Origin of the sequence: Georgfuchsia toluolica (assembly GCF_907163265.1) — a bacterium.
GTDB classification, from domain to species: domain Bacteria; phylum Pseudomonadota; class Gammaproteobacteria; order Burkholderiales; family Rhodocyclaceae; genus Georgfuchsia; species Georgfuchsia toluolica.
The window spans coordinates 1552216-1609886 of the sequence record NZ_CAJQUM010000001.1 but is presented as its reverse complement, the minus strand read 5'-3'; the positions used below and the strand labels follow the sequence as shown (position 1 = coordinate 1609886).

The 57671-nt window shown below is 59.7% G+C and carries 50 protein-coding genes (2 of these 50 only partly in view); 23 read left to right on the top strand and 27 right to left on the bottom strand.

The features are described 5' to 3' along the window. Positions 1 to 170, top strand: partial view of an AraC family transcriptional regulator gene (locus tag K5E80_RS07550; RefSeq protein ID WP_220635574.1) — the end only. Its footprint begins 838 nt before the window's first position; only the last 170 of its 1008 coding nucleotides appear in the window; the start codon falls outside the window, past its left edge; its stop codon occupies positions 168 to 170. A 43-nt stretch (positions 171 to 213) separates the two neighbouring features. On the opposite strand, the gene K5E80_RS07545 is transcribed toward K5E80_RS07550, so the two are convergent. The 12 genes from K5E80_RS07545 to cofE all read right to left on the bottom strand — a co-directional run bounded on the left by K5E80_RS07545 (position 214) and on the right by cofE (position 14177). After that, on the bottom strand, positions 214 to 639 hold the full coding sequence (locus tag K5E80_RS07545; protein ID WP_220635573.1) for an iron-sulfur cluster assembly scaffold protein: 426 nt from the start codon (positions 637 to 639) through the stop codon (positions 214 to 216). Next, on the bottom strand, positions 636 to 1853 hold the full coding sequence (locus K5E80_RS07540; RefSeq protein WP_220635572.1) for an aminotransferase class V-fold PLP-dependent enzyme: 1218 nt from the start codon (positions 1851 to 1853) through the stop codon (positions 636 to 638). Before K5E80_RS07540 ends, K5E80_RS07545 begins: the two co-directional genes overlap by 4 nt. After that, positions 1850 to 3478 (bottom strand): NTP transferase domain-containing protein, encoded by a 1629-nt coding sequence (locus K5E80_RS07535; RefSeq protein WP_220635571.1) that lies wholly within the window; start codon positions 3476 to 3478, stop codon positions 1850 to 1852. Before K5E80_RS07535 ends, K5E80_RS07540 begins: the two co-directional genes overlap by 4 nt. Continuing rightward, a complete protein-coding gene (locus tag K5E80_RS07530) occupies positions 3475 to 4524 on the bottom strand; it encodes an XdhC family protein (protein ID WP_220635570.1) in 1050 nt (349 codons plus the stop codon). The genes K5E80_RS07535 and K5E80_RS07530 overlap by 4 nt, the downstream gene beginning before the upstream one ends. A 135-nt stretch (positions 4525 to 4659) precedes the next feature. Then, positions 4660 to 5817 (bottom strand): vWA domain-containing protein, encoded by a 1158-nt coding sequence (locus tag K5E80_RS07525; RefSeq protein ID WP_220635569.1) that lies wholly within the window; start codon positions 5815 to 5817, stop codon positions 4660 to 4662. A 16-nt stretch (positions 5818 to 5833) separates the two neighbouring features. Next, positions 5834 to 6787, bottom strand: coding sequence for an AAA family ATPase (locus K5E80_RS07520; protein WP_220635568.1), 954 nt, complete (start codon positions 6785 to 6787; stop codon positions 5834 to 5836). Positions 6788 to 6812: 25 nt separating this feature from the next. After that, a complete protein-coding gene (locus K5E80_RS07515; RefSeq protein ID WP_220635567.1) occupies positions 6813 to 9932 on the bottom strand; it encodes a molybdopterin cofactor-binding domain-containing protein in 3120 nt (1039 codons plus the stop codon). After that, the gene (locus tag K5E80_RS07510) at positions 9932 to 10426 is read right to left on the bottom strand and encodes a (2Fe-2S)-binding protein (RefSeq protein WP_220635566.1); all 495 of its coding nucleotides are present in this window, start codon (positions 10424 to 10426) and stop codon (positions 9932 to 9934) included. The genes K5E80_RS07515 and K5E80_RS07510 overlap by 1 nt, the downstream gene beginning before the upstream one ends. Continuing rightward, on the bottom strand, positions 10419 to 11315 hold the full coding sequence (locus K5E80_RS07505) for an FAD binding domain-containing protein (protein ID WP_220635565.1): 897 nt from the start codon (positions 11313 to 11315) through the stop codon (positions 10419 to 10421). The genes K5E80_RS07510 and K5E80_RS07505 overlap by 8 nt, the downstream gene beginning before the upstream one ends. Before the next feature lie 255 nt (positions 11316 to 11570). Then, positions 11571 to 12293: a 2-phospho-L-lactate guanylyltransferase gene (cofC, locus tag K5E80_RS07500; protein ID WP_220635564.1), complete on the bottom strand. Its 723-nt coding sequence runs from the start codon at positions 12291 to 12293 to the stop codon at positions 11571 to 11573. Positions 12294 to 12297: 4 nt separating this feature from the next. Next, a complete protein-coding gene (gene cofD / locus K5E80_RS07495; protein WP_220635563.1) occupies positions 12298 to 13251 on the bottom strand; it encodes a 2-phospho-L-lactate transferase in 954 nt (317 codons plus the stop codon). Between the two features lie 8 nt (positions 13252 to 13259). Then, positions 13260 to 14177, bottom strand: coding sequence for a coenzyme F420-0:L-glutamate ligase (gene cofE, locus K5E80_RS07490; protein WP_220635562.1), 918 nt, complete (start codon positions 14175 to 14177; stop codon positions 13260 to 13262). A gap of 82 nt (positions 14178 to 14259) precedes the next feature. Here cofE and K5E80_RS07485 point away from each other — a divergent pair, with 82 nt between their 5' ends. Genes K5E80_RS07485 through fdhD form a run of 5 tightly spaced genes read left to right on the top strand, consistent with a single transcriptional unit; the run spans position 14260 to position 19767 of the window. Beyond that, on the top strand, positions 14260 to 14607 hold the full coding sequence (locus K5E80_RS07485) for a hypothetical protein (RefSeq protein WP_220635561.1): 348 nt from the start codon (positions 14260 to 14262) through the stop codon (positions 14605 to 14607). Then, complete coding sequence (locus tag K5E80_RS07480; protein WP_220635560.1) at positions 14604 to 17237, top strand: molybdopterin-dependent oxidoreductase; 2634 nt, start codon at positions 14604 to 14606, stop codon at positions 17235 to 17237. Before K5E80_RS07485 ends, K5E80_RS07480 begins: the two co-directional genes overlap by 4 nt. Next, positions 17230 to 17844 (top strand): 4Fe-4S dicluster domain-containing protein, encoded by a 615-nt coding sequence (locus K5E80_RS07475; protein WP_220635559.1) that lies wholly within the window; start codon positions 17230 to 17232, stop codon positions 17842 to 17844. Before K5E80_RS07480 ends, K5E80_RS07475 begins: the two co-directional genes overlap by 8 nt. Positions 17845 to 17884: 40 nt before the next feature. Beyond that, entirely contained in the window at positions 17885 to 18805 is a 921-nt protein-coding gene (gene nrfD / locus K5E80_RS07470) for an NrfD/PsrC family molybdoenzyme membrane anchor subunit (protein ID WP_220635558.1), read from the top strand. Between the two features lie 5 nt (positions 18806 to 18810). Then, positions 18811 to 19767: a formate dehydrogenase accessory sulfurtransferase FdhD gene (fdhD, locus tag K5E80_RS07465; protein ID WP_220635557.1), complete on the top strand. Its 957-nt coding sequence runs from the start codon at positions 18811 to 18813 to the stop codon at positions 19765 to 19767. A 105-nt stretch (positions 19768 to 19872) separates the two neighbouring features. Here fdhD and K5E80_RS07460 read toward each other — a convergent pair whose 3' ends face one another. Together K5E80_RS07460 and K5E80_RS07455 are read right to left on the bottom strand one after the other, a co-directional pair. Next, positions 19873 to 20472: an antibiotic biosynthesis monooxygenase gene (locus K5E80_RS07460; protein WP_220635556.1), complete on the bottom strand. Its 600-nt coding sequence runs from the start codon at positions 20470 to 20472 to the stop codon at positions 19873 to 19875. A gap of 3 nt (positions 20473 to 20475) precedes the next feature. After that, complete coding sequence (locus tag K5E80_RS07455; RefSeq protein WP_220635555.1) at positions 20476 to 21162, bottom strand: nitroreductase family protein; 687 nt, start codon at positions 21160 to 21162, stop codon at positions 20476 to 20478. 25 nt (positions 21163 to 21187) lie between these two features. Between K5E80_RS07455 and K5E80_RS16930 the strand changes: the two genes are divergently transcribed. The 8 genes from K5E80_RS16930 (at position 21188) to K5E80_RS07420 (ending at position 30803) form a co-directional block, all read left to right on the top strand. Continuing rightward, positions 21188 to 21319: a hypothetical protein gene (locus K5E80_RS16930; RefSeq protein WP_281420202.1), complete on the top strand. Its 132-nt coding sequence runs from the start codon at positions 21188 to 21190 to the stop codon at positions 21317 to 21319. 402 nt (positions 21320 to 21721) lie between these two features. Next, positions 21722 to 22819, top strand: a complete 1098-nt coding sequence (locus tag K5E80_RS07450) for an LLM class flavin-dependent oxidoreductase (protein ID WP_220635554.1) — start codon at positions 21722 to 21724, stop codon at positions 22817 to 22819. A gap of 69 nt (positions 22820 to 22888) precedes the next feature. Next, complete coding sequence (locus K5E80_RS07445; RefSeq protein WP_220635553.1) at positions 22889 to 23809, top strand: fumarylacetoacetate hydrolase family protein; 921 nt, start codon at positions 22889 to 22891, stop codon at positions 23807 to 23809. A 16-nt stretch (positions 23810 to 23825) separates the two neighbouring features. Next, positions 23826 to 25097 (top strand): M20/M25/M40 family metallo-hydrolase, encoded by a 1272-nt coding sequence (locus K5E80_RS07440; protein WP_220635552.1) that lies wholly within the window; start codon positions 23826 to 23828, stop codon positions 25095 to 25097. Positions 25098 to 25162: 65 nt separating this feature from the next. Beyond that, positions 25163 to 27553, top strand: coding sequence for a 5-amino-6-(D-ribitylamino)uracil--L-tyrosine 4-hydroxyphenyl transferase CofH (gene cofH, locus K5E80_RS07435; protein WP_220635551.1), 2391 nt, complete (start codon positions 25163 to 25165; stop codon positions 27551 to 27553). A gap of 74 nt (positions 27554 to 27627) precedes the next feature. Further along, the gene (locus K5E80_RS07430; RefSeq protein ID WP_220635550.1) at positions 27628 to 28443 is read left to right on the top strand and encodes a cyclase family protein; all 816 of its coding nucleotides are present in this window, start codon (positions 27628 to 27630) and stop codon (positions 28441 to 28443) included. A 14-nt stretch (positions 28444 to 28457) separates the two neighbouring features. Continuing rightward, a complete protein-coding gene (locus K5E80_RS07425) occupies positions 28458 to 29657 on the top strand; it encodes a LeuA family protein (RefSeq protein WP_220635549.1) in 1200 nt (399 codons plus the stop codon). 195 nt (positions 29658 to 29852) lie between these two features. Then, on the top strand, positions 29853 to 30803 hold the full coding sequence (locus K5E80_RS07420) for a helix-turn-helix domain-containing protein (RefSeq protein ID WP_220635548.1): 951 nt from the start codon (positions 29853 to 29855) through the stop codon (positions 30801 to 30803). A gap of 81 nt (positions 30804 to 30884) precedes the next feature. On the opposite strand, the gene npdG is transcribed toward K5E80_RS07420, so the two are convergent. Beyond that, on the bottom strand, positions 30885 to 31562 hold the full coding sequence (gene npdG / locus K5E80_RS07415; protein WP_220635547.1) for an NADPH-dependent F420 reductase: 678 nt from the start codon (positions 31560 to 31562) through the stop codon (positions 30885 to 30887). Between the two features lie 491 nt (positions 31563 to 32053). Here npdG and K5E80_RS07410 point away from each other — a divergent pair, with 491 nt between their 5' ends. The 8 genes from K5E80_RS07410 (at position 32054) to K5E80_RS07375 (ending at position 43821) form a co-directional block, all read left to right on the top strand. Beyond that, a complete protein-coding gene (locus tag K5E80_RS07410; RefSeq protein WP_220635546.1) occupies positions 32054 to 33130 on the top strand; it encodes a WD40/YVTN/BNR-like repeat-containing protein in 1077 nt (358 codons plus the stop codon). Positions 33131 to 33205: 75 nt separating this feature from the next. Beyond that, positions 33206 to 35548, top strand: coding sequence for an efflux RND transporter permease subunit (locus tag K5E80_RS07405; RefSeq protein WP_246590848.1), 2343 nt, complete (start codon positions 33206 to 33208; stop codon positions 35546 to 35548). 114 nt (positions 35549 to 35662) lie between these two features. Continuing rightward, complete coding sequence (locus K5E80_RS07400) at positions 35663 to 37294, top strand: DUF1302 family protein (RefSeq protein ID WP_220634842.1); 1632 nt, start codon at positions 35663 to 35665, stop codon at positions 37292 to 37294. 17 nt (positions 37295 to 37311) lie between these two features. Next, positions 37312 to 38580: a DUF1329 domain-containing protein gene (locus K5E80_RS07395; RefSeq protein ID WP_220634841.1), complete on the top strand. Its 1269-nt coding sequence runs from the start codon at positions 37312 to 37314 to the stop codon at positions 38578 to 38580. A gap of 416 nt (positions 38581 to 38996) precedes the next feature. Beyond that, positions 38997 to 39986, top strand: coding sequence for a ketopantoate reductase family protein (locus K5E80_RS07390; RefSeq protein ID WP_220635545.1), 990 nt, complete (start codon positions 38997 to 38999; stop codon positions 39984 to 39986). Beyond that, positions 39983 to 40897: a ketopantoate reductase family protein gene (locus tag K5E80_RS07385; RefSeq protein ID WP_220635544.1), complete on the top strand. Its 915-nt coding sequence runs from the start codon at positions 39983 to 39985 to the stop codon at positions 40895 to 40897. The genes K5E80_RS07390 and K5E80_RS07385 overlap by 4 nt, the downstream gene beginning before the upstream one ends. A gap of 5 nt (positions 40898 to 40902) precedes the next feature. Then, on the top strand, positions 40903 to 42057 hold the full coding sequence (locus K5E80_RS07380) for a M24 family metallopeptidase (RefSeq protein WP_220635543.1): 1155 nt from the start codon (positions 40903 to 40905) through the stop codon (positions 42055 to 42057). A gap of 45 nt (positions 42058 to 42102) precedes the next feature. Then, a complete protein-coding gene (locus K5E80_RS07375) occupies positions 42103 to 43821 on the top strand; it encodes a cytochrome c3 family protein (protein WP_220635542.1) in 1719 nt (572 codons plus the stop codon). Between the two features lie 232 nt (positions 43822 to 44053). Here K5E80_RS07375 and K5E80_RS07370 read toward each other — a convergent pair whose 3' ends face one another. From K5E80_RS07370 to K5E80_RS07320, 11 genes are all read right to left on the bottom strand, one after another. Beyond that, the gene (locus K5E80_RS07370; protein WP_220635541.1) at positions 44054 to 44761 is read right to left on the bottom strand and encodes a class I SAM-dependent methyltransferase; all 708 of its coding nucleotides are present in this window, start codon (positions 44759 to 44761) and stop codon (positions 44054 to 44056) included. Between the two features lie 36 nt (positions 44762 to 44797). Next, positions 44798 to 45007 (bottom strand): hypothetical protein, encoded by a 210-nt coding sequence (locus K5E80_RS17160; RefSeq protein WP_425514534.1) that lies wholly within the window; start codon positions 45005 to 45007, stop codon positions 44798 to 44800. A 283-nt stretch (positions 45008 to 45290) separates the two neighbouring features. Then, positions 45291 to 45674 carry a hypothetical protein gene (locus K5E80_RS07360; protein ID WP_246590907.1) on the bottom strand — a complete coding sequence of 128 codons (384 nt, stop codon included), beginning with the start codon at positions 45672 to 45674 and terminating at the stop codon, positions 45291 to 45293. Positions 45675 to 46501: 827 nt separating this feature from the next. After that, positions 46502 to 47134: a hypothetical protein gene (locus K5E80_RS07355; protein ID WP_220635540.1), complete on the bottom strand. Its 633-nt coding sequence runs from the start codon at positions 47132 to 47134 to the stop codon at positions 46502 to 46504. Between the two features lie 9 nt (positions 47135 to 47143). Continuing rightward, positions 47144 to 47962, bottom strand: coding sequence for a ComEC/Rec2 family competence protein (locus K5E80_RS07350; protein WP_220635539.1), 819 nt, complete (start codon positions 47960 to 47962; stop codon positions 47144 to 47146). Positions 47963 to 47983: 21 nt separating this feature from the next. Then, on the bottom strand, positions 47984 to 50884 hold the full coding sequence (locus K5E80_RS07345; RefSeq protein ID WP_220635538.1) for an adenosylcobalamin-dependent ribonucleoside-diphosphate reductase: 2901 nt from the start codon (positions 50882 to 50884) through the stop codon (positions 47984 to 47986). Between the two features lie 219 nt (positions 50885 to 51103). Further along, positions 51104 to 51562 (bottom strand): hydrogenase maturation protease, encoded by a 459-nt coding sequence (locus tag K5E80_RS07340; protein ID WP_220635537.1) that lies wholly within the window; start codon positions 51560 to 51562, stop codon positions 51104 to 51106. A 142-nt stretch (positions 51563 to 51704) separates the two neighbouring features. Next, complete coding sequence (locus tag K5E80_RS07335; protein WP_220635536.1) at positions 51705 to 53165, bottom strand: Ni/Fe hydrogenase subunit alpha; 1461 nt, start codon at positions 53163 to 53165, stop codon at positions 51705 to 51707. A gap of 102 nt (positions 53166 to 53267) precedes the next feature. Further along, the gene (locus tag K5E80_RS07330) at positions 53268 to 53810 is read right to left on the bottom strand and encodes an NADH-quinone oxidoreductase subunit B family protein (protein ID WP_220635535.1); all 543 of its coding nucleotides are present in this window, start codon (positions 53808 to 53810) and stop codon (positions 53268 to 53270) included. After that, positions 53807 to 54526 carry a 2Fe-2S iron-sulfur cluster-binding protein gene (locus tag K5E80_RS07325; RefSeq protein WP_220635534.1) on the bottom strand — a complete coding sequence of 240 codons (720 nt, stop codon included), beginning with the start codon at positions 54524 to 54526 and terminating at the stop codon, positions 53807 to 53809. Before K5E80_RS07325 ends, K5E80_RS07330 begins: the two co-directional genes overlap by 4 nt. Before the next feature lie 111 nt (positions 54527 to 54637). Continuing rightward, a complete protein-coding gene (locus K5E80_RS07320; protein WP_246590906.1) occupies positions 54638 to 56416 on the bottom strand; it encodes an NAD(P)H-dependent oxidoreductase subunit E in 1779 nt (592 codons plus the stop codon). Positions 56417 to 56631: 215 nt separating this feature from the next. Here K5E80_RS07320 and K5E80_RS07315 point away from each other — a divergent pair, with 215 nt between their 5' ends. Beyond that, positions 56632 to 57459 (top strand): hypothetical protein, encoded by an 828-nt coding sequence (locus K5E80_RS07315; protein ID WP_220635533.1) that lies wholly within the window; start codon positions 56632 to 56634, stop codon positions 57457 to 57459. Between the two features lie 146 nt (positions 57460 to 57605). Here the strand turns inward: K5E80_RS07315 and K5E80_RS07310 are convergent, their stop codons facing one another. After that, positions 57606 to 57671, bottom strand: partial view of an anti-sigma factor family protein gene (locus K5E80_RS07310; RefSeq protein WP_220635532.1) — the end only. The gene runs 684 nt beyond the window's last position; 66 of the gene's 750 nt are visible here — the last part of the coding sequence; the start codon falls outside the window, past its right edge; it ends in the stop codon at positions 57606 to 57608.

Sequence of the window (57671 nt, the reverse complement as noted above, 5' to 3'; positions counted from 1 at the left end):
GCGCCGAACGCCTGCAACGCGTGCGCAACGAGTTGTTGCAGGCCACGCCCGCGACGACGACTGTCGCCGATGTCGCTGCACGATGGGGTTTTCTGCATCTCGGTCACTTCGGCACCTACTACAAGAAGAAGTTTGGCGAACTGCCATCGGACACCTTGCGCAAACAGTAGGCGGAAAGTCCGCGCCGAGGAAACCCGGCGCTACTGTGGCGACTCAACGCTGGCCGCTGCCGTTTGTCGCCAGGCTCAGGGCACGGAATGGCAAAAGCACGCAGCCGTGGCGGCTCTTGTGCGCGTGTATGGGGGCGAAGAGGGCCAGATCCGGCCACTGTGGAGATGCAGCGGGATGGCCCGCAAGCAGCGCTTCGAGGTCGGCGCGTACGCGCGCCAGTTGGTCCAATGTCTTGCCAGGGGCATCATGCGCGAGCAGTGAAGCGGCGGCACGGCAGATCAGACAACCCCTGGTTTCGTGCGCCACTTCGACAACCACGTCGTTCTCGACACGCAGATCGAGCGTGATGCGGTCGCCGCAGAGCGGGTTGTCGAGATACGAGCTGGCGCTGGGATGAGCGAGGCGTCCGCTGCCATGGGCCGCCCGGGCCAGTTCCTTCATGGCTTGCTGATAGAGGTCGTCGTTCATGCCAGCACCTCGATGGCATCGTCGAGGCCGGCCAGCAGGGCGTCGATGTCGGAGGTGGTGTTGTAGGGCGCGATGCTGGCGCGATTGGTGCCGTCGACGCCGAAGTGCCGCATCAAGGGCTGGGCACAATGATGGCCACCGCGTAGCGCCACGCCGTGGCGGTCGAGCACCTGGCAGACATCGTGCGGATGCAGGCCGGCGAGATTGAAGGCCACGATGGGCTGTCGTGCCGTCAAGTCAGCCGGACCGAGAACGCGCACTTGGGGCCGCGTAGCGAGTCCCGCCAACAGGCGTTGCAGCAGGGCCTGCTCGTGGACGTGAATTGCCGGCCACGGCAAGGTCACCATCCAGTCCAGGGCGGCACCGAGGCCCACCGCCTGGGCGATGGGTGGCGTACCGGCCTCGAAGCGGTACGGTGGCATGGCAAAGCTGGTGGCTTCGGGCGTGACTTCGCCGACCATGCCGCCGCCGCCCTGGAAGGGCGGCAGACAATCCAGCGCGTCGGCGCGGCCCCAGAGCACACCGATGCCGTTAGGACCATAGCATTTGTGGCCGGAGAAAGCGTAGAAGTCGATACCGAGTGCCTGTACATCCGCGGGGCCGTGTTGCACTTGTTGGGCGCCATCGAGCAGCACGCGTGCGCCTACCGCGCGGGCGGCGGCGACGATGGCGGCGACGTCGCTGACCGCACCCGTGACATTCGAGCAGTGCGTTACCGCGATCAGGCGGCAGCGTGATGTGACGAGCGCGGGCAGCGCGGCGCTGTCGATGCGACCTTCGGCCGTGAGCGGCAGGAACTTGAGACAGATGCCGGCACGGTCGCGCAGCATCTGCCAGGGCACGAAATTGCTGTGGTGTTCGGCCAGCGAGATGACGACTTCGTCTCCGGGCCTCAGCGTGCCACCGAAAGCATATGCAACGAGATTGAGCGCGGCGGTGGCACCGGCTGTGAACACAATCTCGTCGGGCGCTGCGGCGTTTAGAAAACGCGCGGCCTGTGTGCGTGCAGTCTCATAGGCTTCGGTGGCCGCCTCGGCCAGCCGGTAGGTGCCGCGCATGACGTTGGCACGCGCGGTGGTCTCGTGGCGCACCATGGCATCGAGAGCGGCATGGTGGATTTGGCTGGTAGCGGCGCTGTCGAGGTAGTGCAACGGCATGGTGGCGGAAGCAAGCAGCGGAAATTCCGCGCGCAGCGCAGCAGCATCGAAACTCATTTTTGCTTCTGGTCGGTATAGGCTGCGAGGGCTTCCGGCGTATCGATGTCGGCGAAAATCGCCGGGCTGGCGATGGCCACGCTGCGGACATCGTTTGCATACTGTTCGAGCAGGCCGCGCGCGCCGGTGTCGCCTGAAAGGTCGGCCATTTCGCCGAAGTAGCGCCGAGGCCAGACGACGGGGTTGCCGCGCCGGCCTTCGTGCTCCGGCACGAGGATGCAGGGATGCGCCAGGTCGAAGTAGTCGAGCAGGCGGTCGATGTCGCCGGCGCTAATGCCGGGCATGTCGGCCAGCAGCACGATCACGGCGTCGATGTCGGCCGGCAGTGCGCGCAGACCGCGCCGTAGCGAGGTGGACAAGCCCTGGGCGTAGTCGGGGTTGTGGGTGAAGGAAACCGGTCGCCCCGCCAGCGCGGCTTCGACGCGCTCGGACTCATGGCCGGTGACCACCATGACCTGGCAGACGTGCGAGGCGCAGGCGGCGTTGGTGACGCGCAGCGCCAGGGGCACGCCACTTACGTTGCACAACAGCTTGTTGTGTTCGCCCATGCGAGTCGACCGTCCGGCGGCCAGCACCAGTGCGGCAATGCGTGGCGAACGCGGGGTCGGCGCGATGGCTGCGGGCTCTTCCGCTGCGATGGCTTCGTCTTCGCTGACACGATGCATCAGTCCGCCGACGCCCAGGCCCATGATGTCGTGCGGGGCCAGAGGCAGGCCGGCGAGCAGGCGTTGCAGCACCAGGTCGAAGCCATTCTGGCTGCGCGAACGCGCGCAGCCGGGCAGATTCAACACCGGCACGCCGCCGATGCGTGCCGTGAGCAGCATGTTGCCGGGCTCGACCGGCATGCCGAAATGTTCGATGACGCCGCCGCTGATGGAGATAGCTGTTGGCACGACGTCGCCGCGGTCCTTGCTGACGGTGGCACCCAGCACCAGCAGCAGGTCGCATCCCGCTGCCAGCGCCTGCCGCAGCGCCTGCGACACGGCGACGCTGTCGTGATTGCAGCGTAGTTCGAGCGCCAATTTACCGCCGAGGGTTTCGAGACGGTCGCGTGTGATGTCCACGGCTATATCGAGCATGCGGTCGGTAGTGGCCGAGGAGACGCTCATGATCAGTGCGGCGCGACACGCCCGCAGCGGCGCCAGGCGCAGTGGCGGCTCGGTGCCGATGAGCTTGCGCCAGGCATCGATACGTTGCGGTGCAACCGCGAAGGGAATGATCTTCACCGTGGCGATGCGCTGGTTTTTGCGTACACAGGCATGCTGCGGCGCCGTGGCCAGCGTGATGGCCTCGGTGATGCGGTTGAGGCGGTCAATGCGTTCAGCATCGATGCAGAGCACGGCCGGCGTCTGTGCGTAGAGATTGCAGCGCCCGGTGTAGGGCGGGCGGGCGACGATGCCGGTGGTGGCCAGCAGGGCGGCGATGGCGCGTGCGGCGTCGTCCTCGCCGATCTCGCCGGGGGCGAGCCTGGCGCCGGACACGCTGGTGATGCCGGCGGCTTCGAGCGCGGCGACGTCGATGGCCGAGAGCACATGGCCCTTGCGCAGCTTCAGCTGCGGCAGCTTGAGGGTATGGGCGAGGCGCACGCCTTCGGCCTCGGCGCAGGGAAAGGCGCCGAAGATCACTGCGCCGCTCCCTTGTAGCGCACGCGGATGATCTGGGCGAGGATGGAAACGGCGATCTCGCTCGGATAGCGGCCGCCGAGATCGAGTCCGACCGGGGCGTGGATGCGCTTGATCTGATCCGCAAGCCCCAGTTCGGTCAGGCGCTCGATGCGTTTGGCATGGGTGCGCGAACTGCCGAGCGAACCGATGTAGAAGGCCGGGCTGCGCAAGGCGATGCTCAGCGCCGGATCGTCGAGCTTGGGATCATGGGTGAGGGTGACGACGGCGGTCTGGTTGTCGGGCATGAGGCGCTGCATGGCCTCGTCCGGCCATTCGTCGCTGAGTTCGACGCCGGGGAAACGCTCGGCGCTGGCGAAGGCGCGGCGCGGATCGATGACGACGACGCCGTAGCCGGCCATCACCGCCATCGGCGCAAGCGTCTGCGTGATGTGCACGGCGCCGACGATCAGCACGCGCGGCGGCGGCGCATAGACGCGCACGAACAGTGTGCCGGCCTCGCCGAGCATGCCGCTGGTGCCACGGGCAATGCCCTGGCGCACCTGGGCCGCGAGATCGGCACCGACGTCGAGCTTGCCGGCGATGGCGTTTTCCTCGATGCGGGCCTGCGCGCCGTCGGCCAGGCGGGTGACGGTGGCGACCGGCCGCTTCGCGGCGCGTGCTGCCATCAGCGCCGCGAAGCTGGCACCGAGACGTTCGACGAAGACCTGGACGCGGCCGCCGCAAGCGAGACCGACTTCCCAGGCCCGGTCGTCGCTGACGCCGAATTCGAGCAGGCGCGGCTGGCCGCTGGCAATGACGGCTTGCGCCTCCTGGATAACGGCGCCTTCGATGCAGCCGCCGGAGACGGAGCCGGCGAAGTCTCCGGCGGCATTGACGGCGAGGTGGTTGCCGACCGGGCATGGCGATGAGCCCCAGGTGCGCACCACGGTGGCCAGCGCCACGCCGTGACCGGCATTCAGCCAGTCCTGGGCGTGATTGAGAATGTCGTCGAGTTCGGATGCCATGCGTGCCGTTCCGTTGCGGTCAATAAGCGGATTATGCTTCAACCGCCGGTTGACGCCATGATGCGGATGATCTGGCTCGGTCGTTCGCGGAATTCGTGACGAAACGGTTTGCGGTTGAGGCCATCGATCAACATTTATATTTCTCCTTGGGATTTTCCCTGTTATGTCACACGCATGTCACGCGCCGATGGCGCGCAGGGTTTTCGCCAATTGCGACAGGCTTTGCAGGTTGTGCGCCGGCAGGAAGTAATCGAGGTGGGGCAGGGCGTTCAGCATGCCCTGGGTCAGCGGCTGGTAGCCCGGTGTGCCGAGCAATGGGTTGAGCCACACGACTTTCTGCGCGTGCTGGCGCAGCTTCTGCATTTCCTCGCGCATCTCGGCCGCGTTGCCACGATCCCAGCCGTCGCTGAGGAAGATGACGGCGGTATGGCCATTGAGCATGCGCGGCGCGTGCTGTTCGTTGAACTCGCGCAGACTGCCGCCGATGTTGGTGCCGCCGGCCCAGTCGTGCACCTTGTCCGCCACTTGTTTCAATGAAGCCGCCACGCCCTTCGCCTTGAGCAAATCGGTAATCATCGTGAGATGGGTCGAGAATACCCCGACTTCAAGATCCGACAGTTCGCGCCGCAATGCGTACATGAATTCGATGAGAAAGCTGCTGTAGCGCTGCATCGAGCCGCTGACGTCGCACAGCAGCACCAGCCGCGTCTTGTTGATGCGGCGGGTGCGATAGGGCAGGGCGCAAATGCCGTCGGCGGTGTAGAAGGCGCGGCTGCGCAGCAGCCGGCGCAGGTCGGGAACGCGGCCGCTGCGGCGCGCGACATGGCGGCGGCCGCGCTTGTTGGCGAGCGCGGCGACGATTTCGCGGATCAGGCGCTGCGCGCGTTCGACGTCGGCGTCGGTGAGCGTGCCCAGATCGCGCATGGCGATGACTTCTTCGGGGCTGTAGGAAAGCTTGAGCGACTTTTGCGCTTCGCCGCCATCCTCGCCGCCTTCCTCGCCGGGCAGCATGAGCTTGGTGCCGGAAGCCGGATCTTCGTCGTCCTGCTCGTTTTCCCCCGCGCGCTTCTTGCGGATCGAGATGCGCTCGGGCGATTCCCAGTAGCGGGCGAACACGGCGTCGAAGCGCGGGATGTCTTCGCGCCGCGCCACCAGCGTGGCGCGCGCGGCGGCGTGAAAATCGTCGCGCCGCGCGATGTCGATGAAGGCGAAGCACTGGCACAGGTCAAGCAGGTTGCCGGGATTCACCGTCAGGTCGGCTTCGTGCAAGGCGCGCGAGAAGCCGACGACATGTTCGAGTACGCTGCGCACGGGTTTCGGCGAGAAGGCAGCCATGCGGAGTGATGTCGAATCAGACGCCGCTCGGCGGCGCGGCTGAAGGGTCGTGGCCCGGCATCAGGGCCATGGTGACCAGACCGTCGAGGCCGAGTTGACGCAGCTTCTCGATGTCGCCCTTGTACTTGAGGATGCAACCGAGGGTGGCGTCGGTGGACGCGGGATCGAGTTCGGCGATGCCCAATGTGAGCAGGGCACGTGCCCAATCCAGCGTTTCGGCGATGCCGGGGCGCTTGTAAAAATCCTGCTGGCGCAGCAGTTCCATGAAACGACAAACCTGTCCGGCGAGCCGCAGTTCGATCTCCGGCAGGCGTGTGCGCACAATGCGCACTTCCTTGTCGAAGCTGGGGTAGTCGATCCAGTGGTAAAGACAGCGCCGCTTCAGGGCGTCGTGGACTTCGCGCGTACGATTGGAGGTGAGGATGACGAAGGGCACGTGCTCTGCGTGCAGCGTGCCGATTTCCGGAATGGTGATCTGAAAGTCTGACAGCACTTCCAGCAGGAAAGCTTCGAACTCCTCGTCGGAACGGTCGATCTCGTCGATCAAGAGCACCGGCGGGCGTTCTGCGCCACTGCGCAAGGCCTTGAGCAGCGGGCGTTGCAACAGGAATTCCTCGGAAAATATGTTGCTTCCGATTTTTTCCCGCTCGATTCCGCGCGCCTCTTGCAAACGCAGTTCCAGCAGTTGGCGCGTGTAATTCCATTCGTAGAGGGCGGTGCTGCTGTCGAGACCCTCGTAGCACTGCAGGCGGATCAGTTCCGTGCCGAGGACGCGGGCCATGACTTTGGCGATTTCGGTCTTGCCCACCCCGGGTTCGCCTTCGAGAAACATCGGTTTGCCGAGCGACATCGACAGAAACACGGTGGTCACCAGCATGCGGTCGGCGATATAGCCATCCGCCGCAAATTTTGCCTGAATTTCCTCGATGGAACCGAAGCCCGGAGTTGTCTCCCGATCGTCTGTGGTCACCTTGCCTCTTGTCCTTCCTGCTTTATCAGCCCGGATGCCGTTCCACCTTGACACACGTGGAACGGTCGGCGCGCTTCACCAACTCGTAGATACTGTTCGGCGAATTGAACGAGTTGCGAACGATCACGCCCTGGTCGAACAGCGCATCCTGCACCGCCGCCGAAATGGTGTGCAGCGGTGCGCCACCGCCTTCGCCCATGCCCTTGGCGCCATTGTAGCTAAAGGGCGACGGGGTTTCGATGTCGTCGAAGGCCAGATCGGGCATGTTCATCACCGTGATCGGTGTGTACTCGGTGAAGGAGCTGGTCAGCAGGTTGGCTTCCTTGTCGTAGATGTAGGACTCCATCATCGCGGCGCCAATGCCATGAGCTGTCGCGCCATGCACCTGGCCGGCGACGACCTTCGGGTTGATGACATTGCCGCAATCGTCCACTGCCGCGTAGGCGAGAATCTTTGGCACGCAGGTCGTGCGGTCGATCTCGACCACGGCGATGTGCAGTTGCGAGGCGTAGGTCAGCGTCAGGTTGCCATACTTCTTCTCGACATCCGGGATGTTGAACGGCGGACGATAGACATGGCGGATGTTGAGCGTGACGTCGGCAAGACTGTCCGGCTGACCGGCGGTGTTGATGTTCACCATCGCCGACAGCCCCCAGTAATTGATGCTGCGATCGGTGCCCTTGACGCGCAGTTCTGGACCTTGCTGGCCGACGCCAAATTCGAGATCGTCCTCGGCGGCTTCCAGCGCGAATGACGCCAGCTTTTTCATTTCCTTCTTGAGCTTCTGGCAGGCGCCATGCACGGCGGAGAGGCCGGTGACGGCGAACTGGCTGGCGTAGGAGCCGGAATGGCCGCCGTGGCTGTTGAAGATCGTATCGAAGCCGGTGCGCACCTCGACCATATCCGGGCGGATGCCGAGTTCGTCGGCCACCACCTGGGCGGTGGTGGTCTCATGGCTCTGGCCCGAGGGCGTGGAACCGAGCATGACGACGACGGTGCCGTCGAGATCGAGCTTGATCGTCGCCACTTCCGAGTTGCCGGAGAAGGGCAGGTAGGAGTTAACGATCCGCGCCTGGCCGAAGTTGTTGGTGCCGGAGTCGAGCGTGGTGCCGATGCCGATGCCGACCCAGCGACCATCGGCGCGTGCCTCGGCCTGCTTCTTCTTCCATTCGTCCCAGCCGATCAGGGCCTTGGCCTTTTCGAGCATCAGCGGGTAGTTGCCGGAGTCGTACACGCAGCCGTTCGGTGTCGTGTAGGGGAAATCGCGAATGTAGTTCTTCAAGCGCATCTCGTCAGCCGGAATCTTGAGCTCGTGAGCGCAGATGTCGATGACGCGCTCCATGAACCAGAGCTGTTGCAGGCGCGAGTAGCCGCGGTTTGGCGCGGACGGCCCCTTGTTGGTGACGACCTGGTTGAAGTCGATCCTGATGTTGCGCAGCTTGTAGCAGGCCGGCAGCACCTGCGACCAGATGACGCAGCCGAGCGGCTCGTAGCGCGGGTAGGCGCCGCAGTCGTCGATGTGCCGGGAGCGGAGGGCAGTGATGACCCCATCCTTGTCGAGCGCGACCTCGGTGTCGAGATAGACGCGCTCGCTGCCATGGCCGCCGGCCTGCATGTGCTCGGTTCGGGTCTCGACCCACTTCACCGGACGGCCGCCGGCCTTGCGCGAGGCCAGAGCGGATAGCGCCATGTAGGGATAGTTGCCGATCTTGTTGCCGAAACTGCCGCCGATATCCTGGGTCTTGCAACGGACCTGGTCGATGGACAGGCCCAGCGCCGGCGCGATCATCTGGATGACGATGGCGGGGAAGGAATTGTTGCAGAAGAAGTCCACGCCACCGAAGGGTGACCAGGTGCCGATCACAGCATTGGTCTCCAGCGGCGTGCTGGCGAAGCGGTGGAAATCCATCTGGCCGATCTTGACGACATGGGCGGCTTCGGCGAAGGCCTTGTCCACCTCGCCGTATTCATAGACGCCGTGCCAGTGATGGTTACTACCCAGGCCCGGATGAAGGATGGACTTGTCCTCGAGTGCGGTTTTCCAGTCTACGACGGTGGGTAGGGCTTCATATTCGACTTCGACGAGTTGTGCCGCGTCGGCGGCTATGCGCGGATTCTCGGCGATGACCGCGACCACGGGTTCGCCCTGGTAGATGGCCTTTTCGACGGCCATCGGGTAGTCCTTGATGTTCTGCGCGTTACCGGGGCCGATCTGCATGAAGGGCGTGCAGACATCTGCTACTTCCTTGCCGGTCAGGGTGCACACGACGCCGTGCAGCGCCTCGGCTTTCGACGTATCGATCCTGACGATGCGGGCGTGGCCGTAGGGGGAGCGCACCAGGGCCATGTGCAACATGCCGCCGACCTTGTAGTCGTCAACAAACAGGCCCTTGCCGCGCACCAGACGGCTGTCTTCCTTGCGCGACAGGGAGGAGTGCACCCACTTGTCGCCGCCCTGGCGGGCGACGGCATCGGGGAATTCGCTGTTGCGGCCGAACGGTTGCAGCTTGCCGGTGACGGCGTCGGTGCTGTCGGGCGTGCCGGAGCCGGTCCAGCCGGCGATCAATGCAGCGGCCGCGGCCGCTTCGCCGGCGCTGCTTTCTGCGGCTGGCGCGGCGGCGTCCGACTTGCGCAGCCGGCGCATCAGGCCGGATACCCAGCCGGACTTGGCGGCTTTGCGCGCGGCTGCTTCCTTCTGATACTCGGGCGACATCGCCTGCTGCAGGCTGGTGATGACGGCTTCGATCTGCCGCTCGGCATAACCTTGCATGCCGCCGCCGGCCAGCGACAGTATCTTGCCGACGAGTTGTACTTCGCCCAGCCACTTGACCAGCGTGCCTTTGCCCATGGGCTCAAGATCGTAGGACGTGGTCATGGTGTAGGCGCCGCCCATGACCTTGCCGGTGCCGACATAGGTGGCGTGCGTCGGGGCTATTTTCTTTTGCAGCGTAAGCTGTGTCGAAGCCGTGCCGCGTATCTTGCCAATGCCGACCGAGACCTTGACTTGGGCGGTATTGTCATCCTTCATCTCCAGGCTGGAGAAGGCCGGCAGCAGCGGAGCGAATTTCTGTGGATCAGACAGCAGATTGAAGACTTCCGTCGGCGGCGGCGAGACCTCGAACTGGCCGGAAAATTTCATTTCCATTATTTGCTCTCCCTGGTGGCCTCGTTTGCAACCGCTTCGACGGCCTTGATGATGTTCTGGTAGCCGGTGCAGCGGCAGACATTGCCGGCGATGGCCTTCTTGATCGCCTTGCGGTCGGCGGCGGGATTCTCTTCGAGCAGGGCATGCGACGACATCAGCATGCCGGGCGTGCAGTAGCCGCACTGGAGGCCATGATGTTCCGAGAAGGACTTCTGCAGCGGATGCAGTTCGCCATTCTGCTCCAGCCCTTCGACGGTCAGGACTTCGCAGCCATCGGCCTGGACGGCGAATAGGGTGCACGACTTGACCGTGGCGCCGTCCAACTGCACCGTACAGGCGCCGCAATAACTTGTGTCGCAGCCTACGTGCGTGCCGGTGAGGCCAAGTTCCTCACGGATGAACTCGACCAGCAGCATGCGCGGTTCGATCTGGCGGCAGTACTTCTGCCCATTGACGGTAACCTCGATGGTTACCAGTGGATATGTATCATGCATAAACATGACTCCCTTCGATTTTGATGTTGGCACAACGGCGGATGGCGACATTGGCGGTCTGCACAAACAATCCGCGCAGCAGGGCGCGTTTGTATTCGGTAGTGCCGCAAATATCGCTTTGCGGATCGGCGCTGGCGCCGGCCGCTTCGGCGGCGCGAAGCAGAAGCGGCTCCGACAGAATCTTGCCGCGCAGTTCCGCTTCGGCCTGCATGGCGCGGCGCGGCGTTGGACCGGCGCCACCCATGACAATGCGCACATCCTGGCAGGAGTTGCCGGGGCCGAGCGTGAGCTGGACGCTGACGGAGCAGACCGGGAACGCCGCCGCCGCCTTCTTGTAGGCAATATGGGCGCCGCCGCTGTTGGCCGCAGGCAGCCTGAAGCGCAGCGCCGTCACCAGTTCGCCCGCGGCGATGGTGGTGGTATAGGCTTCGGTGATGAAATCCTGGATGGGGATCGTCCGCTCGCCGTCCGGACCGGAGCACTCTACCTCGGCATCGAGCGCGTGCATCAGTACCGGCCAGTCACAGGTGGGGTGGGCCGTGCTGACCGAACCGCCGATGGTGCCGCGGTTGCGCACCTGGACATCGGCGATGCCGGCGGCGCAATCCCGGACGATGGGAATGGCGGCGGCGATGTCGGACTTCGCTATCCAGCCGTGAGACGAAAGCGCGCCGATCCTGACCCAGCCGTCATGCTGCGTGGCAAAACGCAGGTCGGGTAAGCGGCCGATGTCGACCAGATCCGTCGGTTCGTCCATGCGCAGCTTCAGAATGGGAATAAGCGTCTGGCCGCCGGCCAGGGGCTTGGCGGTTTCTCCCAGTGCGGATAGCATCAGGATGGCTTCTTTCAGGGAAGCGGGGCGGTGATACCGGAAAGGCGCTGGATACATGGCGGGTTCCTCAGGATAAGTATTTCCATCTTGCCGTCGCATGCCGGGCAACCGGGCGCAACGCGCCTGTTATGCTTGCCCGGTTCGAGCGCCGGCACATAAGTTTCCGCAATTACGATAGATCGAACCATCGGGCCGTGCTTGTCGCGTAGAGCGTATTGAGTTGACTATCCGTGCGATCGACCTTCAATTTGAACTGCCTCTCGCTGTTGTCGGTTAAATGAATGGCCCAATCCCTGGGCCTCGTTGCCATTGTCAAAAAATGGCTGAAACCGGATGCCTCTTGCTACACTTTGCTGCAGATGTTGTCGGGCGCGCTTTCATTGTCGACAGCAGCAATGCCGCGGTTGCCGCGCCGACGAATTCGCCGCGTGCGTGCGCAGCGGCCAGGGCCTTGAGATCCGCAAGCTCGTCGATATCGGTTTCCAGAACCGAATCTCGCACTACCTCGATCGCCATTCCGGCTTCTGCGGCAGCCTGGTGAAAGCCGGCCAGGCTGTTCTTGCCAAACACCAGGGGCAGCGGCAATGGCAGCGGAGCGAACAACAGGTTGGTGCCGCTGCCTTCCTTGCATGCCGCAGCGCGCACTTTGTACTCGGTGGAACGGCCGGCCCCGAGAATGAACCGGTCGATGGCTTGCGAGGTGAGTTGCGGCAGGTCGCCGTGGGCGATGAGGACGTCGGTGGCGCCTTGTGTGCCTGCCCACCGGGCCGCAGTCGTCAGGTCCTCGTTCAGTCCTTGCGCAAGACCGGTATTGAAATAACCGACCCCGTCGATATCGATCAAGTTCTCCAGATGGGGGATGTCGCTAACGAGGATCACTCGCGTCACGGCACGCGAACTGGCGAGCGCCGCCACGACATCCCGCGCCATTGCCAGGGTCAGTGCGCGCCGCACCTCGGCGCCCAGCGCGCCGGCGAGGCGCGTCTTTGCCCTGGCGAAATTCTTGAGGGGGATCAGTGCCCAGATTTGCTTCATGTCTTCATGCCAACTCGTCGGAGAATGCGAGGCATCGCCGTGCCAGTGCTATCTTGTCATCCAGTGACTTCATGACAATGTCGCAAGCGGCGACGCGGGGAACGCTTACGGTGGGCGCATCGGCGGTGTCGACGATGTAGCCGTCGAGAAAATCCTTGTAGTGGCAGGCGACTGCGGCCGCCGACGGTTCGACCGAGAGTTCCCGCATGATTTTCGCTGTCGGCCCCTTGATGGCAGCACCGCGGACGATAGGTGCGACGGCGATCACCGGCGCAGGCGTGGCGACGAGTTTTTGCCGCACGCCTGACAGCGCAAGGATCGGGTCGATGCTGAGGTAGGGATTGGAGGGGCAGATGAATACGCCGGCCAGATCGGGATCGGCGAGCGCTTCCATCAATGCCGGCGACGCCGGAGCGTCGGCTGCGCCGAGGTATTGGATGCCTGTTATCACCGGCGCGCAGCGTTCCTTGACGAAGTATTGCTGGAAGGCCATCAGCCCTTCCGCCGTCTGTACCATGGTGCGCACCTTGCCGTTGGTCATGGGGGCGATGCGGTGTGCGATGCCTAGCCGGCAAGCGATATGCGCCGTCACCGCGCCAAGTGAAAGTCCCTCGTCGAGCATCATGCGCCGCATAAGGTGCAGGCCGATATCCTTGTCGCCGAGGCGGAACCATGTTTCGCCCCCCAGCCGCTCCACGGTATCGAGGGCATTGAAGCTTTCGCTGTCGCGCCCCCATCCCTGGGTCGGCTGCACCAATCCCGCCAGCGTATAAGTGACGGTGTCGATGTCCGGAGAAATCGGCAAACCCAAATGGTCGAAGTCATCCCCGGTATTGACGACGATGGTCAACTGTTCGGGCGCCAGAACATGACTCAATCCCAAGGCCAGTTTGGCGCCGCCAACACCGCCGCACAAGGCGAGATAATGCTTCTTGCGCGGGATGGCTACAGTGTGCATGGCCGCGTTCAAAGAAACTGGTCCTGCTCTACAGGACGGATCAGATCGGCGGCCCGACCGGTGCCGCCGAAGTCCAGACCGCGCACGATGACGATCGGCAGGGCCTGATCGGATGGCCCCATAAGGATCGAGGCGGCGGCGGCGATTTCGTCGGCCTGGGCGACTTCGGTAACTTCCATCCTGCGACGAGACAAGTCGGTTCGGCCGCGGTAATCGTTGAGTGCGACGATCCCCGCGCTGCCGATGCAGACACCGCAAGTACCGAGTCGCCATGGACGGCCGAAACTATCGATGATGAGCACGCCGACATCCACGCCACAGGATTGATGGATGCCGGCGCGCAATTCCGCGGCGCTGCGGTCGGGGTTCTCGGGCAGCAACAGAATCTGCGTATCTCCCGACTCGATGTTGGAGCGATCTATCCCGGCATTGGCGGAAACGAAGCCGAGCCGGTGGCGCACAATGAGGATGTCTCTGGTGCAACGCACAATGCGGTCGGATTCGCGTAAGACCATCTCCACCATGCGCGCATCCTTGTTGCAGATCGCCGCAAGTTCGCGCGCACGCGGCGATGCTTCAACATCCGCAAGCCGGACATAACGGTTTTCCGACTTCGAAAGGATCTTCTGCGTGACGACAAGAATGTCCCTGTTACAGAGTGGAAGGTCATTCTCCTGAAGGGTTTTGAGGATCAGCGGCAGCAGGGGTGTGCCGGGCGAAACCAGGGGAAACCCCACGGGAGCGAACATTTCGAGGCGCCGCGGGTGGGCGCCGGTTTTTGTTCGATGATTGCTCACAAGACGCTCGCCGTGCGCGTGTTCATGGCGATGGCTGTAACGCGAACGGCCCCGGGTAACATGGCCTGGCGTATATCCATGGTGCGATGCAAGCATGTTCTCATCGATAATGGCCTCAAGGCTGGTCATGGCGCGGTTGGCACAATAAAACGAACCATTCCCCGCTTTACGTATCATACTTCTTCAAGCGCGCTTCACATATGGAGTGAATATGAAATCCGTTCAGTCTTCAAACCTTAACGATTCCAGCAGTGAGCGTCTTGCCCCGCTCGGCAGGAACGTTGTTCATGAGTGCAAGCGTGTGGTTGTCGTCGGACAGCCACGGGTTCGTGGCTGTTCATGTCGCCGCCGCACCAATGTGCGCTCAAGGTCATTTGGGAATGCTCGGTTAATCAAGACAGCGATCCACTTGGCCAATATCGTCTCTCCACACCAATTTCTTTGTGCTGCTATCGAAGGAATGCTCGAGACAGGTCTGAGCGCGGATCCGGAAATACTGAGTGAGAGTCTGGCCACCGTAGCGGCGAGCAATAATTTAATCGAAGGAGGAACGATGTGAACAACGTACAGTTCGACCAGAATTCTCTGAAGCCTGGAAAATGGATCAGGTCAACCTGCAAGATGTGCTTGCACTCCTGTTCCACGCGGGTGCACGTTACCGACGATGGCGTTATCAACAAGATCGAAGGAGATCCAACCAATCCATCGAATGCCGGCAAGCTGTGCCCCAAGGGTAATGCCGGCATCATGCGCCACTATGATCCGCAGCGCTTCAAGCAGCCGCTACGCCGGACCAATCCGGCCAAGGGGCCGGGGATCGATCCGAAGTGGGAGGCGATCAGTTGGGATGAGGCCTTCGAGATCACAGCTCGCGAAATCAAGAAATCGCTTGATGAAGATCCGCGCAAGATCATGCCTTCGCTGGAAGATTTCCAGAAGATGCATATCTGGAATTGGCCTCTGGCACTCGGAACCCGCAACTTCTATCAGTCCGGCGGCACCATGTGCGGGGGGGCCTACCATCCGCTCAACGGTTACGTTCACTCCACCTTCGGCGCGGTCAACGACGCCAGGCATTGCAATTACTGGATCAGCAATGGCGCCGGCGACGGTTTCTCGTCGCATTTGCACGCGGCGGCGGCATCGCACTGGGTGGCCAAGGCACGCGTCGAGCGTGGCATGAAAGTGGTGGCGGTTGAACCGCGCATGTCCATTGCGGCCGCCAAGGCCGAAGAGTGGGTGCCAATACGCCCCGCCACGGACCGTCAGTTCGCGATGAGCCTGAGCCATGTCCTGGTGAATGAGGGATTGTGCGATTACGTGTTCCTGCGCAAGGATACCAATGCACCTTACCTGGTGGGGCCCGATCAGTACTTCGTGCGCGACGCCGACAGGCAGATCTATGTCTGGGACACCTCATCCAACAGCGCCAAGCTGTGGAACGATCCGACGCTGAAGAACGAGAATCTGGCGTTGGAAGGGGAGTATGTGGTCAACGGCGTGAAATGCCGGCCTGCCTTTCAGGTTTACAAGGACACTCTCAAGGACGCCTCTCCCGAGACAATGGAGAAGATCACCACCGTGCCAGCCGCGACCGTGCGCCGCATCGCGCGGGAGTTTGCCAAGGAAGCCCGCATCGGTGCAACCATCACACTGCCCGATGGGCGTACCGTGCCCCTTCGTCCCGCGGCCTACAACTACTACCGTGGCGCCCAGGGGCACAAGACCGGCATGCAGACGAATCAGGCCTTTCAGTTGGTCAATATGCTGATCGGGAATATCGACCATCCCGGCGGCCGCTGCGGCGTGACGCTCACCGATGGCAGTGTCGATAACAATCACTGCTATCCCGGTGAATGCGGACAGATGCTCGGCACGCCGCATCAACTCGGTCCCATGCCTGACTTCTCGTGGCCGCCCAATGAGTATCACCTGGCCGGATTTTTCCCGGTCGGGGTTCACCCTCCGCACCTCAACATGCTCTCGTTCCTGGAACCGGAGAAGTACGGCTCCACCTTCAAGCCCGATGTCCTGGTGAACTGCCACTCCAACCCGGTGTGGGCGATCCAGGGGCCACGGGACAAGTGGTTGCAATTCCTGCGCGAGATGCGCTTCATTGTCTGCGTCGATGTCATCCCGACCGAGATGACCGACTTCGCCGACATCATCCTGCCGGCCAACGACTACCTGGAAACCTTTAACGGCACGATGATCGAGCCGCCGTACACCGAAGGCATCTGCTTCCGTCAGCCCATCACGGCACCGATCCACGATACCAAGAGCGAAGAGGAAATCTTCTTCGAACTGTCCGAGCGTCTCGGCGTGCTGGACCAGTACAACGAAGTGATCAACATGATATTGGGGTTTGAGCAGAAGCCCCACCTCAAGCTTCAACCGGGCAAAAAATACACGGACCGCGACATCGCCGAACGCGTCGGACTGCTCTGGAACGACAAGCCGATCGAGTGGTACATGGAGCACGGTCATTCTTCCACCGAGCGCCGTCTCGACAAGCTCTATCGTCCATGGGAAGGCATGCGCCTGTTGTTCTATATCGAAGATCTGGTATATCAGCGCGAGGCGCTGCGGCAAAAGTTTGAAGACGCCAAAGTGCCGTTCCGTGACGAGTGGCCGTTCGACGACTACCAGCCATTGCCGACCACGGTGCTCGATCCGATTCATCTCGAACCGAAGGAATACAACCTGTATGCCATCACCTTCAAGGACATCCAGATGAACTTCGGCGAGGGCCTTAGCAATCCCTGGCTCAAGGACATCACCTACCGCGACCCGGTGCACACCGGCCTGCTGCTGAACCGCGGCACGGCGCAGAAACTGGGCTTCGCCGACGGCGACATCGTCCTGGTCGAATCGCCCTATGGCCGTCTCTACGGGCGTCTCACCACGACCGAAGCGATGCATCACGAAACCCTGGGCGTCTCCAACTCGCTGTCGCGCACCAAGAACGAGAACCGCTCAGTCCTGATGGCGGGCGGACACTACAACGACTTGCTGCCCTATGACATGCGCAATACAGACGGGGCGACGGGTCAGCCCGAAACAAGTTGTCGGGTAAAGCTCACGAAACTCGACGACTGGCCTGATTTCCTCAAACATGGCTCGACCGTCTACGACTTCGTCGACTCGATCCAGAAGGCCGAAGGCAAGGGAGGGCAACATAATGGCTAAGCTGGGAATGGTCTTTGACCTCAAGGCCTGCATTGGCTGCAATGCCTGCGTGGTGGCCTGCAAACAGGAAAATTCCATACCGGACGGGGTGTTCTTTACCCGCACGCTCAGTCACGAATATGGTGAGTATCCGGCTGTCAAGCGCGTATACATTCCGACGATCTGCAATCAGTGCGAGGACGCGCCGTGCGAAAAAGTGTGTCCAAGCGGCGCTACCTACACGCGCGCCGACGGCATCGTCATGGTGGATGACCAGAAGTGCATCGGTTGCAGCAGTTGCGCGGTGGCCTGTCCCTATGACATGCGTACCATGCTGACCAAGGACGTGCTGACGACAGGCCTGTTCGGCACGGGGGAACTCACGCCGTTCGAGCGGCAGGGCTATGGCCGCTTCACGGCGGGAACTGCGGTCAAGTGCGACTTCTGCAGCGAACGCGTCGACGCGGGGCTCAAGCCTGCCTGTGTGGAGACTTGCCCGACCAACGCCCGTATCTTCGGTGACCTTGAAGACCCGAACAGCGCTCCCAGTGTCCTGATCCGCAAACGCAACGGCCGTCAGCCGTTGCCGGAAAAGAACACCAAGCCTAAGGTCTACTACGTCGATTGAACGCGGTAATTAACAATCAACTATTTTGGGTGGTACGACGATGATACAAACAAGTACTGGCATGGTCGGCAACTCCTTCAAACTGGGTTACCGCTTCCAACGCTATTGGGATACCTCGATGGCCATTGCCTTCTTCTCCGCAGAAGTCGGTACGGGACTATTTCTGGTGTCGTTCTATTTCAACCTGCTTTGGGGCATGATTCTCGGGTTGGCCATCACGGGCACGCTCAAGCCTTACTTCCACCTGGCCCACATGGGTGTGCCAGACAGGTCATGGCGGGCGATTCTGCGCCCGGATCGTTCCTGGATCAGTCGCGGCGTCATCTCTATTGGCATACTGATCGGATTTGGTGTGCTGCACGTCGTCGATCGCAGCATCGGTCTCGAGGCGACCTTCGGTTTGCCCGCCGCGCTGGGCCATGCGGTCAGCTACCTGGCGGTGATAGGTGCCGTGCTGGTGATGTGCTACCAGGGCATGGCCATGTCCGACTCCGAGGCATTCACGCTGTGGGCCAGCCCACTGGTGCCGTTATCGAGCTTCTGCTACGCGCTGACCGCAGGAGCCTTGGCGACGCTGGCCGTGGGGTGGGGTGTACTGGGCGAGGAGCAGCGGGCTACGCTATTGACACTGGCGCTGACGATGCTTCTGGTCGATCTGGCCGTTGTGGTCGGCATTCTGGTCCGCGCCAGGAGCAAGTCCAAGGGCGGCGCCTTTTCAGTTGATCTGCTGATGAGAGGCGAGTACGCGGCCAGATTCCGCAATCTGGTGCTGATTCTTGGCATAGTGTTTCCGGCGGTGCTTCTTGCCGCCGCAGGTACATCGCGGCTGGTGGAATTGCTTGCCCTGCTGGCGATGCTGGTCGGCTTCTTCAATTTTCGCATGCTCATGTTCAAGGCAGCTGTGTTCGAGCCGATTAGCCACGATCTTGCGGGAAGCATTGGTTTGCCCTCCGCGAGGTAAGGGGCATGAACTTCAGACTCAGCGCCGCATCAGGAGAAAGGAATACCTTTGTGGGTGTGATCGAGTCTTTCGCACGGAGTTTTGGTATCAAGACCAAGGCGGCGGAGCAATTGACCGCCGATGGCGCCGGCTGTTGCTCGGTCGAATGTCATGTGGTCCACGAGGATGTCCTGACGGTCGAGATAGAGGAGATCGGCACCTATGCGTTGATGTGGACGCCCACCGAGGACAATACCTCTGCAATAGGCTACACCATCGAGGATGGCATCCTGGGAGAGGGAGGCGTGCCGGAATCGTTGGCTCTGGCGGCCGGATTCGCCTTTACGGAAGGCATCGTCGACTCGCTCGCTGATATTGCCAACATGGCGGTCTGTCCTGAGCGGCCGGATGTTGTGCGGATGCGCCTGACCCATCCGTCGGGTGTTGCAGTACGCCGTCGCAATGTGGTCATGAACAGTTCTTGCGGCATTTGCGGCGGACGCGAGCAGTTGGCAAGTCGCTTTGCCTGCACGCCGCCGGTGCCGGATACCCTGCGCATGTCGGTTGCCGATTTCGCTGGGGTGCGGGAGGCGATGCATCGTCATCAGGGCATCTTCGGCCAAACCGGCGGAACGCACGGTGCGGCGGTGTTTGACTCCGATCTGATGGTGGTGGCGGTCGCCGAGGATTTGGGCCGGCACAATGCGCTCGACAAGGTCATCGGCTACCGTTTTCTGAGTGATTTGGGTTTTGCCGGCTGCGGGGTTTTTATTTCCAGTCGCGTCAGTTATGAGATGGTGGCAAAATCTGCGCGCGCGGGTTTCGAACTGGTCGCTGCGATTTCTGCGCCGTCATCGCTGGCGATCGAAATGGCCGACCGCTTCGGCATCACTCTCGGCGGCTTCGTGCGCGGCGACAGCGCCAAGATATATACGCATCCTCACCGGATCGTCGCCCGGGCAGGAAACTCCTTCCTGGCGTGATATGTCTTGCCTGCCTTAAGGCGCCATCAACGAAGGCAGATCGGCTTGGTTTTCCGCGATATGACGGAATGGAGCCGGGCAGCGAAAAGTCCGGGTCCGGTCAATCTATTTTTTGTAAAGCCATTGCGCGAACAGCCTTGTGTAGCGCGGCATGATGACGTAGGTGACAAGCGCGACCATGGCGGCGGCAATCAAGCCGTGGCGAACGCCCGACAAGCCGAGTAGCGGCCAGAGGTCGAACGCCGGTTGCAGTATCGGTGGCACGACCACCGTCAGCGGCCAGATAACGGTTGTCGTCAGCAACCATTGTTTCCAGCGCGGCGGCGTGACACTCGATGCGGGTGTGAACCAGTAGTCGATCCCGCTGACGACATCGATCTGTTCGCTACTATCGAGCAGGCTGTCCATTTCGTCCATCAAGGCGCGGCGCTCCTTAGAGCGGTACCAGTGACCCGCGTCACCATGGCTTTCGAAGCGCACGGAAATCACATACTCGTTCTGCCCGGAGGGCGGGCGCATGATCCGGACACCCAAATGTCCGGGAAAGCGGGCTGCCACCTTCATGGTGCGCCGCGTCCAATTCTCGTAAGCGTCTTGTGCCCCGGCCTTCACCTTGTGGCGCACGACAAAAAACACGTGTTCGGGCGGGCTTGATGGCGCATGATTGGGAACGATGAATTTATGCGTCGCGTCTTCTACAGTCATTAGTCATATTCCGCCGGAAGGAAGTGAAGAGAGCGGCAGGCACAAACCGTCGAGGGGGCGGCGGACAGGTGGCTTGCCCGCATGCGCCGGATAGCCGAGCGTCACCATGCCTTGCGGCTCCCATGTTGGAGGCAGTCCAAGGACGTCGCGCACGACATTCGGACAGAACAGCGGCGCGCATACCCAACAGGCGCCCAGTCCCGCAGCATGGGCGGCGAGCAGGAGATTCTGGCCGGCCATGGCGACGCTTTGCACGGCCATCAGGTACTCGGCCTGGCGACGGGATGGGTCCGGATAGCGGTCCATGTCCTCCGCGGACAGGCAAACGACGACTACGGCCGGCGCACTGGTGATGCGTAGTCGCGAGCGCGCGACATCCGCGGCGACCAGTTCCAGGGCGTCGCCGTCCGCAAGGCGGTCAAGACGCAGTTGCTCGCCCATGGCGTCCGCAAGGCGGACTTTCTCGTTTGCGTCGACGATGACCCGAAAGCGCCAGGGTTGTCGGTTATGGGCCGACGGGGCGCTTACCGCGACTTGCAGCAGCGTGTCGATCAGATGGCGCGGCACGGCAGCGGCCTGGTAGCGCCGAATCGAGCGCCGCCCCTCAAGTACTGCTGCAATGGCCGCATAGTCGGGCGCTGTGGCGCCGCGGTCAGCTGCGTATTCTTGGAGGTGCAGATGGGTGTTCAAGCGCGTGCCTCGTCAGTTGAGTTCAATGAGCAAATCCTTGGCGTCGATCTTGTGTCTTTCCCCGATCGAGTTCCACCGTGATTCCGCTGTGCTGGCACAGGCCGTAGAAGAACACCGGCATGGGCAGGAGCGCGACATCGCCGGCACGGCCCACTAGCGGCAAGCTTCCGCGTTGTGTCCAGGGGTTCGGTGGCAGCGCGCATTATGCGGATGGCAATTCCACTGCTATTGTCGATGAGGAGTTTGCGGATTCTCTTCATGTTCTTCCTCTGGGACGTCGGTGGAAGGGGTTGCGGCAAGCGAAAAGATACGTCTTGTGTGCGCCGGGGTCTTGCACAGATAGGCTCGGCCGTTTGTCTCAGCGTGCAAGCTTAAGAGAACACCCATGGCCGTCGATTTGCTGCCGCCTGGTTTGCGCTGTTGGTCAATTGCTCCCGCCTCGCCGGGCAAGACTCTATGGCGGGTGCCTATTACGATGTACCTTAGTTCGATGCTGTTAGGGGCATTCGGCCCGATCTTTTTTTGTGAGTGAAAATTCTTTTTTGCGGGAGCAAGCTAAATGACCAAGACCGTACAGCCCAAGATGGGTATTATTTTCAAGTCCTACGAACCGCTGTCGGCGATTCGTGCCTATGCCGAACAGACCGAAGCCTCAGGTTTTACCGGCGGCTTCTGGATCGCTGAAGCCTACCACTGGTTCCGCCAATACGGTCTGGAAGCGCGTGGCTGCTTCACGACGCTCGCAGTTGTTGCCCAGGCGACCAGGACGATCCCGGTCGGCCTTGGCATTACTTCCCCCTACATGCGTCACCCGACCATCCAGGCGTCGGAAGCCGCCGGGATCGACGAATTGTCCAACGGCCGTTTCGTCATGGGCATCGGGGTCGGCAAGGTCGGCATCGAGTACCTTGAGTATGACATCGAAAAAATGCGCCCGGTTGCGGTACATCATGAGTCGATCGATATCATGCGCCACGTCTTCAGCGGCAAAAAGTATTCCTACGAAGGCAAGTACTACAAGTCGTCGATGCCCGCGTTTGATCGTGCTGCCAAGGGCCTGCGTACCGAAATACCGATCTACGTCGGCGCCACCGGCCCCTTCATGCAGAAGCTCTCCGGCAGGGAAAGCGACGGCATGCTGCTCGCCGGCCTGACCTCCCCGGCCTTCGTCAAGTACGCCATCAACAACATGAAGGAAGGCGCGGCCAAGGTCAATCGCACCCTGCCCGACAGTTTCCCGGTCGGCGGTGTGATCCTCTGCGCCTGCTCGCGCGATGGCGCCAAGGCCCGCAATGCAACGCGCAGCTACACCGGCACCTACATCGTCAACAAGATCCGCAACATCAAGAATGACGTGATTCTGGCTGGTTCGGGTCTGCCGGACAGTTCGTGGGACCCGTTCCGCAAGGCCATCGCCGAAGGCACCCAGGACAATGTCACCCACCTGGTCACCGACGAAATGATGCGTCGTTTCACGGTCATCTCCGGCACGCCGGCAGAGTGCCTGGAAATAGTCCAGGAACTGATCGATTCCGGTCTGAACCTGCCGCTGCTGGAAGTGGTCGGCAACACCACCGAAGACAATCTCGAAACCATCCGCCTGATGGGCGCGGAAGTCCTGCCCAGGCTCAAGCCCGGACCTGCTGTCACGGCCTGAGGAATAGGGCTGCGCTGCATGCACCGCGTGCCAGGCGCGCGGTGCCATCAATACAACAGAGAGGCGAATATGAAACTGGCAAGTTTTAAGATCAAGTCGAGCGGCAAGGCCACGATAGGCGTAGTGCTGGCCGACGGCGGTATCCTCGATCTTCATGGGGCAACGAACGGCGAGTTGCCGAACGTGATGATTTCCTTCCTGGAGCTGGGCGAAAGCGCAATGGCAAGAGCTCGCGCACTGTCGGCAAAGGCTGCCCTGGGACAGTCCAACGTCATTCCTCCCGCCGATGTCGATCTGCAGGCGCCGGTACCCCGCCCTGGCAAGATAATGCATACATCATGCAATTTCCCGGCCCACCTCAACGAGTTGAGCACCTGGAAGGAACCCGAGTGGCAGTCGCACAACTGGGGCAATTTTCATTTCGAACACCCCACCGGCTTCCTCGAGGCGCCGTCCAGTGTCGTGCCGACCAACGCTTCGGTCAAGGTGCCGCACTTCACCAAGCAACTCGACTATGAGATCGAAGTTGGCATCATCATCGGCAAGAAGGCCTTTCGTGTTTCTGCCGAAGAGGCGCTGGACTATGTCGCCGGCCTGACAATTTTCAATGACCTCTCGGCGCGTGATATCCAGGCGCGCGAGCATTCGAACAAGGTCATCCTGCTGGGCAAGAGCTTCGACGGTTCCTGCCCGCTCGGCCCTTATCTGGTGACGCTGGATGAAGTGGGCGACGTCAACAATCTCGGCATGCTGCTGACGCTGAACGGCGAAGAGCGCCAGACCTCGAACACCGGCAATGTCATCTACAAGATCGCCGACATGGTCTCCTGGTGGTCAAACACTACGCTGGAACCGGGCGATCTCATTACCTCCGGCAGCCCTCCCGGCGTCATCGCTGGCCGCAAGGATCCCCAGTATCTGAAGAATGGCGACCGTATCGACTGCAACGTCGAAAAGCTCGGCACGCTGACGACCTTCATCGTCGAATAATCCGCACGAGGAAAACATGGCAAACAAGGTAAATTGCGATCTCGTCAAAAAGGCGACCGATCTGATCGATCGTGAACGTTTGGTCAATCTGACGATTGATTTGACCAATATTCCCAGCCCGACCGGCTTCGAGGGTGATGTCGCGCGCGCCTATCACGAAGTACTCAAGGGTTCCGGCTTCGATGCCACGCTGCAGCCCATTGGCGACGAGCGCTATAACGCCATTGGCCGCCTGCAGGGCCAGGGTGGCGGCAAGTCTCTCATGTTCAACGGCCACCTCGACACCTCGTTTGGTCCCGAGCAGGCTCATCGCGGCATCGGCTATCAATGCAAGGGCACGCTGGTCGACAACGAGTGGATCTATGGCATGGGCTCCTTCAACATGAAGTTCGCCCTGGCCAATTACGTTACCGCCGTCGAAGCGATTCGCAAGGCCGGCATCAAGCTTGGTGGCGACGTTGTCATTGCCGCCGTTGCCGGTGAGATCGAGAAGGCGCCTGTCAATGAATACGAGGGTCGCCAGTATCAGGGTTATGGCGTCGGGACCAAATACGCCATTACCCACGGTGCCGTGGCCGACTACTGCATCCTCGGCGAACCCACCAACATGATGCTGATCCCGCGCCACTGCGGCACGACCTGGGTCAAGATCACGGTGCCTGGCCACCTGATCCACACCGCCTGGTCGGAGGTCGACCGCAACGCCATCAACAAGGCGCGTGTGGTGCTCGATGCAATTCACGATTGGATTCCGGATTACTGCAAACGCAACGCCATCGGCGATTTCCAGCCGCGCGTCAATGTCTCCGCCATTGAAGGCGGCTGGCCCTGGCGTGGTGCCCGCACACCGGACAACTGCGTGATCTATCTCGATGTGCGCACGATTCCCGGTGTCTTGCCGGTGGCGGCCTTCAACGAGGTGCGCAGTGTCATCAAGAGCGTGGTCAAGGCCGATTCCCGCCTGGAAGGCACCAAGGCCGAAATTTTCCTCTCCGCGCCGGGAACTTCCATTCCGGACGATCACGAACTGGTGCAGAACATCATCAGCGCGCACTCGAACCAGTTGGGCAAGGCGCCCGAGATGGGCATCGAAACCTGGTACAGCGATGCTGCCCACATGAACCGGTACGGTATCCCCACCGTTAACTATGGTTCTGCAGGCCGCATCCGTACCGGTGGCGGCGGTTTCTCCACGGCGCAGGGCGAGCATACGCATATCGGCGACATGATGGACATCGTTCGCGTCTACATCGAAGTGATGATGAACATGTGCGGTGTGGTCGAGTAAGGTAGGCCAGGCCTCAGGACGAAGCTCGGAAGCGGAATGTTTGTAAACGTGGAGAGATAGGGGCGATGAGTATTCTGACCGACAGACTTCTCGAGGCGGGCCGGGCCGACGCCGCAACTGCGCTGGAGCTGGCTGACTGCCGCAAACTGGTGGCGCTCCAGTCAAGCGCTGTGGCGTTAAGGGATAGCGAACACGGTTCGGTGGTCACCTATTCGCCAAAGGTTTTCATTCCGCTCACGCAGTTATGCCGGAATGTCTGTCATTACTGCACGTTTGCCAAGACACCGGATGACAAGATCGCGCCATATCTGACACCCGACCAGGTGCTCAATATTGCGCGGGCCGGTGTGCGCGCCGGTTGCCATGAGGCCCTGTTCACGCTGGGTGACAAGCCGGAACTGCGCTATGGAGCCGCGCGCGATGCGCTTGCTGTTCTCGGCCACGAGACGACGATCTCCTATCTTGCCGCCATGGCTGAACTGGTCCATCGGGAAACGGGGCTGCTGCCGCATGTGAATGCCGGGGTGATGAGCGTTCCGGAACTGCAGGCCCTGCGCGCGGTTTCCGTCTCACAAGGGCTGATGCTCGAAAGCACCGCACAACATTTATGCGATGTGGGAGGGCCGCACTACGGTTCTCCCGACAAGCTGCCGGCAGCGCGGCTTGAGATGACGGCAGCGGCCGGTCGGCTGAAAATTCCATTTACCTCCGGAATACTGATTGGCATCGGCGAGTCGCGCCGCGACCGTATCGAGGCGTTGCTGGCGCTACGGGATCTGAACGACGAATACGGCCACATCCAGGAAATCATTATTCAAAACTTCCGCCGCAAGCCGAACACCAGGATGTCTGGTGCTGCCGAGCCGTCCATCGAGGACCTGTGCTGGACCATCGCCGTCGCACGCATCATTTTCGGTGCGAAAGCCAATATCCAGGCTCCCCCCAACCTGTCGCCGCATTACTTGAGCGCCCTGATCAATGCGGGCATCAACGATTTGGGTGGCATCTCGCCGGTGACCCCGGATTATGTAAATCCAGAGGCGCCATGGCCCCATTTGCATCTTTTGGCGCGGGAAACCGAGATTGCCGGCAAGACCCTCGTGCCGCGACTGCCCCTGTATCCGAAGCTGGTGCAGCAAGTGGAGGAATGGGTTGATCCCGAACTTCAGCAGGCGGTGCGCATGCGCGCCGATGCCAGCGGTTTTCCGCGCACCGATAGCTGGTCGCCGGGAGAGAACAGTCCGCCGCCCAAAATGCCGACTCTGCCGCAGCCGACGCATCTGCATCATTTTCTTGGCAGCGAAACCTATCGTTCGGTGGAAAAGGCTGCACGCGGAGGGCGCCTTTCGGAGCGCGAGGTTGAGCGGCTCTTTGACGTGCGCGCCGGCGAGTTCCGCATCGTCTGTGCGGCGGCCGACGAACTGCGCGTCGCGGCGAAGGGCAGCGCGGTCAGCTACATCCAGAACTGCAATATCAACTACACCAATATCTGCTCCTACAAGTGCAGCTTCTGCGCCTTCTCCAAGGGCAAGACGACCGAGGAATTCCGCGGCGCCGCTTATAATTTTTCGCTGGACGAGATCCAATCCAGGGCAGCCAATGCCTGGGATCGCGGGGCAATCGAAGTCTGTCTGACCGGGGGAATCCATCCCAGCTACACCGGGCAGACCTATCTTGACATCTGCAAGGCGATCAAGGCTGTCCGGCCAAAAATCCACATCCATGCATTTTCGCCGCTGGAAGTTTGGCAGGGTGCCGCCACGCTCGGACTGTCATTGCGCGACTATCTCGCCGAACTGAAGGCGGCCGGTTTGGGTTCGCTACCCGGAACCGCTGCGGAGATTCTGGATGACGAAGTGCGCAAGGTGTTGTGTCCCGACAAAGTGACGGTGGCGCAATGGGCCGAGGTGATGCGCACTGCCCACGGTGTCGGCTTGAAGAGCACGGCAACCATCATGTATGGCCATATCGAGCAGCCGGTACATTGGGCGCGGCACCTCCTGATCGTGCGGGACTTGCAGGAAGAAACCGGCGGCTTCACCGAATTTGTGCCGCTGCCGTTTGTGCACATGCAATCGCCGCTCTACCGGCGCGGCAAGGCGCGGCGTGGACCAACCTTCCGCGAGGCCGTGCTGCTGCATGCGGTGGCGCGCCTGGTGCTGCACCCGCTCATCGGCAACATCCAGACCTCGTGGGTAAAGATGGGACGCGAAGGAGTTCTCTCCAGCCTTCAAGCCGGCGCAAACGACGTGGGCGGAACCCTGATGAGCGAGAGCATCGGTCGCGCGGCCGGCGCCCGGCACGGACAGGAAATGATGCCCGAGGAACTGGAAGGAATGATCCGCTCGATCAATCGTGTTCCCGTTCAGCGCAACACGCTGTATGGCTCGGTGGCGCGCCGCAAGTATCTTCCCGAGCCAGGTCGCAAACTATTTGCGGTGGTTGAGCATGCGTGAAATTGGCATACCTATATTTTGCCGGTTGTGTGACTGGCGCTGGATTTGAACACTACCATTCGAGGAGTAGCTAAATGAGCGGTCAAGCACTATTTGACATACTGTCGAAGGCAAAGGTTTATGACCTCGGTCAGGCCTATTGGCCAGCGATGCCGGTGCACCCCTTTGATCCGCCGTTCCAGTTCTTCCTCTATCGCTATCATGAGTATGTGCGCAAGTCGTTTGACGAGATGGGTATCGAGCCGGGATTTTCGGACGCCATCAGCCTCCTCGTCACATCCATGCATGCCGGCACCCATTTCGACTTGCCGATCCACATGTCGCAAAACAACAAGGTGATGGGGATCGATGTCACACCCTATCAGCGCGACACCGGTTTTACAAAACTGCCCGAGCCCCTGCACAGCCTGGAAAAGGTGCCACCGCTGCTGTTGCGCGCGGTACTGCTCGATATTCCCGCCTACAAGGGTTTGGACATCCTGCCCGAGCGCTATGCCATCACCCCGGAGGATCTTGAAGGCGCGGCGTCAAGACAGGGCGTGCTCATTCAGGAAGGCGACTGCATTCTGGTGCGAACCGGCTATGCCCGTTTCTTCGAAACGGATCGCGATGCCTACCTGAACAAGTGGGCGGGCCTCAGCGATGCCGCGGCGCATTGGATCGTGGCGCGCAAGCCCAAACTGGTGGGTACCGACAATCTGTCGCTGGGTGTTCCGGCGCCCTTCGCCAGCCACCGTATCATCCTGGTCGAGGCCGGCATTTATGTCATGAAGAGCCTGACCCTGGAAACCCTGGCCGCCGACAAGCACTACACCAGCACGGTGGTCGTGCTGCCGCTGAAGATCAAGGGCGGCGAGGCATCGCTGGTCAGGCCGATAGCGATTGCTTAAGCCGAGGTGACAACATGACAAGCAATAGTACGATTTCCCCCGCACTGATCTGGACCGGCGACATCAACAATCGGCCGGAAGTGCAGGATGGTTTCGACCGAAGCAAGACCGTCCGCTTTTACGATACGACGTTGCGTGACGGGGAACAGGCCGTTGGTGTCGTCTTTTCGGCAGACGCCAAATTTGCCATTGCCCGCGGTCTCGACGAACTCGGCGTTGGCCGCATAGAGTCCGGTTTCCCGAGAGTTTCCGACGAGGATACCGAGGCGGTACGGCGCATTCTTGCCGCCAAATTTGCTTCGGAGATTTGGGGCTTTTCTCGCGCGGTGAAAGCCGACATTGACGCCCATATCGAGCTGGGAACGACCGCGGTGCTGATTGAGATCGCCACCAGCGAACAGAAGATGAAGGCCTACGGCTTCAGCCGTGAATCGGTGATCGAACGCCTGACCGATGCCATAAAACACGCCCGCGCTCACGGTATGCGGGTGAACTTCTTCCCGGTTGACAGCACGCGCTCAGACCTGGGCTTCCTGGCGGAGGTCTACAAGGCGGCAATTGCGGCGGGCGCCGCGGAAGTGTCGGTAGTCGATACCATCGGCGCCTGCGCGCCGGAGGCGGTGGAATACCTTATCCGTAACGTGGCCTCCTGGGTCGGCCCGGACGTGCCGATTCATTGGCACGGTCACAATGACTTCGGCTTGGCCACCGCAGCGGCGATTGCTGCCGTTCGTGGCGGTGCGACCTGGATTCAGGGAACCATCAACGGAATGGGCGAGCGTGCCGGCAATGCCGATATTTGCGAAGTTGCGCTGGCGCTGCAATGCCTCTACGACGTTCCCGTCGAGATGGACCTGTCGAAAGCTCGCAAGGTTTCGGAACTGGTGCGCAAGTCGGGCGGCTATCAGGTCGACCGCTGGAAGCCGGTGGTTGGTGAGGACTTGTTCGTGCGTGAAAGCGGAGCGGTGGCGGCCCAGTTTCATATGCCTGATGCCATCGAGCCGTACTCATCGGCGATCGTTTCCGCGCAGCGTGGCATTGTCCTTGGCAAGAAGAGCGGCCTCGCGAATATTGAAATCAAGGTCAAGGAACTTGGTCTTGCGGTAGCTGCCGACAGATTTCCAGCTTTGCTGGCCAGCGTCAAGGAACAAGCGACGCGCGCGCACCGTCTGGTCTCCGATGCCGAGTTTGCTAAAATGGCCGCCAAGCTGTAATTGCGTATTTACCGGGATGTTGACTAAAGGTATGGTTTCTGTTTTTATGGTAACCATAGTTATTGCATCCTCGGCCTTGGTTGATTAATAAGCAAAAAGAGCCGATCAATTCGGCCAGTTAAAGACGGCGTGGGATTTGCTGGAGGATCGGCCTGAAATCCGGCCCCTCCTGTTTGAGGAGATCGGCTTATGTCAATGGCAACGCCATTCGCAGTGGAAGACCAGCAGTTGGGCCAGCGCTTGGACGACGTATCCAACGCGGTCGTGCGTGTTCATGCGCAGAAGAATGCGGGGTTGTTCGACCACTACGCCGTCAGCTACGTCAAGCTCGCCACCTTGACGATCCATCGTATCGAGAGCGACCCGGTTACCGTGTCGCGCCTTGACGAGGATATTCTCGCCGACCATGTTTTCGATCTCTTGCTGCACGTGCAGATCGAAGGAACTGCGGTTATCACGCAAGGCGAGAAGATATTTACGCTTGAGCGCGACTCGATCGCCATCGTACCAGGCGGAATTCCCTACAGCGTGAATTATCCCGAGAGGGGCAGCAAAATCATCCTGCGCATTCCGCATCGCGTGTTTCACGAACGCGTCCTCGGAAGGGAAGTACGAGATTTTGGCGCGACGTTGTTTTCCGGTGGCGGCCTGGTGCCGGTTATCATCAATCTACTCAAGTCCTTGACTCAGGACGAGCGGAAGGAACTTACCGAGATCGAGCAGTTCACGCTTGCTGACAGTTTTCTGGCTTTGGTTGGGGCCGTGGTCCGCTCGCGCAGCAAGTGCGGAGTCGATGAATCTGAAAGAAATCATTCGGCGCGCCTGTGCCGGATACTTTCCTATCTGGAGGAGAATTTTTCCGATCACGAATTGACGCCAACCAGGATTGCCGATGCCAACTTTGTTTCCGTGCGTCATCTGCATGGATTGTTCAAGCAGTGCGGCACGACCGTGAGCAAGTGGATATGGGATCGCCGGCTTAAGGCGGGTCGCGAGGATCTTCTCGATCCATCCATGGCTTCGCTGACAATCTGCGAAATTGCTTATCGCCGTGGCTTCAACGATTCCGCGCATTTCAGCCGCGCTTTCAAGGATCGTTTCGGGATATCGCCGGGGCAACTGCGAACGAAGTCCAGCAAGGGCTAGATGGTCTGAAATCGGGCGAAGCAAGCAAAAGGATCCGTGTCACCTCTGCCGCGGTCCTTTTGTTTTAAACGCCACGCGGGCCTAACCGGCCTTGGTCGGGGTTCCTGTGACATGAATGCCGGCGCCGTCAATGCCGTAGCGCTTGTTCATGAAAATCAACACCGATGTCAACGCCTCGGCGACCGCCGAGTTGTCGATGCTACCCGCATGCCAGGCCTTGAAGCCGATTTTGGCGGCTAGTCTGACGACAACTTCGCGAGCGTCGGCATCGTTGCCTGTCACCAGCACATCGCAATCGTCAAGGTGGGCACCGTCGTCCTGAAGGTGGGCCGCCGCGACGTTCTGAAATGCCGAGACGACCCGGACGTTTTCCCCCAGGGCTTCCTGGGTTTGCTTGGCAACGCACCCTCCAGCCGGCAGTTGCACGCGCATGATCTTGGGTGGCATCAGGGGCACGGTGGAGTCCACGAAAATCTTTCCCTGAACAGCCGCGGTGATCGATGCCAGCGTAGCTTCATGGCTGGCGAACGGAACCGTCATAAACACAATATCGCCGGCACTGGCCGCAGCAGCATTGTCCATGCCCCGGACATCGAGCGGGCCACGCCTGATCATTTCCGCAGCGGCTTGTGTTGCCTTCTCCGCCTGGCGCGATCCTATGATAACGGGGTAGCCAGCCTTGGCGAAGCGCCACGCCAGGCCTGAGCCTAAATCGCCCGTGCCACCGATGAACGTGAGTATGGGGTTCTTGTCTGCCATGTGAGCCTCCGAATGTTTGCCGTCGAGTACGGTGAACGCTTGCAAAGTGTATGCACCGTTGTTTAGAGGCTAACACCGGCGGGCCCAACTGTTCTTGTCCCCTAGAGCGTTGCCATTGATTGTCAATGAAGTTGAACGTGGCCAGGACAGGCTGACGTCGCTGCCAGAAATGCCGGTTTTCCGATGCAGCAGGTTGATGACTACATTGGCAGTCAAAAGGTTATGCGTGGCTGAGCAAGAAGTGCGATTGACGACACGACACACTTGCCAGCGAAATCAGAAATATCCCGAAAGAGGATATCGCAGTGTTTGCAGGTACCGAATAGATCGTCGTCCTGTATTACAGCGTCTACGAACTAACTGCGGAAATGTTTACGCAAGTGGCATGGGGTGCCGTGTGTCGAACACGGCAATTGAAGAAGCGGATTTAGGAAAAATCTAATGACAGAGGCAGTTTGCACGATGTCAACCGGAGGCGACAAGAGGCTGACATGGCACGTCTGATCAAGTTTGGTTTATCGATCATTCCCTGGTTGATCATCGCCGCGCTGTTATGGGTGGGATTGTTTATCAAGCCGCAGCCGGTGGGCACGACGATGCAGCCGCCATCGATCGAGCGCACCGACTCGTTTTACGGCATTGCATCGCCGGCCAAAGGGGTGCTGTGGATTGCCGGCAACAACGGGAAGGTCGTGCGCAGCGAAGACGACGGGTTGAACTGGGTATTGCAAACGACGCCGACCCGGCAGCATCTGCAGGACATTGCGAGCTGGGACAGCAAGCGAGCCGTGGCGGTCGGCAACAAGGGCGTCGTCATCATTACCGCCGATGGTGGCGCCACCTGGACCGAGGTAAGCGCTCCTCTTTCCAGGATTTCCAACAAGTTGCTGCGGGTAAAAGCCCTGCCCGAGGGCCGGGCCTGGGCCGTGGGTGAAATGGGCGCCCTCCTGGAAACCACTGATTATGGAAAGACCTGGGAGCGTCGTCGCGATGAGGAGGACGCTGCCTGGAATGATGTGCTGTTCCTCGATGCCAACAACGGCTGGCTGATGGGCGAAGCCGGGCGGATCATGAAAACCACGGACGGCGGCAAGACCTGGCAGCCTGTGGCGAGTCCAGTCAAGGTCAGTCTGATGGCGGTAGCGTTTCGCGATGCCGCCAACGGTGTGGCGGTGGGTTTGGAAGGATCGCTGCTGGCAACGCACAACGGCGGCAATACGTGGGAACTGCTGCCCCGGGCGAAACGGGTCCCTGCCACCCTGTCGCCTGGAGACGTCGCCAATTCAGCGGCAGGCTCTGGGAAGCTGCGTGTCCCTGAAGAAGCGGGCGAGCATCTATTCGATATCGCATGGGACGAGGCGCAGCAAATCTGGCTGGCAATTGGCAACCAGGGTGTCTGGGTACAGGGCGACAAGAATGCGGAGGTCTGGGAGGCGGGGCGCATCGACGCGCGCAACCTGGCCTGGCACACCCGGCTAATCGTAGCGAATGGCCAGACCTACATGGCCGGCGCCAGTGTGGGGGCATGGGATAAGCGCGTCTGGCGCGCATTCAAGAGCAAGGGATAATGCATGATTGAGTCAGGCTGGGTCAAAAAATTTGCGGCATTCTGTATTCGGCGGCGGATATGGATAGTTTCCTTATTGGCGATTGCCACTGCGGTGCTCACCTACTTCGCGGTGAATATCGAAGTGAAGACCGTCTTTGCCGACATGCTTCCGTCGTCGCATCCGTACGTGAAAGTACATGAGCGCTTCAAGGATACGTTTGGCGGATCGAATATCGTCACCATCATGGTGGAAGTCGAGGATGGCGACATATTCCAGCCGGCGGTGCTGGAAAAGGTGCGTACGCTGACCCTCGGGCTGCGCACGGTATCGGCGGTCAACCCGTTCCAGATCATTTCCCTGGCATCCAAAAAACTGAAGGAGATCAAGTCGTCCACGGACGGAATTGAGACGAAGCCGCTGATGTGGCCGGATCTGCCCAAAGACCAGCAGGAAATCGACGCCTTGCGCGATGCGGTTCTGCGCAACCCGCTCGTTTATGGCAGCTATGTCTCCTCGGATCTCAAGGCGACCCTGATTACGGTCGACTTTTACGATCGTCAGGTCGACTACAAAACGGTGTTCGGAGAAATCAATCATCTCGTCGACCAGGTGCGCGACGACAAGGTGAAGATTCGTATCGTTGGCGACCCCATCCTGTATGGTTGGGTAAACTACTTCCTCCCGGAAACGATGCATCTGGTGCTGGCCACCTTGCTGTTGGTGGTGGCGCTGTTGTTTCTGTTCAATCGGACCTGGCGCAATACCCTACTGCCACTGATTGCGGGCCTGGTCAGCGCGATCTGGGCTCTGGGGGTAACCAAGTTGTTCGGTATCCATTTTGAGCCGCTTGTCATTGTGGTGGCGGTGCTCATCAGTGCGCGGGCGGTATCGCATTCGGTGCAGATCGTGAACCGCTTCGACGAGGAAGTGGAAGCCATCGAGTCGGGGCACGAGAGTAGCGAGACGGCAGCCTGCCGGGCGCTATCCGACATGTTTCGGCCGGGCATGCTCGGCGTTATTGCCGATGCGGGTTGCATGGCGGTGGTGGCGTTGAGTCCGATCCCGTTGTTGCAGAAGCTGACAGTCTTGTCGGTGGTATGGGTGTTTACCTTGTCGGTGAGCGCCGTGGTGCTGACCCCTGTGTTGTTGTCCTGGGGACGGCATCCGAAGGGATTCGCCCATCCGCTGAATGTTGCACCGATCCTGCATGCATTCCTCGGGCTATGCGCAAGAATCGTCACGAGTCGGGCGCGTTATGGCGTACTCGCGGCTGCGGCATTGATCTTCGTCGTCTCGGGGCTCTACGCATTCAAGCTTAAAGTGGGGGATGCCAATCCGGGATCACCGATCCTGTGGCCGGATTCAGCCTACAACCAGGATTCGGCCGCAATCAATAGCAAGTTTCAGGGCGTCGATCGGATGTTCGTCGTGGTCAGCGGCGAAAATCTCGGGCTGCTGAAAAAGGCGGAAGTCATGGACAACATGAATCGCTTTCAGCGCTTCATGAGCGCACAGCCGGAGATCGGCGCTACGCTGTCGGTAGCCGACGTGGTGCCGGCGATCAATCGCATCATTCACGAAGGCAACCCGCGTTACCAGGAGTTAGGCGCCACCGAAACCATCAACGGATCGCTGATGTTCCTGTTCGAGTCCGTTTCCGAACCCGGCGACCTTGATCGCTACGTCGACAACCAGTATAAAAATGGCGCCGTGACGCTGTTCTTCCGTGACCGCCAAGGCGAAACCATACGCACCGCGGTCGCCCGCATCAAGGAGTTCGTTGCCAAGAATCCATTGGCCGAAGGGACTTATCAACTCGCGGGCGGCGTGATCGGTGTCATGGCCGCGGTTAACGAGATCATCCTTTCGGGGCAGATCGAAGCCATTGCCCTGGCGCTGGTCGTGCTGGTGCTGCTTTGCACATTGACCTATCGCTCGTCGGTTTCGGGCATGGTTTTCATGATCCCGGTCATTCTCTCCAACACCATTACTTTCAGCGTCATGGCATGGATGGGGATCGGCATGAATATCAATACCGTGCCGGTGGCCGCCCTGGGCATTGGGCTGGGCGTGGATTATTCCTTTTACATCGCTGACCGGATCAAGGAGGAACTGGCGCTTGGCAAGGATGCGCTCACTGCCATCACCATTGCATTGCACAGCACCGGTACCGGCGTTCTCGTGACGGCTCTGGTCCTCATCATCAGCGTCATGCTTTGGTCCGTATCATCGCTGCGCTTTCAAGCGGAAATGGCAATGCTGATGAGCATCTGGCTGGCGGTATCGACACTCTCGGCACTGCTGCTGATGCCTTCGATTCTCTACGTATTCCAGCCGGAGTTTGTATTTGGCAAGAAAGATGGAGCAATGGACAACGGTGTTGACGCGAGCGCAGCTCGCGCGTTGGAAAGACTGGATTTGGGAGTAGCGAAGTAGATCCAGGGAGGAATTCCGCGAAGTAGCTCCAGGGAGGAATTCCGAAGTAAGTGACTTTTGCAGCAGTTCCAGGTTTTTAGGGCAAACAGTACAACTAACTTTTCAGGAGGTGTCATGAATAAACCCAAGAGAGGACTGCGGCGCACCATCAGCTGCATGTCATGTGTAATCGTGGCGGCGACCCCATTTTGTTCAGGGATCGCGCAAGCAGCCGATACCAATTTCTATGGCGATGCGAGCGCAGCGTTTTCGTGGAACGTGCAAAACACGTTAAAAGACAATTATGTCAACACGCCGGATACCAAGCACAAGTTGTCGATGGAGCGCTACACGCTGAAGCTTAACGCCGACACCACGGTCAACGAAAATCTGTCCTTCGTAACGAAAGTACGCTTTGTTAGTGACGTTGGTATCAACTACCTGGAAAATTTGCAAGATCTCAGGAATCCCGCAATTGGGGTAAACGGTGCCGACATCACCGGTCACAATAACCTGTCGCGCTACTACAGCGGTGGCGAGCTACGCGAGTTGTATGCCGACATCAAGCCCATCGACAATCTGCTGCTTCGCCTCGGCAAGCAGCAGGTGGTGTGGGGCGAGTCGGATTTCTTCCAGGCCATGGACATAGTACAGGGCTACGACTTCACGTGGCGCAGCTTCCTCGAAGCGCCCGAAGACCTGCGCAAACCCTCGGTAATGGCCAACGTCACTCTGATGTTTCCCGAAATCGACGGCAAGCTCCAGGCCTTGTTCCGCCCCGGTTCGATGAATCGGCTCGATTCGATCGGCAACACCCTCGACTTTATCGGCGGTCGCTGGGCGGTGAATCCATACAAAGGCATCGACTTCAGGGCCACGTTGCCATACAACTACAGACAGAATGGTGCCGACGAGCGCGAAGACACCTGGGGTTTGCGCTGGAGCGGCATCGCGAATGAGATCAACTACTCGGTCTCTTACCTGAAAACATTCAATCAGGCCCCGGTATTCAACATGACCGACAACGCGGCGCCGTTTCTGACGGCTGTTGGCGCGCTTCCTCCTGGAGTGCCTTTCGTGCCGTCTGGCGCCACGCCGTTTAACGGCACCACCCCGGCAGGTATCATCGGCGAGATCATCTATCCGAAGATTGAGCTGTTCGGCCTCTCGCTTTCCGGTTACTCGGCTGCGGCGGACGCGGTATTCAGCGCCGAAGCTGCCTACATCCGTGATTACGCGTTCAACTTCGGAAACGATCCGACAAATGTGTGGCAACAGGTATTTGGTGGTGCCGGTTTCGCCGGCATCATGGGCAAGGATGTCATACGGTCGATGTTGCGCATGGACAAGAATCTGCCGATAACGCAGACACTGCTCGGAACGGAGAAGCCGGCCTTCTTCTCGCTGCAGTTGTTCGACACCTGGATCCAGGACTTCAATGAGAGCGACAACATTGTCAATTTCACCTCGTTTGGTCAGCACATGAAGGAGCATTCGCCGCTGCTGACGATGATTCTCAATACCAGCTATATGAATGGCGTGGTTACCCCGTCACTGGTGGCGGGTGCCGACTTGGCCTACGGAGGGGGGTTCATCGTGCCCGGCGTGGAGCTCCAGCATGGCAAGAACTGGCGCCTGAAGCTTGAGTACGATTATTTCTGGCATCGCAATATCAAAACTCTCAGCGATCAGCAATCTGAAACTGCGTTGTTCGGCTACTTTGCCAACAACAACCAGCTTTACGCAAGACTCACCTACCAATTCTGAGACAAGGAGAATACCCAATGACTGCGAAACTTAAATTATTCGGCATCTGCGTTGCTCTATCGATCGCGGGAACCGGCCAAGTCGCCTGGTCGGCCGAGGTGCCCGAAGGGACGGTGATTTCCGCCGCCAATATCGACAAGCTCAAGAGCGACACGTTCGAAGGCCACACCATCGGCAGCATGCTGACTGAAAAGATGGAATGGCGCATCCGCAACTCCGGCTGGAAACTGCCAATCTACCATTCCAGGGAAATTGTTCTGGACCCGAAATGGGTCAAGGCTTCGCAAGCCAACGTCGGACGGGCCAAGATCAACCCGCAGACACGCCAGGTCGAAGGATGGGAGGCCGGAGAGCCATTCCCGAATGTCAGCATGGCCGACCCGCAAGTCGCGGAGAAAGTGATCTGGAATTGGCACCTCGGCCAGTTGAAGGGCGACGTCGCGGCGGCGCCGGTTTGGACACAATTGGCGATCGATGGCAACAAAGGCATTCACGCTGAGCCCCTGGCTTCATTCATCCGCTACTCCAGCAAAGGTCGCTTGAGCGGCAGCAAATCGACCGAGGGCGACGGCAAGGAGTTGGGCCGGCAGATTCTGTTCTTCACGGCGCCCGCCGACATGAAAGGTGTCGGTACCTTCACCATAATGTATGACTCTGCTCAGGTGAATGACTCGTGGGTCTATATTCCGGCCCTGCGGCGAATTCGCCGGCTTTCTGGCGGGGCCTGGATGGATCCGGTTGGCAGTTCCGATCAGTTGCAGGACGACCTGGAAATCTTCAATGCGCGTCCTTCCTGGTATACCGGCTACAAAATGCTGGGCAAACGTTGGGTACTGGCCGTGGCGAACAGCAAGCAACAGCTGTGGAATCCCAACGGCAAGGCGTACGCAGAACGCTATCCCGTCCTGGAAAATGCAGCTCCATACTGGAACATGAACAACGATCGCTTCGAACCGCGCGAGGTTTATGTCATTGAGGCCACGCCGCCGAACGAGCATCCGTACAGCAAGAAGGTGCTGTTTGCCGATGTCAAGTATCCGCGCATCTACTACGCCGAGGCTTACAACCACAAGGGCGAATTCTGGAAGTTCATGGAATTTCACTCCTTCCAGGCCAAGGCGGATAACGGTTTCATGGATGTTCGCACCGCCGGAGGGGCCATCATAGACTTCTTGCGCAATCATGCGACGGTATTCCTGGTAGATACCTCAAAATGGAAAACCAATCCGATCGGATTCAAGTCCAGTGAAGTTTCGCTGGGTGCGCTTGAGGCGGCGGGACGCTAACCGGAATTTACGAAAAAAGGTAATCGGCGGCCGCACTTGTGCCGCTGGTTGCCAAAAGGTCTCCTCCTTGCGGCTTTGCTCTCCTCGTTGGCCAGCGAGCCGCATTTTTCTAAATTGTATGATTATCTATCAACATGGGATCCGTACTGACACCGATGCGGAAGAGAATCCACTCGAGGCCAATGCATGCCCCACGAGTCAATCCGAATCACATCATCAATCATGAATTCGGCGATCACTCGGCATAAGCTGAATGGGCTGGATGTCGATAGCGCGCGCGGGAGCAACCGCCCCCACGTAACTGAAGCGCTCCGACTTTCAGGTCGGTGAAGATACCTAACTGGTGGTTTGTTACGGAGATCATCCCGAAAACCGCTTCCCCTTACCGGCGGCTGCGTTCCCGCCACGGGTGATAAATGACAACAAAACCAATCAAGCGAATTTGCGTTGCGGGGGCCGGTACCATTGGCAGCCTGTTTGCAGGCCACCTCGAGAGCGTGGCAGTATCCACGGTGCTGGTCCGGCGCCAGGAGCATGCCGATCAGCTGAACAAAATGGGGCTCAGGGTCAGTGGCAAGACCAATCGGCAAGCCAAGGTGCTGGCGTCGACGAGTCCGGCTGATCTTGGCGATGTCGATCTGGTGATTATCGCCACCAAGGCCAGCGCGGTCGCGGAAACTGCCAGGACCATGACGGGGCACTTCCCCAATGCGCTGGTGATGACCGTCCAGAACGGTTTGGGCTGCGAGGATATCGTTGCCAAGCATGGCGATTGGCCGATTATTTCGGCCGTCACCTTCATGAGTGGCAATCGTCATTCCGACGTGCATGTCGAGTACGAACTCGACACCGCGACATGGATGGGTCCCTGGGCCAAGGGCCGCGCGACTTATGAACAGGTACAGCAGGTAGCTGCACTGGTCACGGCATCAGGCCTCAAGGCGCAAGCCTTCCCCGACCTGCTGCCGGCCCAGTGGTCCAAACTCATCTTCAATGCCACGGTGAACAGCGTCGCAGCCATCACCGATCTGCCTCACGTCAGGGCTTTCGCAGAACGCGGCGCGCTCACTGACCTGGGTCACCTGGTCCACGCCATGATGGACGAGGGCAAGTGTGTCGCCGCGGCGCTTGGAATCAAGCTGTTCGAGGATCCCTGGGAAATGAACGTCGAAGCGACGAGCCACGGGCAGACCGGCAACGAAGACTATGCTCATGCGCCCTCGATGCTCGAGGATGTGCGTGCCCACCGCCCCACCGAGATCGACTGGATCACCGGTTCCATTGTGCGCGCTGCGCGCGAAGCCAAGGTGCCGGTACCGATCAGCGAAACCCTGTATCGGCTGGTGAAGGCGCGGGAAGCCAGCTGGAAGATCAACAAGCAAATCATTGAACGGGTGACCAAATGAAAGTATGCATTATTGGATGTGGAGCAATCGGCAGTCTTTTCGGTGCGCATCTGGCGCGTTTGTCCGACGTCGAGGTGTGGGCCTATGATCCCAATACCGCGCATGTCGATGCCATCAACAAGTATGGCCTGCGCCTGACCGGCCTGGCCGACTTTGTTGCTCCGGTGCACGCACGCACCAATGCCCAGGAGATTCCCAAGTGCGACTTCGGCATCATTGCCGCCAAGACGCTGCATACCCGTGCGGCGATTGAAGCCACGGCGCACATCTTCACGAACGGCGCGGTCTGCTCGGTGCAGAACGGCGTCGGCAACGAGGAAATCATTGCCGAATACGTGCCGCGCGTGATTCTCGGCACGACTTTCCCCGCCGGTCACATCACGGCGCCTGGCGTTGCCAATCAAGATACCGGTGGCAAGACCTGGATCGGCCCATTTGGCCCGAAACCCGCTTCGATGGCGGAAGTCAACCAGCTTGCCGAGGCCATGAACCGCAGCGGCATGATCTGCCTGCCGATGGAGGACGCGCGTGGCGCGTTGTGGACCAAGCTGATTTTCAACTCGGCCTCCAACGCCATGGGCGCTTTGACGCGCTTGCCGCATGGCATTGCCTGCGAACAGGTCTGGCCGGTCATGTTCGCGCTGGCGCAGGAAGGTATCGCGGTGTCGAAGGCGCTGGGCATTACGCTCGATGGCGATCCCGTCGCGCTGTTGGAGTATGGCAAGAAGGTGGCCTACAGGCACAAGCCGAGCATGCTGCAGGATGTGCTGGCGGAGCGGGCCACCGAGGTCGATGCCCTGAATGGCGGCATTGCCAAGATCGGCAAGGAAGTCGGAGTGCCGACGCCATTGAACGATGCCATGGCCGTGATGATCAAGGGCCTGGAATTCTCCTGGACCCTGAAGGATTGAAAACCATGAAAACCTACATCAACCGCTTTACCCCCAGCAAGGCCGAAATCGGGCGCCGTTACAAGAACGTGCGCAACGCCATGCAACAGGCCGGGCTCGATTATCTGATTGTCAGCGGCAGTGAGTACACCGGCTTTGAAGGCGCCGTGCGCTATATGTGCGGCTTCCACATCCTGCATCGCTATGCCTATGTCGTGGTGCCGCTGGTCGGCGACCCGGTCGCGGTGTTCCCGCGCGAGGCCACCTGGGTCGGCGATCACTCGGCGACTTTCATCGACAATCGCGAGTTCCCGGCGCACTGCGGCGAATGGATGGCCGAATATCTCAAGGGCAAGGGTGCCAGGAAGATCGGCGTCTACGGCCTTGAGTACATCATGACCGTGCGTGACTATGCCGCCCTGCTCAAGACCGGGTTCGACCTGATCGATTTCGATATTCCGTTCGATTACGCACGCGCGCAAAAAAGCGAGGAGGAACTCGCCTCGGTGCGCAATTCCATGGCAATCAACAAGGCGGGCGTCCTCGCAGTGCTGAAGGCCTATCGGGAAGGCATGACCGAAGCCGAATTGATGGGCGTGGCCGAGGACTTGTTCGCCGCCGCCGGCACGGCGCGAAAGACCATGGACATGATTTGCGCGGGTCCCAACGGCTCGATCATGCCGCAGATGACTTTCCCGACCGGTCGCGCCATTGAAGATAGCGACGCCATGCTGTATGGCCTCGAAATCGCCGGAGAGGGCGGCCACTGGGTCGAATTCTCACGCGTCCTGGCGCCGCGCGGCATCGATGCCGTAACGCAGGAGATGTTCACCGCCTACCAGGAATTCCACGAACTCGCCAAGGCGTACATGAAGGCCGGCAATACGGCGGTCGATGTCCATCGCGCCTGTGTCAAGCCTTTCCATGATCGCGGCTACCGCCTCGGGCATGTGTCCGGCCATTCCATCGGCATGACCATGATCGAGATGCCGCGTATCGGCGAAGGCTACGATTTTGTCCTGCCGGAAAACATGGTGTGCTCCATGCATCCGCATATCATGACCGAGGATCGAAAGCATTCCTTATATTTCCAGGAAACCTACCGTGTTGGCAAGACGTGCGGCGAAGCGCTTTCCGGAGTACCGATAAAAGTCTATGGGGGCGGCGAGACATCGTTTTAGCCAGGAAAACGGGACAAATGAAACCAAGGGTGGCAATGATCTGTGATGAACAAAAGCAGAGAGGCTACAAAGGAGAGCGTGGTGGGCAAACTGGGTTGTTTTGTTTTCGCTGTGAGTCTACTAGCTTCGACAGTATCGGCAGGAACGGAAGCGCCGGTCGGGTTGGCACTTGAGATCGACAATGGCAAAGGAGTGCCCCTTAAAGTCAAGGCTGACCAGGCCTTCTACATCAACCAGATCGACATCCGCGCCCACCTCAAGGCGACGCGCGACGAAGGCATTGCCGGTCTGTCGAAGAGGGGTATGTTCGCCAACCTGCCGTGGACGGGTGCGAACATGGAGCAAGAGTTCGTGGACCAGCCCAATCCGGACGGGAGCTATACCCGGCGACGCTTCTACAGTGGCGCCGAATGGATGCGGCAGCCGGCGAGCTTCACCGTCACGCCGGTCGATGCCAAGGGCAAGGCAGTTGCGCCGGCGGTGACAGTGGACGTGGGTTTGGTCAAGGGTGCGCCGAACCGCGAGACGATGTTCATCAACCGCTTTCGCGCTATCCAGTGGGTGTCCGACTGCAAGTCCATGAGCGACTGCAACAAGGCGCGCAAGTTCGAGGAAGAGGCCTTGATCGAATTGCGTAATTCGCGCCACCCCGAGCAAACTCTGCGCCTGCCCGCCGGGACAGCGGCCTTGCAACTGCGCTGGTCATTGCGCCCATCGGTGACCTATGCCATCCCCGTGCAGCTGGTCGACAAGCCGGAGTTCAGCTACGGCTACAAGATTGCCATCGAGGCCCTGACGCCGCCGGGCGCCGACGGCAGCTACGCACCGGGTACGGCCATCACTTTCCAGCTGAGCCAGCTCGACGGGACCGGCAAGCGCTTGCATCCAGCAGGCTCTCTGCCGACCTATAACGACTTCCGCGCCGGTCGCGCCCCGGCCGGCCTGCAGTACTACCGCGGCTTCGACGAGCCGGCGGCGGCCTGGTACCGGCGCAAGCACCGTGAGCGCATGCTGATGGCGCAGATCATTGGCCCGGCCGATGCGCTGCAACCGATACGCAGCCTGGTGCAGCTCGAGGATTTCCTCGGCAAGAACGTGACGCAGAATGTCGGCAAGCCGGAACGCGATGGGCTCTATGCGGAGTTCCAGCTCTTCCCCCCTTCCAACGACTTGTTCGGTGGCGCCTTCGATCCCAGACACACCGGCTGGGCCGCACCGGTGAGCGACAAGTTTACCTTCCACGTGCCGGACAATGCCCGGCCAGGCACTTACCTGGTGACAGTCAAGGGCCGCCGCGTCTATCTGGGCGAGGACATCCCGGGGTCCCAGACCATCGAGATATTGGTTGGCACGACGCAGCGCGGCGAGCCGCGGTTGACTGTGACAAACTGCGCCAATTGCCACAAGGATGGTGGCGAGCTGGCGACGCTGTTGCACGGCAACGGCAACCTGGCAGCCTGCAATGCCTGTCATTCGCCTTTGTCCTTCGAGCCCGACAATGAGGCCTACGTGCGCATCCATTTCATCCACTCACGCAGCGAGCGCTTCAGCGCGCCGCTGAACCAGTGCTCGGCCTGCCATCGCGACGGCGCCAGCATCCAGCGCACGAGCAAGGCTGCCTGCCTGTCCTGCCACCGCAGCTACCCGGCGTCGCATGTGCAGAAGTTCGGCCCGGTGCGGAGCATCTACGTTGGTGGCGGCAACGAGTCCTTCGATCGTTGCGGCGAGAGCTGTCACACCACGCACAAGGGTAGCGGGTTATGAGAAATGGATTAACCCAGATCTTCAGGTGAGCTGAAAACGCCCCGCCAAACAAGATAGGCGTTCATTTATTATTCATTTTTGAATTACGGATAGCCAAAAATCCACATAGGACATCCAGCGGAGGGGCTTCGCTTAGGTCATCAGCCACAAAAGATAATCATAGCGTCATTTGAAATTATCGTGAATTCAGGAAGAAGCCGTTACGTAAGGTAGTCAACACCTTACCTCTTTCCTACATCTTGCGGAGAATATCGATCCGAAGCGGATTGCGAAAGTTTGCTCCATTGGCTGTCAAGTAAGTCTCGAATTTTCTTTTGACCGCGTCGTGTAATTGCATCGAGAGCTGATGGTTCGAATGCGTGACCCTAATGACACGCTCTTCAAACTGTTCGAAGCTATCAAAGTGTCCAGAGGTGTAGAAGAAACGTTGCCGGACAAGATGAAAGCAACCATCATCGACAGCTCTATGAACAGCAGAAAAGGCGGCTTCTCTAACCTCCTTCTCATCATGGAATAGACGCAGAACGTCGTTGAATTCGCCGGCATAGATGGGTTCTGAAATCCAGGCCAAGCCGTCCGGTTTCAAAACCCTATGAATTTCGCTGAGGGCAATATCCATCTTGTTGGATGGCACGTGATGAAGAGACTTAAACATCATCACAATGTTGAAGGTGCAATCTGCTGCCGGAATAGCCTCAGCCGCGCCTTGCTGAAAATTGACATTCGGCAGGTCACGTATTTGCTGATTCAGAGCATGCTGGATTGAATCCACTTCAAGAGCCAGGATAGAAGCAACCTTTCCCGATTTGGCAATGGTACGAGTCATTTCCGCCTTGCCACATCCGAGTTCAAGAATTTTGGCGCCCTCAAGTGGTAATTCAGCAGCAATAACGTCGTATTCGTCACAAAGCAGTTCTGTAGTAATGTCTGCAATCTTCATGGTTGCTCCGGGTTGGATTACTGAGAGACGTATCGGCTATGTCCGGGTCAGAGCTTCGACCAGAACCCAGAACGCCAGCTTGAACAGGTTCAGGTGGACAAGGTATTCACCGGCAAGGCGTCGGACAAGGACACCCAACGGCCAGAACTGGATGCTCTGCCGACCTTCGTGCGCGAGGGCGACCGCTTCGGCCTGCGCGGCCGCGATGGCCTCTTCGATCGGCGGCAGCAGGTTTTCGCACAGCAACAGCTTCGATTAGGACTGGCAACGCGAGTTTATTAATCATCGAGGACATCGCGCTGGTTGCGGCCAATATCGATGAGCAATGTCTTGTACGGTTTTGACCTGTATCGCATCGCGGGCTTGCTCCTCGGCGACAAAGGATTCATCCGCCCATCCTTGTATGAAGACTTGTCCCGGCAAGGGACCGATCTGCAAACGTCGTTGCGCGGCTGCATGAAGGAGTCGCGTAGCGTCCCTGCTGCTCCAAAGCGGACATTAAACGTTCGAGTGTCAGGTGTCAAGCAAATCAGCGACCACCACCAGGTCCCATTCCGCCGCCGCCCGGCCCCATGCCGCCGCCCGGCCCCATTCCTGCACCAGGACCCATACCCCCCCCGTTGACGGGTGGCTTGTCGGGAAGGGTCACCCCACGCGCCTTGGCGCGCTCCTTCATCTGCTCGTGATGCTCGTTGCGGATTTGTTCTCGCTCCTCGGCAGTGGTTGCTGCGCGGATCTTGGCGCGATATTCAATCCGCTCTTGTCGGGTCATGAGTTGGCTGCCGTAGACTTGCTCCTGTTTCTGCGTTTGAGCCTTTTCCTTGGCAGATTCGGTGTCGGCTGCCAATGCATATCCCGCAGACAATAACAATGCGCTTATCATGGCAGATAGAACTAACGTTTCTCGTCTCACGATTCACTCCTTGGTCAGGTTGACTGGAGAGCACAACCGCAACGCGCGGCGCCCGTCGTGCCTCATTGAGATCCATAGGGCTGTTACCAGCGCAAAACTTCATGAATCCGCATTTAAATATAGCTCGCCGCTTAACTGCGTACATTGATATTGATCACGTCCAAGGACGGACATGACGCGCAACGAGGGCGTTGAGAAACGCACCTCTTCGTGACATCGTGCTTATATTCTTACGGAATGGCTGCTATGCGGAGGTAGCACGCGAGCCTGCATCTTTTTGCAGGTGTGTTCGTCATCAATTGCAGTGGACGCGCTAATGGTGAGCAATATCACCTCCTGATCCGCTGGAGTAAAGTGGCTGGCTTACAGAATTGGTTGTAGCAGAACAGATAGGTTTCCAGATTTGTTTTTCACATCCCTGATGGGGCGCTTGCGCGGCGATTATTTTGGCCAAAATAGAACTGCGATTAGGCGGAAAGCATGAAGCTGTTGCTGGGTGACTACGTGAGATTAAAAGCTTTTTTTGCAGTGGGAAATATTCTGAGCCTGACCCCTTTAGCCTCTTCTCATCGGGGTGTACAGTGCGAGTGAAGACAACGCCACGGGCTTCATTCCCGGTTTGAGTGGCCAAGGCCTCAATCGCATCAGCGATCCTGGTCTGTGAGGTGACTATGGGGTCGCCGAATAAATCACAATTGAGTTGAGTAGATGCCAAGTTCGTTAATCCCGAGTTGCCATGAAGCCAGAGTATTAAATAACTGGTGGCTCGCTGGGTGAGCTAGGCTTGGCAGAAAATCGATTCGACGCTGAACCCATCGGGCGGCAAGTTAAGGCGGTAATTGAAGGAACTGTGAAAAAAGTTCACGAGCGTAGTGCTTGCCGAACAAATGCATCCTAGACGCAGCGAGCGCTAATATGACAATAAGAATTGCACAGGAGACAGGTTCTGCTACTTCAGATACTGGTGACAAGGCTAAGAGTACTAATGCAGTGGCGGCTAGCCCTCGGTGTAATCCATAATTTCCATTAAACATATCAACACGCCCAGCGCACTTTTTTGCTTCTACCACTGCATATACTTGACGAGTAACTCCCAACCAATCACCTGCAGGAATGTCCGCAAGATTTTCAGGAAGAACGAGATTTAACCGGCTTTGAATATCGCCATGAAGTTTTTTCATCTGAGATGAGCCAAGCAGAGTTCGTTTTCCAGTTCGTATCCAATCCGTTGGCATACCACCAATTATCTTCCACCAGACTTTTTCAACCCAGTTACCGACGGCTTGTATCAAATGCCCAGCAACGTAGGCGAATAACGTAAAAATACCAAAGCCACCTATAGATATTTCGTCGAGGTTTCCAACTGCAACCATTGCTGGCCAGAGGTATATAAGACCTACCAGAAAAAGCGTGCCCGGTACTAGGATTCCGGTGAATTCGTAGAAATCGAACTTTCTCAATTGGACACGCTATTTCTTGCTTATCCACACGAAAGCAGGGCCTGTGCCTTGTTTTGACATACGGATATATCCGTTATCTCGGGTGGTTAGGACGTATCTAGTTTCGCCATCAAAGAACTGAACTCCTTTGGCGTGTTGACGATACAAATGTGCGGTCTTTTGGGTCTCGTGTTTGATGGATTTATCCGAAAAGATTACGAGTTCTGGCGAGCAGAAATTGAAAAGTTCGGGAACATAGCCAGAATCACGACCATGGTGAGATGCAACAAATACGTTAACTCCTGTAAGCGCAGTACGAAAGTCACTTCTGGTCATCAGTTGACGCCAGCCTGCCTTCTCCATATCTCCAGGGAAAATAATTCCGAAGTCCTCGTACCGAAGAATTGTCACTAGACTTAGATTGTTCTCATCGTCAAAGCTTGGGTAGACGTTCCAGAAATGCCACATACTGACCCCGCCCAAGTCCAAGGGGCGTGCTACTGGAGCGACATAATGATTTCCTGCCATGTGAGCTAGCGTACCAATACCAAGCCCTGCGCCAGACTCAGACTTCAATGACAACAAATCCCGTGGTCTGACAGATGGATTCCGGATGAGCGTTTGAACTAATACACTTGACATTAGATTGGGGAAATCACTGACGTGATCTTCGTCGTAATTTGACACTACAAGCGCGTCGACTGCATGAATTCCTCGCGCCGGCAATGATTTGGATGGACGCCAATCTGTACTGGTGTTATGCCCACAATCGAAAAGCAAACGACAGCCATTGTCTGCCGTTAAAAGTGCACAAGCTCCGTGTTCAACATCGAATATTTCTATTTCCATTGTTGAGACTCCGTTGACTCATCAACCGCAACTCCCCACCGCCCCGCATGCCGAGCAGAAGTCGCAGCCGTCTTTTCTGATCACAGTCATGTTGCCGCATTCGGCGCAGAGAGAGCCCTGCATCACCTTGATGCCGCCTTTCTCGGGTGCGGCGCCCGGCGTTTCAAGGATGCCCATGTCGCGCGTCGGGTAGCCGTTTTCGTCGAGGATGCCGAGCATGGCGTAGCGGTGCTGGATCAGGCGCGCGATGTAGGCCACGGTGGAGGGCCAGTTCTGCTGTTTCTGCTGGCCGGGTACGCGCGCCATGAAGTCGCCGAGCGGTTCCGGGTAGTCGATCAGCTTCCGCAGCTTCATGCCGATCCAGGCCGGGTCGAGCACGCGCATGTCGAGCGAGAGCAGCTTGGTGAGGCCGTCGAGGGCGCGCGGGTAGTTGCCCGAGAGCCATACCGAGTAGGGCCGTGTCACGCCGTCGGGCAGAGTGATTTCCTTCAAGCCGAGAACGAATTCCTCGCCCGAGGCGGGATTGGAAATGTCGACCGTCCATGACAGCGTACCGTCGGTGCCGGTCTTCGGTTCGTCGCGGCTGAACATGGCGTCAAGCACGGGGGTCGGTCCTTCGCCTTCCAGTGCGCCGAGGCGTTCGCAGCGGTAGCGCACCGCCTGCGCAAAGGCCGAGACCACGCCGGGCACGAGCTTCTTTTCACCTATGGGCGGGAAGGGCATGTCGAAGGATTGCTCGCCGATGGTCCTGGCCAGCACATCGAGCTTGAGCTTCAAGAAGGCCTTGTCGTTGGCGCGCATGTCCATCGACAGCGTTTTGGCCACGGCGCCGAGGCCGCGCGGCTGTTCCGAACCGTTCACCCAGACTTCGAAGGGGACGCCGCGACCCATTTCGTTCTCGGTCTGGCCGACGAAAATGGCGAATTCGCCGTGCGGGGTTTCGATCATGTATGACCATGCCGTATTGCCATCGGCCATGCGGGGCCGGCCGGGCCAGCGCAGGCTGGCGAGTACGGGGGCGGGCAGGGCGCCGATGGAGAGGCGGCGGTTGGCGCTATCGATGGTGACGTCCTGCGGCAGTTTCTGTGCGTCCGTGCCCTTGGTGTCGGCGACGGAGAGCACGGCGCCGAGCACATTGTTGGGGCGGTAGGTGGCGAGTCCCTTGAGGCCGGATTTCCAGGCCGCCATGTAGAGGTCTTCGAAATTGGCGTAGGGATAGTCCTCGGGCACATTCACCGTCTTCGAGATCGAGGTGTCGATGTAGGGGGCTACCGCCGCGACCATTTCTTCGTGGGCCTGCGCGGAAATTTCCAGTGCGGTGATGAAGTAGTCGGGCAGCTTGTTCATGTCGCCGCCCATGTGTTTGTAGAGACGCCAGGCGTAGTCCTCGACTGCATATTCCTTGTGGGTGCCGTCGGCCATGCGCTTCTTGCGCGTATAGACCCAGGAGAAAGGCGGTTCGATGCCATTGCTGGCATTGTCGGCGAAGGCGAGGCTGATGGTGCCGGTGGGGGCGATGGAGAGCAGGTGCGAGTTGCGCAGGCCGTGGTGGCGGATCTGCTCCTTCAGTTCGGGCGGCAGGCGCGAGGCGAAATTGCCGCCGGACAAATACATATCGGCGTTGAAGAGCGGGAAGGCGCCGCGCTCGCGCGCCAGTTCGACCGAGGCGAGGTAGGCCCTGTCGCGCATGAACTCGGAAACTTTCGTGGCTTCGGCGCGGGCTGCGGCGGTGTCGTACTTGAGGCCGAGCATGATCAATGCATCGCCGAGGCCGGTGAAGCCGAGGCCGATGCGGCGCTTGGCGTGCGCCTCCTGCGACTGCTGTTCGAGCGGCCAGTTGGTGACATCGAGCACGTTGTCGAGCATGCGCGTCGAGGTGTCGATCACGCGCCCAAAGCCGTTGTAGTTGAAGCTCGCCTGGGCGGTGAAGGGATGTTCGACGAATAGCGTCAGGTTGACGGAACCGAGGCAGCAGCAGCCGTAGGGCGGCAGCGGCTGTTCGGCGCAGGGGTTGGTGGCCTCGATGGTTTCGCAGTAGTAGAGGTTGTTGTCCTTGTTCATGCGGTCGAGGAACAGGATGCCCGGCTCGGCATGGTCGTAGGTGGAACGCATGATCTGCTCCCACAGATCGCGCGCGGGCATCTTGCGATACACCCAGTAACCATCTTCGCGCTGATAGGCGCCGGCTTCCATCGAGTCGCTTGAAGGCTTGGCACGATGCTTGAGCTCGACGTCGCTGCCGGCTTCGACGGCGTTCATGAATTCGTCGGTAACACCGACCGAGATGTTGAAGTTGGTGAGGTCGCCGTGGTCCTTGGCGTGAATGAATTTTTCGATGTCGGGATGGTCGCAGCGCAATACGCCCATCTGGGCGCCGCGGCGACTGCCGGCGGATTCGACCGTTTCGCAGGAGCGGTCGAACACACGCATATAGGAGACGGGGCCGGAGGCGCGCGACAGCGTGCCTTTGACATGCGCGCCAATTGGACGGATGGAAGAGAAATCGTAGCCGACGCCGCCGCCGCGACGCATGGTTTCCGCGGCCTGTTGCAAGGCGGTGTAAATGCCGGGACGGCCTTCGACCACTTCCGAAATGGAATCGCCCACCGGCTGCACGAAGCAGTTGATCAGCGTGGCGCAAAGGTCGGTGCCGGCGGCGGAATTGATGCGGCCGGCCGGGACAAAGCCGTTTTCCTGCGCCTCGATGAAACGCGCTTCCCAATAGGCGCGCTTGTCTTCCGCTTCAATGGTGGCCAGTGCGCGGGCTACCCGTGCCCGTACCTCATGCACGTTGCGCTCAAGGCCCTTGGCATATTTTTCAATCAATACCTCGCCTGAAATTTCCTGCGGCAGCGGCAGGCCGAGCTGGCCGATTTGCGGTTGATCATGGGATTCCTCGGTGTGGTCGAAATGTGTGGTCATGTTTTTTTTCCGAAGAGAGAAATATGCGAATAGGCACGAAGCATACGCCCGCTTTTTTCGATATTCAAAAGATTTTTTTGCTGCATTAAAAAACAGGGACTTGCCACTATAGGTAGTCGCGGCAAGCTCTGTGCCACTAGATATAGTGGTTTTTTGCGGACTTTGGCGAAAGAGTAAGCTGCCGGTTTACCCCTTTATTTCCACGTCGCGGTGGACCGATTATTGACGTGGTTGACGTGGATCATTAATCCAGCCAATAACCCACAATAGCGCGGCTTCCAGGTGTTGTTGCGCCGCGGCAGAAAGTCCTGCGCCGAGTTCGAAGTCGATGCCGCCCATTTCGAGCAGCGTGCAGGGCGGTGGCGAAACGCCTTCAAAATCGACATAGGCCTGCAATACCGCGTGCGGATTCATGGCGTGCGTGCTGAAGCTGGCGTTGCGCACGGGTGCAATACGGCTGACGCGAAACGGTGCGCCGATGGCGCGGCTGGCATCGGCGAACAGCACGCGGCGGCGGCCGCGCAGGTCGAGCGCATGTTCCACCTGCAACTGGAAATCGGTGAGGCATTCGACATCAGGCAGCGCCAGCGCTTCGATACGCTCCGCCAGCAGAGAGCCCAGCGCGTCGTCGCCGCGGCTCGGGTTGCCCCAGGTGAAGATCAGGATTGGCTTTGTCATCTTGAATGCGTAAAACCTTTCACCATCAAGGCACAAAGGACACCAAGGTTCACCAAGTAAAACCGATTCTGAATTTCTTGGTGCTGCTTGGTGTTCTTGGTGTCTTGGTGGTAAAGATTCCTGTTTGGTCTCTTATCACTGTTCATGCTTTGGTTCTGCGATCAAGCAATGTGCCTTCCGCATCGACCAGACTGACCTCTAGCGGCATCTGCCCCAGCGCATGGGTGGCGCAGGAGAGGCAGGGATCGAAGGCGCGGATCGCGACTTCGATGTGGTTGAGCAGGCCCTCGGTGATTTCGCGGCCGTTGAGGTATTTCTTAGCCACCTCGCGCACTGCCGTATTCATTGCCTGGTTGTTGTTGGTGGTGGAGACGATCAGGTTGGCCATGGTCACCAGGTCGTTGTCGCCGACGCGGTAGTGATGGAACAGAGTGCCGCGCGGCGCCTCGATCACGCCGACGCCTTCCTTTTGCCGCTCGCCGCTTGCCACCAGGTCGGTGCCTTCCAGATCATCGTCATGGAGCAGATCCTTGATGGTTTCGGCGGCGAACAGCATTTCGATCATGCGCGCCCAGTGGTAGCCCAGGGTGGCATGCAGCGGCTTGCCGCCGGCATAGTCGACGAATTCGCGCCGCTGATGTTCGGCCAGCGGGGTCGGGATGCTGTCGCAGTTCTGCACTCGCGCCAGGGGGCCGACCTTGTACCAGCCGGCCTCGGGGCCGAGGATGGTGAAGAAGGGAAACTTCATGTAGCTCCAGGGCTTCACTTCCTCGGTAATGATCTGCTCATAGTTCTGGTAATCCACCTGGTCGAAAATGATCTTGCCGTCGACGTCGCGTGCGCGCAACGTACCGTGGTAGAGGTCGAGGCTGCCATCGGGAGCGACAAGGCTCATGAAGCTGGAGCGAAAGGCGCCGAAGGTATCGTAGAGGGCGCGGTTTTGCCGGTGCAGTTGTTTGATGATGTCTACCGCTTCCCGGCTCCAGGCCACCATCTGGTAGGCGTCCTTCATCAGTTCGGCCCGCTCCTCCTGCGACAGCGACTTGTTGACGCCGCCCGGCACCGAGCCGGTGCCATGCACGCGCTTGCCGGCCGTGATGCGAATGACTTCCTGACCAAATTTGCGCAGCAGGATGCCTTTCCGGGCGATATCCGGATAGCGCGCCGCGACGCCGACGATGTTTCGCTTCGCCACCTCGGAATCGAAGCCGAACAGCAGATCGGGCGATGCCAGGTAATAGAAGTGCAGGGCGTGCGATTGCAGGATCTGGCCGTAGTGCATGAGGCGGCGCATTTTTTCCGCGGTGGGCGTGAGCTGCCGCGCGCCGACCACGATGTCGAACGCCTTTGACGCCGCCAGGTGGTGGGACACCGGGCAGATGCCACACAGGCGCTGCACCATCACCGGCACTTCCCAATAGGGTCTGCCCTGAATGAAGCGCTCGAAGCCGCGGAACTCGACGATATGCAGGCGTACTTGATGCACCTGGTTGTTGTCGTCAAGCAGGATCGTTACCTTGCCGTGGCCTTCGACGCGCGATACCGGGTCGATGGCGACGCGGCGCAGATTGCGGGTGTCGGCGGCAGTTTCGAGTTCAGTCATGGGCTAAAACCTTTTAGCCACAGAGATCACAGAGAAAAAACAAAACAAAGCCAATCGGGTTTGTCTCTGTGACCTCCGTGTCCTCTGTGGCTCATGGGTTTGTCAGTCGTAATGCAGAAGCGGATGGCGCAGCGCGGGCGTGCGTCCGGCGATCAGGTCGGTGAGGAATTTCCAGATCGCATCGGCCGAGGGCGGGCAGCCGGGCAGGAAATAGTCGACCTTCACCACTTCGTGGATCGCGTGCACCTTGTTCAGCGGCAGCGGCAGTTCGGAATCGTTGGGAATGCGGCTGCCCGGCGCCAGGCCGGTACCGGTGACATAGACCTCTTCCAGGATCCCGCTCAACTGCAAATGGTTGCGCTGCGCCGGCAGGCCGCCGTTCACGGCACAGGCACCGATTGCAGCCAGCGTGCGGCAATGGCGGCGGAAATCGCGCAGCACATGCACGTTTTCCGCATTGCAGACGCCGCCCTCGATGAAGCCGAGATCGCAGTCGCCAAGTTGCTTGATGTCGTTCAGCGGCGAACGATCGAACTGCACCAGTTCCACCAGTTGCAACAGGCGCTCGTCGATGTCGAGCAGCGATGTATGGCAGCCGAAGCAGCCGGCGAGGCTGACGGTGGCGACACGGAACTTTCCCGTCATGTTTCGCCCTCCTCGACTTCGTGGATGGAGTGTACGTCGTAGCGGCGTTTGCCGATCGGGACCTTGAAGCCTTGGGCCTTGGGCAGGATGACGCCGACCGGACACGCGGTCATGGCACGGTCGGTGACGGCAAAGTCGGTGTCGGCCAGACGGCCGCTGGCGCTGTTGACGATCAGATGCGATTTGATGCCGCGCCCCGACAAGGCAAACACATTCTTGCCGTCCACGTCGCGGCTGGCGCGCACGCACAGTTCGCACATGATGCAGCGATTGAAATCGAGCAGCACGTCGGTGTGGGAGGCATCCACCGGACGGTCGGGGTAGAAATGATCGAAATGAGGCGTCATCATGCTAACATCATAGGCGGTGGCCTGCAACTTGCATGAACCGCTTATTTCGCAGGAGGGACAGAAATGGTTGCCCTCGACAAACAGCAACTGGAGCAGGGTGCGGCGCTTGTGGTCGAGTTCCAGGCTGTGGTTTTCCACGATCATGTTCGCGGCAGCCGGCGTGGTGCAGGCGGAAACGAAACGGTCGCCATGAGGGTCAAGCAGCTTGACCGTGCAAAGCTTGCAGGAACCGTGGGCAGCGAAGTCCGGATGCCAGCACAGATGCGGAATGTACTTGCCCGCGGCCTTGGCCGCCGCGATGATGGTTTGCCCTTCGGTGAAGGAAACCTCTTCGTTGTCGAGAAAGAAGATTTGTTGCGCGCTCATGAGTAAAAATCTTTTACCACCAGGGCACCAAGAGCACCAAGCGGCACCAAGAAATTCTTGAAAGGTTTTCTTGATGCATCTTTGTGTCCTTGGTGTCTTGGTGGCGGAGGTTCATGATTTCTCATCTGTCAAATGTGCCCCGGCGTCGTCGCGCCCGGTCATGCGCCGCGCCTCGGAAAGGGCATAGTCAAGGTCGAAGCGCGGCTCGAAATCGAGAGACTGGAGCCGCCGCTCAAAGGTGGGCTTGAATTTGTAGAGTATGTCGAACAGGGCTGTAGTTGCCGAGTTGCCCAAGCCGCAGTGGCTCGTGCCCTGCATCAGGCGGTGCATCTTGAACATCTCGTCGATATCGTAAGGCGAGCCGTGGCCGGCGGCGATCTTGTCGATCAGGCGCCGGTTGACCGCGGTGCCAACCCGGCAGGGAGTACAGAAGCCGCAGGACTCGTGGGCGAAGAAATGGACGAAATTGCTCACCACGTCGAACATGTCGCGGCCGTGGTTGAAGACCATGAAGGAGCCAGCGGTGGGCACGTCTTCATAGGCGATGCGGCGGCCGAACTCGTTGTCGGCCAGGCAATTGCCCGCCGCGCCCGAGATCTGCACCGCCAGCGTATTGAGTGCACCGGCATCGGCCAGCACTTCGGTGATGCTGATGCCAAAAGGATATTCGTAGATGCCGGGCCGCGCCACGTCGCCGGACACCGAGAGCAGTTTGGTGCCGGCTGAGCTAGCGCTGCCGATGGCGGCGAACCACGTGCCGCCATGCTTGGCGATCAGACAGGCGGCGGCGAGCGTCTCGACGTTGTTCACTATGGTCGGTTGATTCAGGTAGCCGTGAGTCACCGGGAAGGGCGGGCGGATGCGCGGCTTGCCCGGCTTGCCTTCGAGCGATTCAATCAATGCCGACTCCTCGCCGCAAATATAGGCGCCGGCACCGAGGCGGATATCGATGTCGAAGTCAAAGTCCTTGCCTTGAATATTTGTTCCCAACAGACCCGCGCTACGCCGTCGCGTCAACGCAGCCTCCAGCGGATCGAGCAGGTAACGGTATTCGCCGCGCAAATAAAGCAGCCCCTGCTTCGCGCCGATGGCAAAGCCGGCCAGCGTCATTCCTTCGAATACCATATCAGCATATGAAGTGAGCAGCACGCGGTCCTTGAAGGTACCCGGTTCGCCCTCATCGGCATTGCACACTACATAATGTTCTGCGCCCGGCGCAATGCGGCAGGACTGCCATTTCCGGCCGGTGAGGAAACCTGCACCGCCACGGCCGCGCAGCCCGGAGCGCTTGACCTCATCGAGAAATTCTGTCGCGCCGCGCGCCAGTCCCGCCGCCAGCGCTGCGCCGGGAGCAAGGTCGTAGTTGAGCAGGACGTCGCGGCGGCGGATGTTGTCTTCGATCCGGAACCAATCGGCAGGCCACTCGGCGACGGGAGTCTCGCTGCGGATCAGTTCCGCCATGGTGTCGATCCGATCGGAGGTGAGATTCGAGATCGCGCGGTAATTCACCAGAGCCGCCGGCCCCTGATCGCACAGGCCGGTACAGGACGTGGCATCCACGCTGACCAGTCCGTCTTCCGAGACGCGTCCCGGTTCCAGCCAGAGCTTGTTGCACAGGGCCTGCATCAACTCGCGATTGCCCAGCATGCGGTCGGTGATATTGTCGGAGAACAGCACCCGGTACCTGCCCAGGGGGCGGGTGTGGAAGAAACTGTAGAACCCTGCCGTACTCTCCACCCGCGCTCGTGGCCAGCCGATGGCCGTGGCGATGGTGTCAATGGTTTCCGGCGCCAGCCAGCCCAGCAAATCCTGCGTCTCGCGCAGGATTTCCAGCAGCCGTGTTCCATCGTGGCCGTGGCGTTCGAGGATGTGATTCAAATGTGCTGTCACCAGTCATGTCTCCTGATGGCGATTCAATGTCAGGCTAGCGCATTCAGGCTACGCGGGTATTGCGCGGAATCAACATGGAATTGAATCAGGTCAAAACCCGGAAGATTGGCGCCGATCCAAAAATATTTCTACAGGGATGGAAGAAACCCTGTGTCCCTGTCGTTCTCGATACAGGTAACGCGGATTGTCCGCGGCCTTTTACAAGGAGATTGACCATGAAATCCAGATATGTTTTGGCAAGTGGCGCGCTGGCCGGTGTCCTTGCTTTCTCCATTCCCACTTACGCAGGCCTGCTAGGCGGGATTGGCGGCGGTTCTTTGGGTGGCGGCGCATTGGGTGGTGCCGGGATTGGTGCCGGTGGCGGCTTTAACGGGATGGTGAACGAACGCCTCCCGGGCCTAAAGAATAAGCCAAGTGGTGAGGTCGGCGCGGCGGGCAACGCCAGCACTACGGCGCAGGGTGCCGCCGACGCCGGGAACGGTGGGAAGATCGGCGCAGACACAAGCGGTAATATCGCCGGCAATGTCAGCAGCACAGTCAACGGAGATGCCGGGCCACGCACCTCCAATCTGCAAAGTGCCACGCAAAAAGGCAGCGGGCTGGTTGATAAAACACACGGCGCCATCAACAAGACCAAGGGTCCGGTGGTTTCGAAAGTCCATGATGCTGGCGACGCGGCGAAATCCGCTGCCGATACCGCGCAAGGCGCCAGCGTGACCGCGGCTGGATCAGCGGCGGGCAGTATCGACACGGGTAGCAACGCCACTCTTGATGCTGCGGACTACACAGCGGGCAAGGGCAAGGCGCCGGCAGGGGCTGTGGCACGCAATACAGCCAACCACTCGACCAAGGCAGCAGCCGGTACTGCAAAATCGGCACGGGGCGTGCCTGATGCCGCGTCGTCGCGGGTGACCCGCACCGGCAGCAGGCCCGGCAAGGCGAGCAGCAATGCCGGATTGGAATCATCTGCTTCCATCGGGGCGCATGCTTCTGCCGGATCGTCGGGATCGGCCGACGCTGACATGTCCTCCAGCATGCGCTAACGGCTGCGGTATCGCACAGCGAGCCGTAGCATCACTGAGACTCATCGTCCCCCGCACAACGGGGACGATGAGTTTCTTCGTATTTGGAACTCATGCCTGTTCAGACCCTGTTGCCACGCTCTTGCTGTGAAGGAGATGCAGGGCGCTTACTTGCGCCAGGCGCGCTGCCGGGCCGACTGCTCCTCAGTTGCATCGAGCGGGCTGCCCATAAT

What these genes read in the sequence shown, in the direction of transcription:
- K5E80_RS07545 (WP_220635573.1), bottom strand. Translation starts at nt 639, where the DNA reads ATGAACGACGACCTCTATCAGCAAGCCATGAAGGAACTGGCCCGGGCG.
- K5E80_RS07540 (WP_220635572.1), bottom strand. Translation starts at nt 1,853, where the DNA reads ATGAGTTTCGATGCTGCTGCGCTGCGCGCGGAATTTCCGCTGCTTGCT.
- K5E80_RS07525 (WP_220635569.1), bottom strand. Translation starts at nt 5,817, where the DNA reads ATGGCTGCCTTCTCGCCGAAACCCGTGCGCAGCGTACTCGAACATGTC.
- K5E80_RS07515 (WP_220635567.1), bottom strand. Translation starts at nt 9,932, where the DNA reads ATGGAAATGAAATTTTCCGGCCAGTTCGAGGTCTCGCCGCCGCCGACG.
- K5E80_RS07510 (WP_220635566.1), bottom strand. Translation starts at nt 10,426, where the DNA reads ATGCATGATACATATCCACTGGTAACCATCGAGGTTACCGTCAATGGG.
- K5E80_RS07505 (WP_220635565.1), bottom strand. Translation starts at nt 11,315, where the DNA reads ATGTATCCAGCGCCTTTCCGGTATCACCGCCCCGCTTCCCTGAAAGAA.
- cofC (WP_220635564.1), bottom strand. Translation starts at nt 12,293, where the DNA reads ATGAAGCAAATCTGGGCACTGATCCCCCTCAAGAATTTCGCCAGGGCA.
- cofD (WP_220635563.1), bottom strand. Translation starts at nt 13,251, where the DNA reads ATGCACACTGTAGCCATCCCGCGCAAGAAGCATTATCTCGCCTTGTGC.
- cofE (WP_220635562.1), bottom strand. Translation starts at nt 14,177, where the DNA reads ATGACCAGCCTTGAGGCCATTATCGATGAGAACATGCTTGCATCGCAC.
- K5E80_RS07485 (WP_220635561.1), top strand. Translation starts at nt 14,260, where the DNA reads ATGAAATCCGTTCAGTCTTCAAACCTTAACGATTCCAGCAGTGAGCGT.
- K5E80_RS07475 (WP_220635559.1), top strand. Translation starts at nt 17,230, where the DNA reads ATGGCTAAGCTGGGAATGGTCTTTGACCTCAAGGCCTGCATTGGCTGC.
- nrfD (WP_220635558.1), top strand. Translation starts at nt 17,885, where the DNA reads ATGATACAAACAAGTACTGGCATGGTCGGCAACTCCTTCAAACTGGGT.
- fdhD (WP_220635557.1), top strand. Translation starts at nt 18,811, where the DNA reads ATGAACTTCAGACTCAGCGCCGCATCAGGAGAAAGGAATACCTTTGTG.
- K5E80_RS07460 (WP_220635556.1), bottom strand. Translation starts at nt 20,472, where the DNA reads ATGACTGTAGAAGACGCGACGCATAAATTCATCGTTCCCAATCATGCG.
- K5E80_RS16930 (WP_281420202.1), top strand. Translation starts at nt 21,188, where the DNA reads ATGAGCAAATCCTTGGCGTCGATCTTGTGTCTTTCCCCGATCGAGTTC.
- K5E80_RS07450 (WP_220635554.1), top strand. Translation starts at nt 21,722, where the DNA reads ATGACCAAGACCGTACAGCCCAAGATGGGTATTATTTTCAAGTCCTAC.
- K5E80_RS07445 (WP_220635553.1), top strand. Translation starts at nt 22,889, where the DNA reads ATGAAACTGGCAAGTTTTAAGATCAAGTCGAGCGGCAAGGCCACGATA.
- K5E80_RS07440 (WP_220635552.1), top strand. Translation starts at nt 23,826, where the DNA reads ATGGCAAACAAGGTAAATTGCGATCTCGTCAAAAAGGCGACCGATCTG.
- cofH (WP_220635551.1), top strand. Translation starts at nt 25,163, where the DNA reads ATGAGTATTCTGACCGACAGACTTCTCGAGGCGGGCCGGGCCGACGCC.
- K5E80_RS07430 (WP_220635550.1), top strand. Translation starts at nt 27,628, where the DNA reads ATGAGCGGTCAAGCACTATTTGACATACTGTCGAAGGCAAAGGTTTAT.
- K5E80_RS07425 (WP_220635549.1), top strand. Translation starts at nt 28,458, where the DNA reads ATGACAAGCAATAGTACGATTTCCCCCGCACTGATCTGGACCGGCGAC.
- K5E80_RS07420 (WP_220635548.1), top strand. Translation starts at nt 29,853, where the DNA reads ATGGCAACGCCATTCGCAGTGGAAGACCAGCAGTTGGGCCAGCGCTTG.
- npdG (WP_220635547.1), bottom strand. Translation starts at nt 31,562, where the DNA reads ATGGCAGACAAGAACCCCATACTCACGTTCATCGGTGGCACGGGCGAT.
- K5E80_RS07410 (WP_220635546.1), top strand. Translation starts at nt 32,054, where the DNA reads ATGGCACGTCTGATCAAGTTTGGTTTATCGATCATTCCCTGGTTGATC.
- K5E80_RS07400 (WP_220634842.1), top strand. Translation starts at nt 35,663, where the DNA reads ATGAATAAACCCAAGAGAGGACTGCGGCGCACCATCAGCTGCATGTCA.
- K5E80_RS07395 (WP_220634841.1), top strand. Translation starts at nt 37,312, where the DNA reads ATGACTGCGAAACTTAAATTATTCGGCATCTGCGTTGCTCTATCGATC.
- K5E80_RS07390 (WP_220635545.1), top strand. Translation starts at nt 38,997, where the DNA reads ATGACAACAAAACCAATCAAGCGAATTTGCGTTGCGGGGGCCGGTACC.
- K5E80_RS07385 (WP_220635544.1), top strand. Translation starts at nt 39,983, where the DNA reads ATGAAAGTATGCATTATTGGATGTGGAGCAATCGGCAGTCTTTTCGGT.
- K5E80_RS07380 (WP_220635543.1), top strand. Translation starts at nt 40,903, where the DNA reads ATGAAAACCTACATCAACCGCTTTACCCCCAGCAAGGCCGAAATCGGG.
- K5E80_RS07375 (WP_220635542.1), top strand. Translation starts at nt 42,103, where the DNA reads ATGAACAAAAGCAGAGAGGCTACAAAGGAGAGCGTGGTGGGCAAACTG.
- K5E80_RS07370 (WP_220635541.1), bottom strand. Translation starts at nt 44,761, where the DNA reads ATGAAGATTGCAGACATTACTACAGAACTGCTTTGTGACGAATACGAC.
- K5E80_RS07350 (WP_220635539.1), bottom strand. Translation starts at nt 47,962, where the DNA reads ATGGAAATAGAAATATTCGATGTTGAACACGGAGCTTGTGCACTTTTA.
- K5E80_RS07345 (WP_220635538.1), bottom strand. Translation starts at nt 50,884, where the DNA reads ATGACCACACATTTCGACCACACCGAGGAATCCCATGATCAACCGCAA.
- K5E80_RS07340 (WP_220635537.1), bottom strand. Translation starts at nt 51,562, where the DNA reads ATGACAAAGCCAATCCTGATCTTCACCTGGGGCAACCCGAGCCGCGGC.
- K5E80_RS07335 (WP_220635536.1), bottom strand. Translation starts at nt 53,165, where the DNA reads ATGACTGAACTCGAAACTGCCGCCGACACCCGCAATCTGCGCCGCGTC.
- K5E80_RS07330 (WP_220635535.1), bottom strand. Translation starts at nt 53,810, where the DNA reads ATGACGGGAAAGTTCCGTGTCGCCACCGTCAGCCTCGCCGGCTGCTTC.
- K5E80_RS07325 (WP_220635534.1), bottom strand. Translation starts at nt 54,526, where the DNA reads ATGAGCGCGCAACAAATCTTCTTTCTCGACAACGAAGAGGTTTCCTTC.
- K5E80_RS07315 (WP_220635533.1), top strand. Translation starts at nt 56,632, where the DNA reads ATGAAATCCAGATATGTTTTGGCAAGTGGCGCGCTGGCCGGTGTCCTT.